This window comes from Streptosporangium album, assembly GCF_014203795.1.
In the GTDB taxonomy this organism is placed as follows: Bacteria; Actinomycetota; Actinomycetes; order Streptosporangiales; family Streptosporangiaceae; genus Streptosporangium; species Streptosporangium album.
The window spans coordinates 1-57,671 of record NZ_JACHJU010000004.1 but is presented as its reverse complement, the minus strand read 5'-3'; the positions used below and the strand labels follow the sequence as shown (position 1 = coordinate 57,671).

Annotated in this window: 7 protein-coding genes (1 of these 7 running past the window's edge); 4 read left to right on the top strand and 3 right to left on the bottom strand. The window is 71.2% G+C overall.

The genetic code is table 11. The features are described 5' to 3' along the window. Positions 1 to 18,110 carry the 3' portion of a type I polyketide synthase gene (locus FHR32_RS45050; RefSeq protein WP_184758695.1) on the top strand. The gene continues 9,694 nt to the left of window position 1, outside the view, so the window shows 18,110 of its 27,804 coding nt (coding positions 9,695–27,804); the start codon falls outside the window, past its left edge; it ends in the stop codon at positions 18,108 to 18,110. 38 nt (positions 18,111 to 18,148) lie between these two features. Next, positions 18,149 to 19,525, top strand: a complete 1,377-nt coding sequence (locus tag FHR32_RS34150; protein WP_184758694.1) for a phenylacetate--CoA ligase family protein — start codon at positions 18,149 to 18,151, stop codon at positions 19,523 to 19,525. 31 nt (positions 19,526 to 19,556) lie between these two features. Here FHR32_RS34150 and FHR32_RS34145 read toward each other — a convergent pair whose 3' ends face one another. Genes FHR32_RS34145 through FHR32_RS34135 form a run of 3 tightly spaced genes read right to left on the bottom strand, consistent with a single transcriptional unit; the run spans position 19,557 to position 22,323 of the window. After that, positions 19,557 to 19,751 carry a ferredoxin gene (locus tag FHR32_RS34145; protein WP_184758693.1) on the bottom strand — a complete coding sequence of 65 codons (195 nt, stop codon included), beginning with the start codon at positions 19,749 to 19,751 and terminating at the stop codon, positions 19,557 to 19,559. 16 nt (positions 19,752 to 19,767) lie between these two features. Next, the gene (locus FHR32_RS34140) at positions 19,768 to 20,961 is read right to left on the bottom strand and encodes a cytochrome P450 (protein ID WP_246468256.1); all 1,194 of its coding nucleotides are present in this window, start codon (positions 20,959 to 20,961) and stop codon (positions 19,768 to 19,770) included. A 6-nt stretch (positions 20,962 to 20,967) separates the two neighbouring features. Then, complete coding sequence (locus FHR32_RS34135) at positions 20,968 to 22,323, bottom strand: glycosyltransferase (protein WP_221466636.1); 1,356 nt, start codon at positions 22,321 to 22,323, stop codon at positions 20,968 to 20,970. Positions 22,324 to 22,507: 184 nt separating this feature from the next. Between FHR32_RS34135 and FHR32_RS34130 the strand changes: the two genes are divergently transcribed. Together FHR32_RS34130 and FHR32_RS45045 are read left to right on the top strand one after the other, a co-directional pair. Then, entirely contained in the window at positions 22,508 to 44,185 is a 21,678-nt protein-coding gene (locus tag FHR32_RS34130) for a type I polyketide synthase (protein WP_184758692.1), read from the top strand. Between the two features lie 39 nt (positions 44,186 to 44,224). Then, a partial coding sequence (locus tag FHR32_RS45045; RefSeq protein ID WP_184758691.1) for a type I polyketide synthase occupies positions 44,225 to 57,671 on the top strand: 13,447 nt, incomplete at its 3' end.

Here is a 57,671-nt window from a genome sequence, read left to right as displayed (position 1 = left end):
TCGGCTCGCCTGAGCATCTGTGGGAACTGGTGACCGACGAGGCCGACGCCATCTCCGGATTCCCTGCCGACCGCGGCTGGGACACGGCAGGGCTCTACGACCCAGACCCCGATCATTCGGGCACGACGTACTCCCTCGACGGAGGCTTCCTCCACGACGCCGGTGACTTCGACCCGGGATTCTTCGGGATCTCGCCGCGCGAGGCACTGACCATGGACCCGCAGCAGCGCCTGCTGCTGGAGACCGCGTGGGAGGCCATCGAACGGGCCGGGATCGAGCCCTCCGAGCTGCGCGGCAGCCCGACGGGCACGTTCATCGGCTCCAGCTACCAGGAGTACGGCTCGAACGCCCCCGACGCCGAAGGGCACCAGGTCACCGGCACCATCCCGAGCGTGCTGTCCGGCCGCGTGTCGTACGTGCTCGGACTGGAAGGACCCGCGGTCACCGTCGACACGGCGTGCTCGTCGTCGCTGGTGGCGATGCACCTGGCCTGCCAGTCGCTGCGCAACGGCGAGAGCTCGCTCGCGCTGGCGGGCGGCGTGACGGTGATGACCACTCCGGTCTCCTTCGTCGCGTTCAGCCGCCAGCGGGCCCTGGCCGCCGACGGCCGGTGCAAGGCGTTCTCCGACGCGGCCGACGGGATGAGCCTGGCGGAAGGCGCGGGACTGCTCGTGCTGGAGCGGCTGTCCGACGCGCGGCGCAACGGGCATCCGATCCTCGCGGTGGTGCGCGGTTCCGCGGTGAACCAGGACGGCGCGTCCAATGGGCTGACCGCGCCCAACGGTCCTTCGCAGCAGCGGGTGATCCGGCAGGCGCTGGCGGGCGCGCGGCTGTCCCCGGCCGAGGTCGACGCGATCGACGCACACGGCACCGGCACGGCCCTGGGCGATCCGATCGAGGTTCAGGCCCTTCTCGCGACGTACGGCCAGGGCCGGGAGAATCCATTCCTGGTCGGGTCCGTGAAGTCGAACATCGGCCACACGCAGTCCGCGGCGGGTGTGGCGAGCGTGATCAAGATGGTCATGGCGATGCGGCACGGGCTGCTGCCGAAGACCCTGCACGTCGGCACGCCGTCGTCGCACGTGGACTGGGCCTCGGGCGCGGTCGAGCCGCTGACCGAGGCCGTGGCGTGGCCGGAGACCGGGCGTCCGCGCCGGGCCGCCGTGTCGTCGTTCGGGATCAGTGGCACGAATGCCCACGCGATCCTCGAACAGGCACCGGCCCCGGAGACTCCAGCCGGGGCCGTCGATGGTGACCACCGTCACGGCCCGGTGCCTTGGGTGGTGTCGGGCAGGACGGCGGAGGCGCTGCGCGCGCAGGCGGGGCGGCTGGCCGCGCACGTGGACGAGCACGATCCGCTCGATGTGGGCTTCTCGCTGGTGACGTCGAGGTCGGCGTTCGAGCACCGCGCTGTCGTGGTGCGCGGCGAGCGCGAGGCTCTCACCGCCGCTGTGCGGGCGGTGGCCGCGGGCGAACCTTCGCCCGGCGTGGTCCAGGGCGTGGCGGACGTCGAGGGCAAGACGGTCTTCGTGTTCCCCGGTCAGGGCGCGCAGTGGGCGGGCATGGGCGCGAGCCTGCTGAAGGAGTCCCCGGTGTTCGCCGAGCGCATCGCCGAGTGCGCCCTGGCCCTGAGCAGGTATGTCGACTGGTCGCTGATCGACGTGCTGCGCCAGGCCGAAGGCGCGCCGTCGCTGGAGCGCGTGGACGTCGTGCAGCCGGTGTCGTTCGCCGTGATGGTCTCGCTCGCGGCGATGTGGCGTGCCCACGGCGTGGAGCCTGACGCGGTGATCGGGCACTCCCAGGGTGAGATCGCCGCCGCCTGCGTGGCGGGCGCGCTGTCGCTGGAGGACGCCGCGCTGGTGGTGGCGGTGCGCAGCCAGGCCATCGCCCGACGGCTGGCCGGCGCCGGAGCGATGATGTCGGTCTCCCTCCCGGAGCGGGACGTCGAGGAGCGGCTGAGCCCCTGGAAGGAACGGATCTCGGTCGCCGCGGTGAACGGGCCGCGCTCCGTCGTGGTGAGCGGCGACCTCGATGCGATCGAAGAGCTGTCGCAGCGGCTGACAGGGGAGGGCGTGCGAGCCCGCCGGGTCGCGGTCGACTACGCCTCGCACTCGGCCCATGTCGAATGGCTCCAGGAGGAGCTCCCGAGGGCACTGGCGGCGATCACGCCTGAGCGGGCCGGGGTGCCGTTCCTGTCCACGGTGACCGGGGAGTGGCTGGACGGCACGGAGCTGGACGCCGGTTACTGGTACCGCAACCTGCGGCAGGCCGTCAGGTTCGAGCTGGCCGTACGCCGGCTGCTGGACGAAGGGCACCGGGCATTCGTCGAGGTCAGTCCGCACCCTGTGCTGACAGGCGCGATCCAGGAGACGACCGAGGGCTCCGCCGAGGGCACGGTCGTCGCTGGGACGCTGCGGCGCGACCAGGGCGGCGCGGAGCGTTTCCTGACCTCCCTGGCCGAGGTGTTCGTGCGCGGTCTGCCCGTCGACTGGCGGGCGGCCTTCGACGGAAGCGGCGCCCGCCGCGTGGAGTTGCCCACCTACGCCTTCCAGCGGGAGCGGTTCTGGATCCAGCGCGCCGAGCCGGGGAAACCCGGCTCGGTGGACGAGCGGTTCTGGACGGCGGTGGAGCAGGAGGACCTCGACTCGCTGGCCTCCGGGCTGGACGTCGGCCAGGAGGCACTGGCCGCGGTCCTGCCCGCGCTGTCGTCGTGGCGTCGCAGGCAGCGGGCCAGGTCCACGCTGGACTCCTGGCGTTACCGCGTCGAGTGGCGTCCGGTGACCGGCCTGGCCTCCGTCTCGCTGGCGGGCACGTGGCTGCTCGTCACGACCGAGGGCGTGGCGGACGAGGACGTGGCCGACGCCCTGACCGCGCATGGGGCCCGGGTCCACAGGATCGTGCTCGACGAGTCGCACCTCGACCGAGAGGTGCTGGCGCGGGCGTTCACCGAGCCTGTCTCCGGCGTGGTATCCCTGCTGGCCCTGGCTGAACAGCCAGCGGAACGCCACCCGGAGCTGACCGCAGGACTGGCGCTGACCGTCGCGCTCGTCCAGGCGCTGGGCGATGCGGACATCGACGCGCCGCTGTGGTGCCTCACCCATGGCGCGGTCTCCACCGGCCGGGCGGATCCGGTCACCAACCCCGTCCAGGCGCAGGTCCAGGGCGTGGGCTGGACAGCCGCGCTGGAGCATCCGCGACGGTGGGGCGGCTTGATCGACCTGCCCGCAGGGACGCTCGACCAGCGCGCGGCGCGGCGCCTGGCGAGCGCCCTCGCGGGCGGTGACGAGGACCAGCTCGCGATCAGACCCTCCGGCCTGTTTACCCGCCGCGTGGTGCCCGCGGCGGACCGGGAGCCCGAGCGCAGATGGACACCGCGCGGGACTACCCTGATAACCGGCGGCACGGGAACGCTCGCCCCGCACGTGGCCCGCTGGGTCGCGGGCAGGGGAGCCGAGCACGTGGTGCTGGTCAGCCGCAGCGGCATGGACGCCCCGGGAGCCCCCGAACTGGTGGCCGAGCTGGGCGCGGCCGTGACGGTGGAGAAGTGCGACGTGTCCGATCGCGACTCCCTCGCCGGCCTGCTGACCAAGCTGCGGGCGGAGGGCCACGTCATCCGTACGGTGGTGCACGCCGCCGCCTCCATCGAGCTGCACTCACTGAACGAGATCACCTTGGAGGCGTTCGCCGAGGTCGTGCGGGCCAAGGTGCTCGGCGCCCGGCACCTGGACGAACTACTGGACACCGACGAGCTCGACGCCTTCGTGCTGTTCTCCTCGATGGCGGGCATGTGGGGCAGCGGCCGGCACGCCGCGTACGTGGCGGGCAACGCCTTCCTCGGCGCGCTGGCGCAGAACCGGCGTTCTCGCGGGCTGCCCGCCACCTCGATCTCCTGGGGCATCTGGTCGGACGACCGGGAGCTGGGCCGGGTCGATCCCGAGCAGATCCTGCGCAGCGGGCTCGTGTTCATGGAGCCCGACCTGGCGCTCGAAGGGCTGGGGCACGCGCTGGCGGGCGAGGAGCCGGTGCTCGCGATCGCCGACATCGACTGGGAGCGTTACTTCCCGGTCTTCACCTCCGTACGGCAGAGCCGCCTGTTCGACGAACTGCCCGCCGTACGGGATCTGGCTGAGAAACCGGCTTCGACCGCAGGGGTGGGGGAGTTCGTCACCCGTTTGCGCGGGCTGCCAGCGGCCGAGCGGGACCGGCTCCTGGCGGAGCTGGTGCGCGCACAGGCGGCGACCGCGCTGGGGCACACCTCCGCCGACGCGGTCGCCGACCGGCGGGCCTTCCGCGACCTGGGCTTCGACTCGGTGACGGCGGTCGACCTGCGCAACCGGCTGGCCGCTGCGACGGGCCTGACGCTGCCCAGTACGGTCGTGTTCGACCATCCGAACCTGGAGTCGCTGGCGGCGTTCCTGCGCGCCGAGATCGCCGGGTCCGTGGCAGGACCGGTGGCCGTGGCGGGCCAGGTGCGGTCCGGTGCGGACGAGCCGATCGCGATCATCGGCATGGCCTGCCGCTATCCGGGCGGAGTCCACTCGCCGGAGCACCTGTGGCAGGTCGTGCTCGACGGTGTCGACGCGATCTCCGGATTCCCCGCCGACCGTGGCTGGGACGCAGAAGGGCTCTACGACCCCGATCCGGGCCGACCGGGCAAGACGTACTCCACGCAGGGCGGTTTCCTCCACGACACGGCGGAGTTCGACGCGGACTTCTTCGGGATCTCGCCCCGCGAGGCGCTGGCGATGGATCCGCAGCACCGGATCGTGCTCGAAACGGCATGGGAGGCCGTCGAGCGGGCCGGGATCGCCCCCACGTCCCTGCGCGGGAGCCTGACCGGCGCCTTCATCGGCGCCAGCTACGCGGACTACGGCACCGCCATGGCCGGCCAGGGCGAGGGCCTGGAAGGTCACCTGGTCACGGGCACCGTGCCGAGCATCCTGTCCGGACGCGTGTCGTACCTGCTGGGCCTGGAGGGTCCGGCCGTCACGCTCGACACGGCCTGCTCGTCGTCGCTGGTGGCGCTGCACATGGCCTGCCAGTCGCTGCGCGACGGCGAGAGCTCGCTGGCCCTGGCCGGTGGCGTGACCGTGATGTCCACTCCCGATGCCTTCATCGGGTTCAGCCGCCAGCGGGCCATGGCCCCCGACGGCCGCTGCAAGGCCTACTCCGACAGCGCCGACGGAATGAGTCTGGCGGAAGGTGTCGGCCTGCTGCTGGTGGAGCGGCTGTCCGACGCCCAGCGCAACGGGCACCCGATCCTCGCGGTGATCCGTGGGTCGGCGATCAACCAGGACGGCGCGTCGAACGGACTGACCGCGCCCAACGGCCTGGCTCAGCAGCGCGTGATCAGGCAGGCCCTGGCCAACGCGGGAGTCTCGCCGGCGGAGGTCGACGCCGTCGAGGGACACGGGACGGGCACCGCGCTAGGCGACCCGATCGAGGCACGGGCCCTGCTCGCGACCTACGGCCAGGACCGGGACGACCCGCTGCTGCTGGGCTCGGTCAAGTCCAACATCGGCCACACCCAGATGGCCTCGGGCGTCGCCGGCGTGATCAAGATGGTCATGGCGATGCGGCACGGCCTGCTCCCCAGGACGCTGCACGTGGACGCGCCGTCGTCGCACGTGGACTGGTCGAGCGGCGCGATCGCGCTGCTCACGGAGCAGAGAGAATGGGTGCGCGCCGGGCGTCCGCGCCGGGCGGCGGTGTCGTCGTTCGGCCTGAGCGGCACCAACGCTCACGCGATCTTGGAGGAGGCGCCTCCGGCGGCTGCCCGGGTACGGCAGACCGAGCCGGTCGTCGTCCCCGTGCTCGTCTCCGGCGTCGACGGCCGGGCACTGCGTCACCAGGCGGGGCGGCTGCTGTCCCTGCTGGAGGAGTCGCCGGAGCTCCACCTCACGGACGTGGCGTTCTCGCTGGCGACCTCGCGCTCTCACCTCGACCACCGAGCGGCGCTGGCCGGGTGGGACCGCGAGGAGCTCGTCGAGGGGCTGCGGTCGTTAGCCGAAGGCCGGCTCACCGGCGTCCCCGTCGTCCGCGGGTCCCTGGCCTTCATGTTCACCGGGCAGGGCGGCCAGCGAGCCGAGATGGGCCGCGAGCTGTATGACCGCTTCCCCGCCTTCGCAGAGGCGCTCGACGAGGTGCTGTCCCACCTGGACGCGCACCTGGACCGCCCGCTGCGGGAGGTGCTGTTCGCCCCAGCCGGTACGGCGGACGCCGTACTGCTGGACGAGACCGGTTACACGCAGCCGGCGCTGTTCGCCTTCCAGGTGGCCGGGTTCCGCCTGCTGGAGTCCTGGGGGGTCAAGCCCGATCACCTCATGGGACATTCGGTCGGGGAGATCGCCGCGGCGCACGTCGCGGGCGTGCTTTCCCTGCCGGACGCGTGCGCCCTGGTGGCCGCCCGTGCCCGCCTGATGCAGGCGCTGCCCGCGGGCGGGGCGATGCTCGCCGTCCAGGCCGGTGAGGAGGAGGTGCTCCCGCTGCTGGCCGGGCGCGAAGAGCGGGTCTCGATCGCGGCGGTCAACAGCCCGGTGTCGCTGGTCGTGTCAGGCGAGGAGGACGACGTCCTGGAGATCGCCGCGCACTTCGCGGCGGAAGGGCGGCTGACCAAGCGGCTCCAGGTCTCCCACGCCTTCCATTCGCCGCGGATGGACGCCATGCTCGACGACTTCCACCGGGTCGCGAGCGGACTGTCGTACGCGCCCCCGCAGATCCCGATCGTGTCGAACCTGACCGGCGAACAGGCGGACGCCGATCTGCTCCGCTCGGCGGAGTACTGGGTGGAGCACATCAGGCGGCCCGTCCGCTTCGGCGACGGCGTGCGCGCCCTGGCCGAGCAGGGCGTCGTCACCTTCCTCGAACTCGGCCCCGACGCCGTGCTCACGGCCGTCGTCACCGAATACCTCGCCGACCGTCCCGAGGTGCGGACGATTCCGCTGGTGCGCCGGGACCGGGCCGAGCGGCGGGCCGTCACGGACGCGGTGGCCCGGCTGCACGTCCGTGGCGTCGCCGTGGACTGGCGGGAGTTCTTCGACGGCACCGGCGCCGAGGCGGTCGACCTGCCGACGTACGCCTTCCAGCGGCGGCGTTTCTGGCCGGACGCCAAGGCTGTGCCCGCCGCCTCCGATGCTGCGGATGCGGGCTTCTGGGACGCCGTTGAGCGCGGCGACGTGACGGCGTTGTCCGCGGACTTGGGGGTCGGTGGCGAGACACTGGAGGCCGTGCTTCCCGCGCTGTCCTCGTGGCGTCGCCGCCGCAAGGAGCGCTCCGCCGTGGACGGCTGGCGGTACCGGTCCGTCTGGAAGCCGCTGCCGCCGTCCTCACCAGGCGCGCGTGGCCGATTGCTTGTGGTGGTGCCAGAGGGCGAGGCGTGGGCGGCGTCGCTGGCGGATGCGCTGGGTGGCGACCGGATCGAGGTCGGCGAACCCGATCGGGCAGTGCTGGCCGCGCGGATCCGGGAGTTGTGCTCCGCCGGACCGCAGCCAGCCGGGATCGTGTCGCTGCTGGCCCTGGACGAGCGGGAGCTGGCCGACCATCCCGGGGTACCCGCCGGATTGGCGGCGACGGTCGTGCTGGCTCAGGTGCTCGGCGACTCCGGGACCCAGGCGCCCCTGTGGTGCGTGACCCGCGGCGCGGTGTCGGTGGGACGCTCCGAGCCGGTCACCAGGCCCGTGCAGGCCGCCGTGTGGGGGCTCGGCCGGTCCATGGCGCTGGAGCAGCCGCACCTGTGGGGCGGGCTCGTCGACCTGCCCGAGAACCTGGACTCGGTCACGACCTCACGTCTGGTCGATGCGCTGACCGGTGGCGAGGATCAGCTTGCCGTACGCTCCTCTGGGGTTTTCGGCCGCCGCCTGGTGCACGCGCCGCTTCGCGCGGACGTTGCGCAGGCCGGGCTGTTCGGTGCCGGCACCGTCCTGATCACGGGCGGCGCCGGTGGCATCGGATCGCAGGTCGCCCGCTGGGCGGCGCGCGGCGGTGCCGCGCACGTGCTGCTGGTCGGCCGCCGTGGACCCGATGCGCCCGGCGCGGCCGAGCTGCGGGACGAGCTCACCGCCCTCGGCGCCCGGGTCAGCGTCGTGGCCTGCGACGTCGCCGACCGCGACGCCCTGACCGCGATGCTCGCCGGGATCCCGCAGGACCTGCCCCTGACCGCGGTCTTCCACACGGCGGGCATGCTCGACGACGGGGTGCTGGACGGCATCACACCCGAGCGGCTCTCCACGGTCCTGCGATCGAAAGCGGTCGGCGCGTTCAACCTGCACGAGCTCACCGAGCACCTGGACCTGTCGGCGTTCGTGCTGTTCTCGTCCACGTCCGCGACCTTCGGCTCGCCCGGCCAGGCCGGCTACGCCGCCGCGAACGCCGTGCTCGACGCGCTGGCGGAGTACCGCCGCGCCCGTGGGCTCACGGCGACGTCGATCGCCTGGGGACCGTGGGCCGGGTCCGGCATGGCCGCGGACGACACCGTGGCGAACCGGCTGCGCCGGGCCGGTCTTGAGCCTCTGCCTCCCGGCCTGGCGGTCGTCGCGCTGAGGCAGGCGATGGAGCACGGCGACACGACGCTGACCGTTGCCGACGTCGACTGGACCCGATTCGCGGGCGTCTTCGGGGCGATCCGGCTGGTCAGTGACCTTCCCGAGCTGGCCAGGGCGGCAGATCAAGCAGGTACGGCAGAGCCCGCGTTCCACCGGCGGCTGGCCGGTCTGTCCCCATCGGAGCGGAGCAGGGCCGTGCTCGACCTGCTGCGCGGCATGGTCGCCGCGGTGCTCGGGCACGACGACGCCGACGGCATCGCACCCGACCGCCCGTTCAAGGATCTGGGCTTCGACTCGCTGACCACCGTCGAGCTGCGCAACGCGCTCGCCGCCGCCACCGGTCTGGCCCTGCCGACGACGCTGCTGTTCGACCAGCCCAACCCGGGCGTGCTGGCGGACTTCCTCCTGGGCGAGCTGTTCGGCGAGCGAGAGACCCTGGTGCCCGCCGTACGGGCTGCCGCCGAGGACGGCGATCCCATCGTGATCGTCGGCATGAGCTGCCGGTTCCCCGGTGGCGTGAGCTCTCCCGAGGAGCTGTGGCGGATGCTGGCCGACGGCGGGGACGGCATCTCCGCCTTCCCCGGCGACCGGGGCTGGGACCTGAAGGCTCTTGCCGCCGGGCTGTCGGCGACCACAGTGGGCGGGTTCCTCAGCGACGCGACCGAGTTCGACGCCGAGTTCTTCGGGATCTCACCGCGCGAGGCGCTGGCCATGGACCCGCAGCAGCGCCTGGTGCTCGAAGTGTCGTGGGAGGCACTGGAGCGGGCCGGCATCGACCCCATGGGCCTGCGGGGCAGCGACGCCGGTGTGTTCGTGGGCACCAACGGACAGGACTACATCGGCCTGCTCAAGTCCTCGGCCGAGGACGTGCGCGGACATGTGGCCACCGGCACCACGGCGAGCGTCATGTCCGGTCGGCTGTCCTACACGCTGGGGCTTGAGGGCCCCGCCGTCACCGTCGACACCGCGTGCTCGTCCTCCCTGGTCGCTCTCCACTGGGCCGCCCGAGCCCTGCGCGGCGGCGAATGCTCGCTGGCGCTCGCGGGCGGCGTGTCGGTGATGTCCAGCCCAGACTCGTTCGTCGAGTTCAGTGTCCAGGGCGGCCTGGCTCCCGACGGGCGGTGCAAGGCGTTCTCCGACGCGGCGGACGGCACGGGCTGGTCGGAAGGCGTCGGCATGCTCGTGCTCGAGCGCCTGTCGGACGCCCGGCGCAACGGCCATCCGGTTCTCGCCATCGTGCGCGGGTCGGCGATCAACCAGGACGGCGCGTCCAACGGACTCACCGCACCGAACGGCCCGTCGCAGCAGCGGGTGATCCGCCGGGCGCTGGCCGCAGCGGGGCTGTCACCGGCCGAGGTCGACGCGGTCGAGGCCCACGGCACCGGCACAGCTCTCGGTGACCCGATCGAGGCCCAGGCCCTGCTCGCGACCTACGGCCAGGACCGGGACCACCCGCTGTGGCTGGGGTCGATCAAGTCCAACCTCGGCCACACGCAGGCGGCGGCGGGCGTCGCCGGTGTGATCAAAATGGTCCTCGCCATGCGGCACGGCCTGCTGCCCAGGACGTTGCACGCCGAGGTGCCGTCGTCGCACGTGGACTGGTCGTCAGGGGCGGTCGAGCCGCTGGCCGAGGCTAGGGATTGGGCGCGGTACGGCAGGCCGCTGCGGGCGGGTGTCTCCGCCTTCGGGATCAGCGGAACCAACGCCCACGTCATCCTCGAAGAGGCGCCCGCAGAAGTGCGGGGCCAGGAGTCGCAGGCCGGGGAGCGCAGGCAGGCGGCCGTCGTGCCGTGGGTGGTCTCCGGACGGACCCCTGAGGCGCTGCGAGCCCAGGTCGAGCGGGTCGTGACCGCCGGTCGTGCCCTCGACCCGCTTGACGTCGGCTACTCGCTGACGAGCAGGTCCATGTTCCGCCACCGCGCGGTGCTGCTGGCCGGTGCCGACGGCGTGACGGAGATCGCGCGGGGTGAGGCCGCGCCGATCGGCGGCCTGTCGGCGATGGTGTTCGCCGGGCAGGGCTCCCAGCGCCCCGGCATGGGCCGGGAGCTGTACGACAGGTTCCCGGTGTTCGCCCGTGCGCTGGACGCGGTGCTCGCCCAGCTCGACGTCGAGCTGGACCGCCCGCTGCGGACGATCCTGTTCGCCGAGACCGGATCGCCCGAGGCGGAGCTGATCGACCAGACGCAGTGGACGCAGCCCGCGCTGTTCGCCGTCGAGGTGGCCCTGTTCCGCCTGGCGGAGTCGTGGGGGCTGCTGCCCGATCTGGTGGCAGGGCACTCGATCGGCGAGATCGCCGCGGCGCACGTCGCCGGGGTGCTGACGCTGGCCGATGCGTGCACGCTGGTCGCCGCCCGCGGTCGCCTGATGCAGGCCCTGCCGGCGGGGGGAGCGATGGTCTCCGTACAGGCCACCGAGGACGAGGTGCTCCGGATGCTCGACGGCCGCGAGCTCTCGATCGCGGCGGTCAACGGGCCTTCTGCGGTGGTGATCGCCGGAGCCGAGGAACCGGTCACCGAGATCGCCGCCCGGTTCGTGACGGAGGGCCGCAAGGCCACCCGGCTGTCCGTCAGCCACGCCTTCCATTCACCCCTGATGGACCCCATGGTGGAGGAGTTCCGCCGGGCCATCCGCGGGCTCAGATTCTCGCCGCCCGCGATCCCGTTCGTATCCAGCCTGACCGGCGAGCTCGCCGTCGCCGAGCGGCTCTGTTCGCCGGACTACTGGGTCGAGCACGCGCGGCAGGCAGTTCGCTTCGCTGACAGCGTCCGCACCCTGCGGGGCTCTGGCGTGAGCACGTTCATCGAACTCGGCCCGGACGGCGTACTGTCCGCGATGACCCAGCACTGCCTGGCGGGCGACGGCACCGAGGCGGGGACGCTGGTCGTGCCGCTGCTGCGCAAGGACCGCGGCGAGGAGTCGTCGGCCGTGGACGCGCTGGTCCGGCTGCAGGTCCACGGGCTCGCGGTCGACTGGCGGCCCCTCTTCGCCGGATGCGGCGCGCGCCGCGTCGACCTGCCCACATACGCCTTCCAGCGTCGGCGGTTCTGGCCGGAAGCCGTGGCCGGCGGCCAGGCGGCGGATCCGGTGGACGCGGAGTTCTGGGCCGCGGTCGAGCGGGCCGACGTGGAGTCGGTGGCGGCCACGCTGGAGGTGGAGGCGGACTCGCTGTCGGCGCTGGTGCCCGCGCTGTCGTCCTGGCGCCGTGCCCGTCGCGAGCACACTCTCGTGGATTCGTGGCGCTATCGGGTGGTGTGGAAGCCCCTGGCCCGCCTGCCGTCCGGCGGTCCGTCCGGGCGATGGCTGGTGGCCGTTCCCGCCGGGCAGGGGGCGGAGGTGCTCGATATCGTGGGCGCCGCACTCGCCGGCTCCGACGCGTTGGTGCGGCTGGACGTCACGCGTGCCGACCGCGCGACGCTGGCCGTACGGCTGGCGGAACTGCGGGCACACGAGGCGTTCGCCGGTGTGATCTCCCTGCTGGCGCTTGCCGGGACGGACGATGCCGGTCTGCCGGGTCGGAATCGGGCGGACGGCGCGGAGTTGGCCGGGGTCGCGTTGACGGCGGCTCTTCTCCAGGCGCTGGGCGACGCGGGTGTCGCCGCGCCTCTGTGGTGTGTCACCCGAGGCGCGGTCTCCGTGGGCCGGTCCGACGTGCCGCCGCATCCGGAGCAGGCCGCCGTCTGGGGCCTTGGCCGGGTCGCCGCGCTGGAGAATCCTGGACGGTGGGGCGGCATGATCGACCTGCCCGGGACACTCGACCGGCGGGTCATCGCCCGGTTCGCCGGTGTGCTTGCCGGAGGCGAGAGCGAGGCCGCCCTGCGCGCCTCCGGTGTGTTCGGCCGGCGGCTCGTACCGGCGGCGGGCGGCGACGGGTCCTGGAGGCCTCGCGGCACAGTCCTGGTCGCCGGGGACACCGGAGCCTCCGGGGAGCGCATCGCCCGATGGGCGGCCGACGCGGGCGCCGAGCGGGTGGTACTGGCCGGGCGGCCCGGTTCAGCCGAGCCCTCCGACCCCCGAGTGACGGTCAGGTACTGCGACCCGGCGGACCGGGAGGCGCTGGCGGCCGTCCTGGCGGAGTTCCCACCGGACGCGGTGATCTACGCCGACGAACCGGCCGCCCCCGCCACTCTGGACGGCACCGAGCCGGCGGACCTGACCGTGGCCGTCACGGACCACGTCGCCGGAGCGGCCAACCTGGATGCCTTGCTGCACGACCGGGAGCTGGATGCGTTCGTCCTGTTCTGCTCGGTGGCCGGGGTGTGGGGTGTCGCCGGACGCGCCGCGTCCGCTGCCGCAGAGGCGGTCAGGGACGCCCTGATCGAAGCACGTCGCTCCAGAGGCCTGACCGGGATCGCCGTGTCGTGGTCGGCATGGGCGGACGGCGGCGTGGCCGGAGGCGATGGCATGGACAGGCACTTGAGACTGAACGGCCTGCCCGCTCTGGCACCCGAGCTCGCACTGGGCGCCCTGGGCCGGGTCGTCGCCGGCGGAGAGAGCGCGATGACGGTCGCCGACGTGGCATGGGAGCTGTTCGCCCCGGCCTTCCTCGCGCTGCGTCCGACGCCGCTGCTGGACGAGATCCCGCAGGCCAAGGTGGCCGACGAGGTTCACGACGGCGAGCCCGCGCTCAGGGAACGCCTGCTGGGGCTGCCCGCGGCCGAGCGGACCCGGCTCGTCCTCGACCTGGTGACGGCCAAGGCCGCCGCCGTACTCGGGCACGCGGACGGAGCCGCCGTCGACGCCGGCCGGGCCTTCCGCGAGTTCGGCTTCGACTCGCTCACCGCGGTCGACCTGCGCAACCAGCTCAAGGCCGCGACCGGGCTCGCCCTGCCCGCCACGCTCGTGTTCGATCACCCGACACCGGAGGACCTTGCCGGGCACCTGGTGGGACAGCTGCTCGGTGAGGTGGAGCCGGGCGAGGACACCGGCACGCGCCCGGCCGTGCCCATCGACGACTCGATCGTCATCGTCGGCATGAGCTGCCGGTTCCCCGGCGGGGTGCGCTCGCCAGAGGACCTGTGGCGGCTGGTCGGGGACGAGGCGGACGCGGTCGGCCCGTTCCCCACGGGCCGGGGCTGGGATCTCGCCGTCCTGGCCCAGGGCGGTCCCGACGGACGTGGCCGCAGCGCGGCCGCCGAGGGCGGCTTCCTCTACGACGTCGCCGACTTCGACCCGGGGTTCTTCGGCATCTCGCCGCGCGAGGCGATGGTGATGGATCCCCAGCAGCGGCTGGTCCTGGAGGCGGTCTGGGAGGCACTGGAACGCGCCGGTGTCGACCCCGCCGGCCTGCGGGGCGACGAGGTCGGCGTCTACGTCGGCGCCACCGGCGGCGACTACCAGCCACCTCGCGATCATCTCGGCCACGCGCAGACGGCCCAGGCGGCCAGCGTGATCTCCGGCCGCGTGTCGTACGCCTTCGGCCTGGTGGGTCCTGCGGTGACTGTGGACACCGCCTGCTCCTCGTCTCTGGTGGCGCTGCATCTGGCGGCCCAGGCGCTGCGCTCGGGCGAGTGCTCGCTGGCCCTGGCGGGTGGCGTGACCGTGATGTCCACCCCGGTGGGCTTCATCGAGTTCGGGGAGCTGGGTGCACTGTCCCCTGACGGCCGGTGCAAGGCGTTCTCCGACGCCGCCGACGGCACCGGCTGGGCGGAGGGTGTCGGCATGCTCGTGGTCGAACGGCTCTCCGACGCCAGGCGCAACGGCCATCGCGTGCTCGCGATCCTGCGCGGTTCCGCCGTCAACCAGGACGGCGCGTCCAACGGATTCACCGCGCCGAGCGGCCCCTCCCAGCGGCGGGTGATCCGCCGGGCACTCGCCGACGCCGGGCTCGCCTCCTCCGACGTGGACGTGGTGGAGGCACACGGCACCGGTACGAAACTGGGCGACCCGATCGAGGCCCAGGCCCTGCTGGAGACGTACGGCAGGCACCGCGAGCGGCCGGTGCTGCTCGGATCGGTCAAGTCCAACATCGGCCACACGCAGGCGGCGGCGGGAGTCGCCGGAGTGATCAAGATGGTCATGGCGATGAGGCACGGCATCGCGCCGAAGACGCTGCACGTGGACGCGCCGTCGGCGCATGTGGACTGGTCGGCGGGTGCGGTGGAGCTGCTGACCGAGGCCAGGCCGTGGCCCGCCGCCGGGCGCCCGCGCCGTGCCGCGATCTCGTCCTTCGGCGCCACCGGGACCAACTCCCATGTGATCATCGAGGAGCCGCCTCCCACCGAGGCGAGCGTCGATCCGGCCGTTGTGCGCCCCGGCCTGCTTCCTGTGCCGCTGTCGGCCAAGACCCCGACGGCGGTGCGGGCGCAGGCGCGGCGCCTGCTGGACCACCTTGCCGACCACTCCGAGATCGGCTTGGCCGAGCTCGCGCTCTCCCTGGCCACGACCCGGTCGAGCTTCCGGCGGCGCCTCGCCGTCCTGGCCGCGAGCCGTGAGGAGCTCCTGGACGGCCTGACTGCGGTCGCGGACGGCAGCCCGGCGCCTCACGTGATCGAGGGCCGGGTGGGACGGGCGGGCAGGACGGCGTTCCTGTTCACCGGCCAGGGCGCCCAGCGGGCGGGGATGGGCCGCGAGCTGTACGAGCGCTTCCCCGTCTTCGCCGACGCGCTCGACGCCGTGCTGGCGCACCTGGACGTCCGGCTGGACCGGCCGCTGCGGGAGATCCTCTTCGCCGCGGCGGACACGCAGGAGGCCGTGCTGCTCGACCAGACGGGATGGACCCAGCCGGCGCTGTTCGCGGTCGAGGTGGCGCTGTTCCGCCTGCTCGAATCGTGGCAGCTCACCCCTGACGTGCTGGCGGGGCACTCGGTCGGCGAGCTGGCCGCGGCGCACGTGGCGGGCGTGCTGTCGCTCGAGGACGCGTGCGCCCTGGTGGCGGCCAGGGCCACGCTCATGCAGCGGCTCCCCGCCGGTGGCGCGATGGTGGCCATCCAGGCCACCGAGGAGGAGGTCCTGCCGCTCCTTGACGGGCACGAGGTCTCCCTCGCCGCGGTCAACGGGCCTGAGGCGGTGGTGATCGCGGGAGCGGAGCGCGCCGTGCTCGACGTGGCGGGCGTGCTGGAGGAGCGCGGGCGCAAGACACGGCGGCTGCGCGTCTCGCACGCGTTCCATTCACCGCTCATGGAGCCGATGCTGGAGGACTTCCGGGCGGTCGCGAAACGGCTGACCTACGCGCCGCCGCGTATCCCCGTGATCTCGAACGTGACCGGCGGACTCGCCACCGACGAGCTGTGCTCGCCGGACTACTGGGTGGAGCACGTGCGCGGGACCGTCCGGTTCGCCGACGGGATCAGGGCGGCGCACGAGGCCGGGGTGACCAGGTACGTGGAGATCGGCCCCGACGGCACGCTGACGGCGATGGCGGGCGACATGCTCCCGCCGGAGGCCGAGGTCGAGCTGGTGCCCCTGCTGCGCAGGGACCGCGATGAGCGCGAGGCCGTCGTCACCGCACTCGCCCGGTTGCACGTGGGTGGATTGAGCCCCGATTGGGCTGCTGTGTTCTCCGGGACCGGGGCCGGGTTCGTGGACCTGCCGACGTACGCCTTTCAGCACGAGCGCTTCTGGCCGGAGCCGGTGCGTACGGCAGGGCGGCAGGATCACGGATCCGCCATCGACGCCTGGCGGTACCGGATCACCTGGCAGCCGCTCATCGGGGAGCCGCCCGGCCGGCGCGCGAGCGGCCCCTGGCTGGTGGTGCTTCCCGCGCGACAGGCGGCAGGCGCCTGGACCGATGCGGTGCCGGACGCGCTCGGGCTCTTAGGAGCCGAGGTCGTGCGCTTGGAGGTGCCTGACCTGACCGCCACACCGGAGGACCGGGTCGCGCTGGCCGAGCGGCTCCGCGCGCATGCCGGGCCGTACGCCGGGGTCGTGTCGTTGTTGTCCCTGCGAACGCCTTCCGAAGCCGCGGACGTTCCCGAGGGGCTGGTGATGACCACGCTGCTCCTCCAGGCCCTAGGCGATGCCGGTGTGGACGCGCCGCTGTGGTGCCTCACCAGCGGTGCGGTCGCGGCCGGTCCAGGCGATGCGGTGCGAAGCCCGGCGCAGGCCGCCGTGTGGGGGCTCGGTCTGGTCGCCGCGCTGGAGCAGCCGCAGCGGTGGGGCGGCCTGATCGACCTGCCCGACAGCGTCGACCGGGCAGCGGTACGACGGCTGGCGAGCCTGCTGTCAGGCGCGGCAGGCGAGGACCAGGCCGCCGTCAGGGTCACGGGCACGTACGTCAGGCGGCTGGTGCGGGCCCACGCCGGACCGTCGGGCGACTGGAAGCCGTACGGAACCGTGCTGATCACCGGTGGCACGGGCGCGCTCGGCGGGCACGTGGCCCGGTGGCTGGCCGGGACCGGCGTCGAGCACCTGCTGCTGGTCAGCAGGCGTGGCCCGGACGCCCCGGGCGCCGCCGAGCTGCGCCACGAGCTGGAGGGACTGGGCACCCGGGTGACCGTGGCCGCATGCGATACGGCCGACCGGGACGCGCTGGCCGCCCTGCTGGGCGGCATCCCGGCGGAGCACCCGCTCACCGCGGTGGTGCACGCCGCGGGCGTGGTCGACGACGGCGTGGTGGACGGGCTGACTCAGGACAGGTTGGAGACCGTGTTCCGCGCCAAGGTGACCTCGGCGTTCCTGCTGGACGAGCTGACCCGGGATCTGGACCTGCCGGCGTTCGTGCTGTTCTCGTCCGCCACGGGCACGCTCGGCAGCCTCGGCCAGGGCAACTACGCCGCGGCCAACGCGGTGCTCGACGCGCTGGCCGGCTGGCGCCGCGATCGCGGGCTCGCGGCCACCTCGGTGGCCTGGGGGCCCTGGGCGGGCAGCGGCATGGCGGACGCGGCCGCGGCGCAGGAGGCGTCCCGCCGCATGGGCGTGCGCCCGATGGACCCCGGGCTCGCCGTCGCCGCGCTGGGCGGTCTCGTCGCGGGAGGCGAACCTGCCAGTGTGGTCGCCGACATCGACCACGAGCGGTTCGTCCGCTCGTATACCGTCGGCCGTCCCAGCCCGCTGCTGCGCGAGCTGCCCCGCTACCGGGAACTGACCGAGCGGTACGGGACGGCGGCGGACGACACGCAGCCGGTGTCCGCGCTGCGGAACAGGCTGGCCGCCCTCCCCGGCGCGGAACGGCGGGGCGTGGTGATCGACCTGCTGCTCGGCCAGATCGCGATGGTACTCGGGCACGCAGGCCGCGAGACGATCGACGCCGACCAGCCGTTCCGCGACCTCGGATTCGACTCCCTCGGGGCGATCGAGCTGCGCAACCGGCTCACGGCGGCGACGGGGCTGAAGCTGCCGTCCACGCTCATCTTCGACTACCCGACCCCTGAGGCCCTCGCCGCTCACGTGATCGCGCGACTCCTGCCGGACACGGAGGGGGCCGCGATCGTCGACGAGGAGGAGGCCCGGGTACGGGCGCTGTTCGCGTCGCTGTCCATGGCCAGGCTCAGGGAGATCGGCGTGCTCGACGCGCTGCTGCACCTGTCCGGCGGCGACCAGGCAGCCCCCGCCGGGGACGACGCCGATGACGCGATCGACTCGATGGGGCTCGACGAGCTCGTGCGGGCGGCCCTCGACGGCGGAGCTTCATGACATGCACCCCCGCTCATCAGAGACAGGACCAGACGATCATGGGCGAAGACATCCGTCAGCTCAGGCGCGACTCCAGACGCGCCCACGAACTCGGCCCAGCGGCCATCCAGGAACGGCAGCGCGCCAATCTGGCTGAGATGGTGACCTTCGCGCGCGCCGCCTCGCCGTACTTCCGCGAGCTCTACCGGGATCTGCCGGACAGGGTCGACGATCCGGCGATGCTGCCGATCACCACCAAACAGGCGCTGATGGACCGCTTCGACGACTGGGTCACCGATCGCGAGGTGACGTTCGAGCAGGTCCAGACGTTCGTGGACGACCCGGGGCTCGTGGGCGAGCGGTTCCTCGGCAAGTACATGGTCGCCCACACCTCCGGCACCACGGGCGTGCTCGGGTACTTCCTGCTGGACGACCGCAACATGGCGGTGAACGTCGCCCTCGGCTCGCTCACCAGTTCAGGGATGAACCTCGGCGTCCTCATGCGGATCCTGGCCCGGCGCGGGCGGATGGCGATGATCTGCGCGCCCAACGGCCACGGGCTCAGCCTGGCCCTGGCGCTCCGGTTCCAGAAACGGAAGCTGACCGGCCGGTTGCTGCGGATCATCTCGATCTACCGGCCGCTGCCCGAACTGGTTGCCGAGCTCAACGCGTACAGCCCGGCGATGATCATGAGCTCGCCGAGCGTGCTCTCGCTGCTCGCCGGCCAGCAGGAGAAGGGCCGCCTGCGGATCAGGCCTGCGGTGGTCTTCGCCGCGGGCGAGACCGTGACGACAGAGGACGTCAGCCGGTTCGGCGACGCCTTCGACGCCGGGATCGCCGTAACGTACTCCACGACGGAGTGCGGCTTCCTCTCGTACGGCTGCGGCCACGGCTGGTACCACGTCAACAGCGACTGGGCAGTGCTGGAGCCCGTCGACGCCGATTACCGGCCCACCCCGCCGGGCGAGCCGTCGCACACCGTGCTGCTGAGCAACCTCGCCAACCGGGTCCAGCCGATACTCCGCTACGACCTGGGCGACAGCGTCGTGGTCCGCCCCGACCCCTGTCCGTGCGGGGACCCGCGGCCTGCGGTCAGGGTGCAGGGCCGTACCGCCGACGTGCTCACCTTCCCCGGCGGCCGGGGCGAGCCGGTCAGCATCGCGCCGATGGCCATCGGCGCGCTGGTGGACCACGTTCCCGGTGGCGGGATCGAGCAGTTCCAGATCGTCCAGACCACGCCCACGAACCTGCGGGTGCGCCTGACGGCGGCGGCCGACGCCGATGCCGACCACGTGTGGAAGGCGGTGCGGGCCGAGCTCACCCAGTTGCTCACAGAGCACGAGGCCGGCGACATCACGCTCGAACGGGCGGACGAACCGCCTCAGTTGTCCGCCAGCGGCAAGTTCCGTGAGGTCATCCCGCTGTCACAACCCTGACCGGGCCGGATGCGCTCGCTCGCCGCGGCACTCAGCCGTCGGCGAGCGAGATGGATCTGGACGGGCACGAACGGACGGCCTGCCACACGACGGCCCGGGCCGAGTCGCCTGGGGTCTCGGCCAGAACCGTGACCGTGCCCTTGTCGCTCTGGTCGAAGACCTCGGGCGCGATGAGCACGCACTGGCCGGCGCCGATGCAGCGCTCGGCGTTCACATTCACCCGCATGACACCCCTCACAACGTCACCAACGGACCGGCAGCGCGTGCAGCCCGAACAGCACGCCGTCGTACTTGAACGGCAGGTCCTCCACCGCCTGGTCGAGTTCGAGGCCAGGAATCCGCCGGAACAGGGACTCGAAGACGGTCTCCATCTCGATCCTGACGAGGTTCTGCCCGAGGCACTGGTGCACGCCGTACCCGAACGCGACATGATGGCGGGCGGAACGGGTCGGATCGAACTCGTCCGCGCGCTCGAACGTGGCCTGGTCGTGGTTGGCCGAGGCACCGAGCGGGACGATTCCCTCCCCGGCCCTGATGAGCTGCCCGCCGATCTCGACATCCTCCACGGCCACCCGCAGCGCCACCCGGTCGGCCACGGACAGGTAGCGCAGCACCTCCTCGACCACGCCCGGCGTGTGGATCCACTGCGGGTTCAGCAGCAGCATGAGGACGCCGAGCGCGATGTTGTTCGCCGTCGTCTCGTGCCCGGCGATCAGCAGCAGCATCGTGACGCCCGAGATCTCCTTGGGGGTCAGCGTCCCGGCCGACAGCAGCCGGCTGAGCAGGTCCCTGCCGGGGAAACGCTGCTTCATCGCGATCAGTTTGGCGATGTAGAGCAGCAGGTCCTGGGTGGCGGCGTCGCGCTCGTCCTCGGTCGAGGTGAGCGTCACCAGGACGCGCGTCCTCGACTCGAACAGCTCGCGGTCGGAACGCGGCACGCCGAGCAGCTCGCAGATGACCAGCGACGGCACCGGCAGCGCGTACGCGGACACCAGGTCGGCCGCGGTGCCTCCGGCGAGCATGGCGTCGATGCAGGAGTCGACGATCCGCTGGACGGTCGGGCGCAGCTCGCTGACCCGCCGTACGGTGAACTCGGGGATCAGCGCCTTGCGGAACCTGGTGTGCTCGGGTGGGTCGTAGGCGACGAACCACCCGGGGATCTGGTCGGGCGGCGGCACGGTCCCGTTGCGCCCGATCGTCGGGAACCCCGGATGCAGCGGACTGGCACTGATCCGGGGGTCGGTCAGTACGGCCCGCACGTCCTCGTGGCGCGCGACCAGCCATACGGTGCTGCCACCCGGCAGCGCCGATCTGACCAGGCCCGGCTGAGCCCGGAGCACGGCGTACTCGTCAGGGGGCGACAGTTGCCCGTGCCGCCGCGTGGGGAACTCGATGCTGGACATCTCGGTGCTGGACATGCGGTGCCCTTCGGTCATGAGCGGTCATTTCAGCGCCGGGTGGCCCAAGACCAGATTGGCGGCCGTTCTGACGCCGCCCGCCTCCCGCAGCTCGCGGGAGAAATACTCGGCGCGTTCACGGAAGGAAGGGGCGCCGAGCACGCGGGTGATCTTGCCGAACACGTCCTCGACGTCGACGGTCTGCGGATCGTCCACCGTGAGGCTGACCCCGCTGTCCACGCCGCGGATCGCCTGGTCGTAGCAGTCGACCCAGAGTGGCCTGATGACCTGCGGCTTGCCGAAGTACAGACCCTCGTGGAAGGCGTTGCCGCCGCCGTGGTTGAAGAAGAGCCTCACACTCGGATGGGCCAGCACGTCCAGCTGCGAGGGCAGCCAGCTCTCGATCCTGAGGTTCGCCGGCAGCTCGTCCCTGGGAGGCAGGTGGCGCTGCTGCTCGTCCGGCAGCTTCCAGAGGACCGCGTGCTCGCCGTCCAGCCTCCGCGCGACCTCCACCATCGCGTGCACCTCGTCGCGGGTCAGCCGGGTGATGGTGCCGAGCCCGACGTAGACCACGGAGGGGTTGGCATCGAGCCAGCGCGACAGGTCGCCGTCGTCCGGTGCCTCTGGCAACGGCGGGATCATGGCACCGACCAGGTGGAACTTCTCCGGAACCGGCAGGGGATACTCCAGCCCGAAGACCGTGTAACACAGGACGAGATCCGCATGGTCGACCTTCGCCCGCAGGCTGAGCGCCTCCCGCGGGAGCAGGCCCTTCCGCACCCGTGAGACGGTGTCGAGAACGTGCTTCAGCATCGACGGGTGCAGGAGCATCAGCCCGGCCCTGAGCCTGAACACCCGGTTGCGGACCTTCTGCGTGAACGACATGCGCAACGGCAGACCCGTGTGCAGCATGGGGAACCCGCGCGGCATGAGCAGGTTGCTCGGCATGAAAGGCGAGCTGAGGACGGACGGGATCTTCCTCTTGAGCGCCGCCACGAGCGCGGGCAGGTTCACGCTGTCGAAGATCATGAGAGCTGGTTCGAGCTCGTCGACCACGGCCTCGATCGCCTGGGACTTCTCTCGCGTCCCCGGCGCGCCGAACCCGCGCCGCACCACCGCGCGGTGCGCCTTCCACCGGGAGCGCTGGGTGATCTGCCGGTAAGTCTCGTCGTCCCAGTCGACGGGGGAGTAGTGGGGGTTGATCGCGCCCAGCGAGGCGAAACGGACGCCGCTTCCCTCGTCGATCTTCTCGACGTCGGCCCTGCGGGGCTCGTCGGACGCGAACCACAGGTTCTCCGTACCACGCCTGGCCAGCTCGGCGGCCAGGACGCGCAGAGGATTGAAGACGCCGACGCCCGCATTGCTCACGATCAGCAGTGGCTTGCGACCTTCGTCCACCATGCGTACCTCCAACGCGGGAGCCGGACTACCGCTCCGCACGGTACGGCGGACGCACTTAGGGGGATCACTAGTCTTTCCGGTCTTCCCGCCGCCGAGTTGTCCGAAGACTAGGCGTTTGCCGAGTCGCCACCGACCTACCTTCACCGGAGGATTGCATGCTCTTCGCCCATGCACGGAGGCTTGGATGGATACGCCCAGCGAGCAGGTCGTACAGGCGCTGCGGACTTCCATGAAGGAGGCCGAACGGCTACGGCGCCAGTACCAGAAGCTGGTCGCGGTCACCACCGAGCCGATCGCCATCGTGGCGATGAGCTGCCGGTTCCCCGGCGGGGTGTCCTCCCCTGAGGATCTGTGGCGGCTGGTCGCGGAAGGCCGCGACGCCACCTCGGGTTTCCCGTCCGACCGCGACTGGGATCTGAGCCTGCTGCAGGATCAGGGCGCCAGGAGCGACACCGACAAGGGCGCCTTCATCCGTGGCGCCGCGGACTTCGACCCGGGCTTCTTCGGGATCTCGCCGCGTGAGGCGCTGGCGATGGATCCGCAGCAGCGGCTGCTGCTGGAAGTCGCGTGGGAGGCCGTCGAGCGGGCCGGGATCGACGCCGGACGGTTGCGCGGCAGCCGTACCGGAGTCTTCGTCGGGCTTAGCGGCCAGGACTACTCCTACCTGCTGGTCAACTCGCTGGCCGACCTCCAGGGCAGCATCGGCACCGGCGTCGGTGCGGGCGCGGCCTCCGGCCGGCTCTCCTACACCCTGGGCCTGGAGGGCCCGGCGGTGACGGTCGACACGGCCTGCTCGTCGTCGCTGGTCGCGTTGCACCTGGCGGCGCAGGCGCTGCGCGGGGGCGAGTGCTCGCTGGCGCTGGCCGGCGGCGTGACGGTGATGGCCACCCCCGGGGCTTTCGTGGAGTTCTCCCGCCAGGGTGGGCTGGCCGCCGACGGGCGGTGCAAGGCGTTCGCCGACGGCGCCGACGGCACGGGCTGGTCCGAGGGTGTGGGCATGCTGGTGCTGGAGCGGCTGTCGGACGCCCAGCGCAACGGTCACCGGGTCCTCGCGGTGGTGCGCGGGTCGGCGGTGAACCAGGACGGCGCGTCCAACGGCTTCACCGCGCCGAACGGTCCGTCGCAGCAGCGGGTGATCCGGCAGGCGCTGGGCAGTGCGGGGCTTACCCCGGCTGACGTGGATGTGGTGGAGGGGCACGGGACCGGGACGACGCTGGGTGACCCGATCGAGGCGCAGGCGCTGCTGGCGACCTATGGTCAGGATCGGTTGCGGCCCTTGTTGCTGGGGTCGGTCAAGTCGAACATCGGTCACACGCAGGCCGCGGCCGGTGTGGCCGGTGTGATCAAGATGGTCATGGCCATGTGGCACGGTGTGCTGCCCAGGACGTTGCACGTGGATGCGCCGTCGTCGCATGTGGACTGGTCAGAGGGGGCGATCGAGCTGCTCACCGAGGCCAGGCCCTGGCCCCGGGGCGACCGGCCGTGGCGGGCGGGTGTGTCGTCGTTCGGGCTCACCGGCACGAACGCGCACGTGATCATCGAACAGGGCCCGGTCGAGCCTCCGGCGGCTGCGGTGGGTGGCGGGGGGCCAGCTTCCGTGCTGCTCTCCGGTCGTACAGCAGAGGCGTTGCGTGCGCAGGCCGAGCGGCTGGCGTCCCACGTCGAGAGTGAGCCCGGACTGGAACTGGGTGACCTGGCCTCCTCCCTCGTCATGACCAGGGCGACCTTCGAGCATCGGGCGGCCGTGCTTGGCACTGATCGTGATGAGGTCCTGTCCGGGCTGCGGGCTCTGGCCGAGGGGCGGCTGGGCGCGGGCGTCATGGTGGGGCGGAGCGGGCAGCGGGGCAAGGTCGCGTTCCTGTTCACGGGGCAGGGGAGTCAGCGCCCGGGGATGGGTCGGGGGCTGTATGCGCGGTTCCCGGTGTTCGCGCGGGCGTTTGATGAGGTGGTTGCCGAGTTCGATCCGTCGGTGTTCGCCCGGGAGGAGTTGCTGGATCAGACGGGGTGGGCGCAGCCGGCGTTGTTCGCTCTGGAGACGGCGCTGTTCCGGCTGGTGGAGTCGTGGGGCGTGCGGCCGGATGTGCTGGCGGGGCATTCGATCGGTGAGCTTGCCGCGGCGCACGTGGCTGGGGTGTTGTCGTTGGCCGATGCGTGCGCGTTGGTGGGTGCTCGGGCTCGGTTGATGCAGGCTCTTCCCGCTGGTGGGGCGATGGTGGCGGTGCGGGCGTCCGAGGAGGAGGTCGCTGGGCTGCCCTCCGGGGTATCGGTTGCCGCGGTGAACGGCCCGTCGTCCCTGGTGATCGCGGGTGTCGAGCAGGCGGTGCTGGAGGCGGCTGCTGTTTTGGAGGGGCGGGGTTTCCGGACGAAGCGGTTGCGGGTGTCGCATGCCTTTCACTCGGCGTTGATGGACCCGATGTTGGACGACTTCCGGGCCGTGGCCGAGACGCTTACCTATCACCCGCCGAGGATCCCGATCGTGTCCACGCTGGCCGAGAACCTGAGTTCGCCGGATTACTGGGTGGATCAGGTTCGTGGGACGGTGCGGTTCGCCGATGCCGTCGGCGTTCTGCGTGATCAGGGTGTCCGGGCGTATCTGGAGCTTGGCCCGGATGGTGTGCTGACCGCGATGGCCGCCGAGACTCTCGGCTCGGATGCGGTGCTGGTGCCTGTGCTGCGCAAGGACCGCGACGAGGAGTTCGCGGTCATGTCGGCGCTGGGTGAGTTGCATGTCCATGGTGTGGAGGTGGACTGGCCGACCGTGATCCCCGGTGGGCGCCAGGTCGACCTGCCGACGTACGCCTTCCAGCGACAGCGGTACTGGCCCGATGGCGCGGGCTCGCGGGTGGGGAATGTGACGGCGGCGGGCTTGACCGCGGCCGGGCACCCGCTGCTCGGTGCGGCGGTCGGCCTGGCCGGTTCCGACGGGGTGCTGCTGACCGGGCGGTTGTCGCTGCGGTCGCACCCGTGGCTGGCCGACCACGCGGTGATGGGTTCTGCCGTGGTGCCTGGCGCGGCGCTGGTCGAACTGGCCGTTCGGGCGGCCGACCAGGTTGGGTTCGACGTGGTCGAGGAGTTGACGCTGGTTGCGCCGCTGGTGCTGCGCGAGGATGACGCGGTCGCGGTGCAGGTGTGGGTCGGCGCGGCGGGGGAGTCCGGCCGTCGGGATGTGAGGATCTTCGCCCGGCCGGCCGAGGCGGACGACGAGGAACCGTGGGTCGAGCACGCCACCGGTGTGCTGACCGCTGGTGGCCCGCCTGTTGTGCCGTTCGAGGCCTCGGTGTGGCCGCCTCGGGGCGCGTCCGCGATACCGCTCGACGGGCTGTATGAGCGGCTCGCCGTGAGTGGGCTCAGTCATGGTCCGGCGTTCCAGGGGTTGAGGACCGCCTGGCGCGGTGCTGACGGCGAGGTGTTCGCCGAGGTCGCCCTGTCCGAGGAACTGGAGTCGAGCGCGGGTTCCTTCGGGATGCATCCGGTGCTGCTGGACGCGGCCCTGCATGCGCTGCACGGTTCCGAGGAAGTGCGGGTGCCGTACTCGTGGAGGGGGGTGCGCCTGCACGCGAGTGGCGCGTCGATGGTGCGGGTGCGGCTGGACAAGACGGGCGACGATGCGTTTGCCGTGAGCGCGGTGGACGCCGCGGGCGAGCTGGTGTTGTCGGCGCGGTCGGTCGTGCTGCGGCCGGTGTCGGCCGGCCAGCCTGGTGCCCGACCTCGGGACGCGCTCTTCGGGGTGGAGTGGGTCACGTTCGCCGACGTTCCCGTGGCGCCTGCGGGGGAGCCGGCCTGGGTGCACCGGAGTCTGTCGGAGCTGGCTGGGGCGGTTCCGGGTGTGGTGCTGGTCGAGGCGGTCTCGGATCCGGCGGATGGTGTGGTGGAGTCGGCGCACGAGCTGACCGCCCGGGTGCTGGGACTTCTCCAGGAATGGCTGACCGACGAACGGTTCGCCGAGTCACGCCTGGTGGTGGTCACACGGGGTGCCACTGATCTTCCGGCGGCGGCGGTGCGGGGCCTGGTGCGCAGCGCCCAGTCGGAGAACCCCGGCCGGTTCGTCCTGGTCGACGCGGATGAGATCTCCATATCGGCGCTGCTCGGAGTGGTCGAATCCGGCGAGCCGCAGGTGGCGATCCGTGACGGTGAGGTGCGGGTGCCGAGGCTGGCGCGGGTGGTCGGCTCTGTGGGTGAGCGTCGGTGGGATCCGGATGGGACGGTGCTGATCACCGGTGGTACGGGTGGTCTGGGTGCGGAGGTGGCTCGGCATGTGGTTGCCGAGTACGGGGTGCGGCGGCTGCTGCTGGTGAGCCGTCGGGGGCTGGATGCTCCGGGTGCGGTGGAGTTGCAGGTGGAGCTGGTCGCGCATGGTGTTGAGGTCTCGATCGCCGCGTGTGATGTGGCGGATCGGGTTCAGGTGGCGGCCTTGCTGGCTGCTGAGCGTTCGTTGACGGCGGTGATTCACACCGCCGGTGTGCTGGATGACGGGACGATCGCCTCGTTGACGCCGGAAGCGCTGGAGACCGTGCTGAGGCCGAAGGTGGATGCGGCCTGGCATCTGCATGAGCTCACGCGTGACCTGGATCTGGCTGCGTTCGTGCTGTTCTCGTCGGTGGCGGGGACGTTCGGCGGGGCGGGGCAGGGCAACTACGCGGCGGCGAACGCGTTTCTGGATGCGCTGGCTGAGCACAGGCGCGGGCTTGGCCTGGCCGGGGTGTCGGTGGCGTGGGGACCGTGGGTGCAGGACGCCGGGATGACGGGCACGCTGGGCCAGGCGGATGTGCGAAGAATGGCGCGAGCGGGGATGCTGCCGCTGACGGTCGAGCAGGGGCTGGCGTTGTTCGACGCGGCTGCTGCGGCGGACCGCGCGTTCGTGGTGGCGGCGCGGTTCGATGTGGCGGCGGTGCGGGCGCAGGGCTGGGTTCCGCATCTGCTGCGCGGGTTGGTGCGGGGTGTTCGCCGGTCGGCTGCTTCGGTGAGCGGGGATTCCGAGCTGGTGCGCCGGTTGGCCGGGCTGGGACACGCTGACCAGGTTCGGTTCGTGGTCGACCTGGTGCGTGCGCAGGCCGCGGTGGTGCTGGGGCACGGGTCGGCGGATGAGATCCAGGTACGGCGGGAGTTCCGCGAGCTGGGCTTCGACTCGCTCACCGCGGTGGAGCTGCGCAACCGGCTGAGCACGGCGACGGGGCTGCGGTTGCCGGCGACGCTGGTGTTCGACTATCCGACCCCGGTCGTGCTGGCGGAGTTCCTCCTGGCCGAACTGCTCGGCAAGCACACCGACGTGATCAACCCGACGGCTCTCGTGCCGGTCGCGGATGACCCGATCGCCATCGTGTCGATGGCGTGCCGCTATCCGGGCGGGATCCGGTCTGCTGATGATCTGTGGCGGCTGGTGGTCGCGGGCGGGGATGGGATCGGAGAGTTCCCGACGAATCGCGGGTGGGATCTCGGGGCCTTGTTCAACCCGGATCGGGAGAACCGGGGGACCTCGTATGTGCGGGAGGGCGGGTTCCTGCACGAGGCCGCTGAGTTCGATCCGGGCTTCTTCGGGATTTCACCGCGTGAGGCGCTGGCGATGGATCCGCAGCAGCGGCTTCTCCTGGAGGTGTCGTGGGAGGCGATCGAGCGGGCCGGGATCGACCCGGTCTCGCTGCGCGGGAGCCGTACCGGCGTGTTCGCCGGCGTCACGTATCACGACTACGCCTCCAGCGTGGAGTTCCCGCCGGACGTGATGAGCTTCTTCGGGACCGGCAACGCGGGCAGCGTGCTCTCGGGCAGGGTGTCGTACGCGCTGAGCCTGGAGGGTCCGGCGATGACGGTGGACACCGCGTGTTCGTCGTCTTTGGTGACGATGCATCTGGCGGCACAGGCGCTGCGGTCGGGTGAGTGCTCGCTGGCGCTGGCCGGTGGCGTGACGGTGATGGCGTCGCCGGGCGTGTTCATCGACTTCAGCGCTCAGGGGGGGTTGGCCCCCGACGGGCGGTGCAAGGCGTTCGCCGATGCGGCGGACGGCACGAGCTGGGCTGAGGGCCTCGGGGTGGTGGTGCTTGAGCGGTTGTCGGACGCGCGCCGCAACGGTCACCAGGTGCTCGCGATCGTGCGTGGCTCTGCGGTCAACCAGGACGGCGCGTCCAACGGGTTGACCGCGCCGAACGGTCCGTCGCAGCAGCGGGTGATCCGCCAGGCCCTCGCGGCCTCCGGCTTGTCGCCTGCCGATGTGGATGCCGTCGAGGCGCACGGCACCGGGACGACGCTGGGTGACCCGATCGAGGCGCAGGCGCTGCTTGCTACCTATGGCCAGGATCGGGAGCGGCCGCTGTTACTGGGGTCGGTCAAGTCGAACATCGGGCATACCCAGGCCGCGGCCGGTGTGGCGGGTGTGATCAAGATGGTCATGGCCATGCGGCACGGCCTTCTGCCGAAGACCATGCACGTTGACGCTCCGTCCTCGCACGTCGACTGGGAATCGGGCGCGGTGGAGCTGCTCACTGAGGCCAGGTCCTGGCCTCAGGTGGAGCGGCCGTGGCGGGCCGGGGTGTCGTCGTTCGGGATCAGCGGCACCAACGCGCACGTGATCATCGAGCAGGTGGCGGAAACCGGCGCTCCTCAGGCACCGGCTGCGGGTGTGGGACCGGTTCTGGTGTCGGGCCGTACGGCCGGCGCGTTGTGTGCTCAGGCTGGGCGGCTGGCGTCGTTCCTGGACGAATCGCCTGGTGTGGGGCTGGCTGACGTGGCGTTCTCGCTGGCTACGACGCGGTCTGCCTTCGAGCATCGGGCGGTGGTGGTCGCGGGGGATCGCGAGGGTGTGCTGGCCGGGCTGGGGGCGCTCGCCGAGGGTCGCTCCGGCGCCGGGGTGGTTCGTGGGGCGGCGGGGACTGAGCCGAAGCTGGCGGTGCTGTTCACGGGTCAGGGGAGTCAGCGCCCGGGGATGGGTCGGGGGCTGTATGCGCGGTTCCCGGTGTTCGCGCGGGCGTTTGATGAGGTGGTTGCCGAGTTCGATCCGTCGGTGTTCGCCCGGGAGGAGTTGCTGGATCAGACGGGGTGGGCGCAGCCGGCGTTGTTCGCGCTGGAGACGGCGCTGTTCCGGCTGGTCGGATCCTGGGGCGTGCGGCCGGAGGTGCTGGCGGGGCATTCGATCGGTGAGCTCACCGCGGCGCATGTGGCCGGGGTGTTGTCCCTTGCCGACGCGTGCACGATGGTGGGGGCTCGGGCGCGGTTGATGCAGGCGCTTCCTGCTGGTGGGGCGATGGTGGCGGTGCAGGCCGGCGAGGAGGAGGTCGCGGGGCTGCTGTCCGGGGTGTCGATCGCGGCGGTGAACGGCCCGGCCTCGACGGTGATCTCCGGTGGTGAGCAGGCGGTGCTGGAGGCGGCTGCTGTTTTGGAGGGGCGGGGTTTCCGGACGAAGCGGTTGCGGGTGTCGCATGCTTTCCATTCGTCGTTGATGGACCCCATGCTGGAGGACTTCCGAGCGGTCGCTAGCACGCTCACCTACCACCCGCCACGCATCCCGATCGTGTCCACGCTGACAGGGGAACTGGCTGAGGGATTGGGCTCGCCGGATTACTGGGTGGATCAGGTTCGTGGCACGGTTCGGTTCGCCGACGCCGTCGGCGTTCTGCGTGATGAGGGTGTCCGGGCGTATCTGGAGCTCGGCCCGGATGGTGTGCTGACCGCCATGGCCGCCGACACGCTCGGCTCGGATGCGGTGCTGGTGCCGGTGTTGCGCAAGGATCGTGGCGAGGAGCAGGCGATCATGACCGCGCTGGCCGAGTTGCACGTGCACGGGGTGCCGATCGACTGGCAGGCGGTGTTCCCCGGTGCGCACAGGGTGGAGCTGCCGACCTATGCCTTCCAGCGTGAGCTGTACTGGCCGACCGGAAGACGAGGCGGGGACGCGCGGGCTCTAGGCCTGGCCACGGCGAAGCATCCGCTGCTGAGCGCTGCCATCGACTTCGCGGACTCGGACGGTGCGCTGCTGACGGGCGTGTTGTCCGTACGGTCACATCCGTGGCTGGCCGATCACGTCGTCGGCGGGATGGTGCTGTTCCCCGGTACCGGTTTCCTTGAACTGGCGATTCGGGCCGGTGACCAGGTCGGCTGCGATCTGGTCGAGGAGCTGACGCTGGCCGCGCCGCTGGTCCTCGGCGAGGACGACGCAGTCGTCGTGCAGGTGTCGGTGGGCGCCCGAGGCGAATCGGGCAGGCGCGTGCTCGGCATCTACGCCCGCCCGGCCGAGGCCGCGGACGGCACGCCGTGGACCAGGCACGCGACCGGCACGCTGGCAACCGGCACGGCCGACGTGCCGTTCGACGCGGTTGAGGTGCCGTTCGACACGGCGGTGTGGCCGCCGCAGGGCGCGACCGCGATCGACCTGGACGGGCTGTACGGCAGGCTCGCCGCGAGCGGGCTCGGCTACGGCCCGGTGTTCCAGGGGCTGAAGGCGGCGTGGAAGGGCGAGGGCGGCGAGGTGTTCGCCGAGGTCGCCATGCCGGATCAGGTGGCCGATGCCGGGCTGTTCACCATGCATCCGGCTTTGCTCGACTCCGCTCTGCACTCGCTGCCGTTCGTCGGCCTGGAGTCGGGTGGCGGCAGGTTGCCGTTCTCCTGGAGCGCGGTGCGCCTCCGGGCCGGAGGCGCCTCCGCGTTGCGGGTGCGGCTGGCCACGGCTGGTGCCGATGCCGTGTCGATGACCGCGGTGGATCCCGCCGGGACGCCGGTGCTGTCGGTGCGTTCGCTGGAGCTGCGCGCCGTGTCGGCCGACCAGCTCGCCGCGGCTTCCTCCGACCGCGGGGACTCGCTGTTCCAGCTCGACTGGATCACCGTGCCGATGACGGTCTCCCCGGTGGATGCCGTGATGGGGCTGGAGGTGGCCGAGCTCAGAGGCGACCTCGATGCGCTGGAACTGCCGTCGGGCAGGGCGCCTCAACTGGTGACCGTCGAGATCGACGTGGCCGAGTCCGCGGATGCGGTCGAGTCGGCGCACGAGGTGACCACCCGTGTCCTGGGCCTGCTGCAGCAGTGGCTGGCCGATGAGCGGTTCGCCGACTCGCGCCTGGTGTTCGTCACGCGGGGCGCGATAGCGACCGGTGCCGGCGAGGCCGTGACGAACCCGGCGGCGGCCACCGTCTGGGGACTGGTCCGCAGCGCCGAGGCGGAGAACCCCGGCCGTTTCCTGCTGGCCGATGTGGAGGAGCGGGAGACCGCCCTGTCCGCGCTGCCCGTCGTCCTGGCGTGCGGCGAGCAGCAGGTGGCGGTGCGTGACTACGAGGCGCGGGTACCCCGGCTCGCCCGCCGGCCACTGGGCGAGCACGAAGCCAGGCCATGGGATCCAGACGGCACCGTGTTGATCACCGGTGGCACGGGTGGCCTGGGGGCGCTGTTCGCGCGGCATGTGGTGGCCGGGCGCGGGGTCCGGCGGTTGCTGCTGGTCAGTCGCCGGGGGCTGGAGGCTCCGGGCGCGGTGGAGTTGCGTGACTCGTTGGTCGCGGAGGGTGTGGAGGTCAGGGTCGTCTCCTGCGACGTGGCGGATCGGGAACAGGTGGCCGCGCTGCTGGCCGCCGAACGCTCGCTGACCGCGGTGATCCACACCGCGGGCGTGCTGGACGACGGGACCATCCCTTCGCTGACCCCCGAGCGGCTCGACACGGTCTTGCGTCCCAAGGTCGATGCCGCCTGGCACCTGCACGAGCTCACCGCGGATATGGATCTGGCGGAGTTCGTGCTGTTCTCGTCCGTGGCCGGCACCTTCGGAGGCGCCGGGCAGGGTAACTACGCGGCGGCCAACGCCTTCCTGGACGCCCTGGCCCAGCAACGCCGGTCCGCCGGGCGGCCGGGGGTATCGCTGGTCTGGGGTCCGTGGTCGCAGGACGCCGGCATGACGAGCGGGCTGTCGCAGACGGACGTCCAGCGGTTGCATGCGAGCGGGCTGCTGCCGATCACTCCGGCGCAAGGCGTGGTCATGTTCGACGCCGCCCTCGCGAGTGGCGCCTCGGCGGTGTCGCCTGTCCGGTTGAACATGCCGGCGCTGCGGGCGCACGAGGAGCTGCCGCCCGTCTTCTCCGGGCTGCTGCCTGCCGTACGACGCTCGACGGCCGGGCGGGCGGTCGGCGAGCTGGCACGACGACTGGCTACACTCGGTACGGCAGAGCGTCTTGGCGCCGTGGTGGAGGTCGTCCGGACGGAGGTGGCGCTGGTCCTCGGGCATGCCACGCCGGACACGGTGGAGTTGCGGCGCGGCTTCCGCGACCTCGGCTTCGACAGCCTCACCGCGGTCGAGCTGCGTAACCGGCTCAACACGGCGACCGGTCTCCGGCTGCCCGCCACGCTGGTGTTCGACTACCCGACGCCGACCGTGCTGGCGGAGTTTCTGCTGGCCGAACTGCTGGGGACGCGGGAGGAGCTTGCTGTTCCGGAGATCCTGCCGCTGACGGCCGACGACCCGATCGTGATCGTGGGCATGGCGTGCCGGTATCCGGGTGGGGTCAGGTCCGCTGACGACCTGTGGCGGCTGGTGATCGACGAGACCGACGCGATCACCGGCTTCCCGACCAACCGGGGCTGGGACCTCGGGGCCGTGTACAACCCGGATCGGGAGAGCCGGGGGACGTCATATGTCCGGGAGGGCGGGTTCCTGCACCGGGCGGCGGAGTTCGACGCCGGGTTCTTCGGGATCTCGCCGCGTGAGGCTTTGGCGATGGATCCGCAGCAGCGGCTGCTGCTGGAGGTCACCTGGGAGGCGATCGAGCGGACCGGGATCGACCCGCTCTCCCTGCGCGGGAGCCGTACCGGAGTCTTCGCCGGGCTGATGACCCACGACTATCGGCCGGGGCGGCTGGAGTTCCCGCCCGACGTACTGAGCTTCATCGGGTCGGGCACCGCGGGAAGCGTGCTGTCGGGGCGGGTCTCCTACACCTTCGGGCTGGAAGGCCCGGCGGTGACGGTGGACACCGCCTGCTCGTCGTCCCTGGTGGCGATCCATCTCGCCGCGCAGGCGCTGCGCGTCGGCGAGTGCTCGCTGGCGGTGGCGGGCGGCGTGACGGTGATGGCGACGCCCGGGTCCTTCATCGACTTCAGCGGCCAGGGCGGCCTGGCCGCCGACGGGCGCTCCAAGTCGTACTCGGACGCGGCAGACGGGGTGGGGTGGTCCGAGGGCGTCGGCGTGGTGGTGCTGGAGCGGCTGTCGGAGGCCCGGCGCAACGGGCATGAGGTCCTGGCGGTCGTGCGCGGCTCTGCCGTCAACCAGGACGGGGCGTCCAACGGGCTGACCGCGCCCAATGGTCCGTCGCAGCAGCGGATGATACGGCAGGCGCTGGCGAGCGCTGGACTCACGGCTGCCGAGGTGGACGTGGTGGAGGGGCACGGGACCGGAACCACGTTGGGTGATCCGATCGAGGCGCAGGCGTTGCTTGCCACCTACGGTCAGGATCGGGAACGGCCGCTGCTGCTGGGGTCGATCAAGTCGAACATCGGGCACACGCAGGCCGCCGCCGGTGTGGCGGGTGTGATCAAGATGGTCATGGCGATGCGACACGAGGTGCTGCCCAGGTCGTTGCATGTTGACGCGCCGTCGTCGCATGTCGACTGGTCAGCCGGTGCGCTCGAGTTGCTGACCGAGGCCAGGGCATGGCCTGCGGTGGAGCGGCCGTGGCGGGCTGGTGTGTCGTCGTTCGGGATCAGCGGCACCAACGCGCACGTGATCATCGAGCAGAGCCCGGTGGAGAGTCCGACGCCCGTGGGGGACAGCGGGGCGCCGGTGCCGGTGCTGGTCTCTGGCCGCACCGAGCAGGCGTTGTGCGCTCAGGCTGGGCAGTTGGCGTCGTTCTTGGACGCATCGCCTGACGTGGGGTTGGGTGATCTGGCGTTCTCGCTGGCTACCACGCGCTCTGGCTTCGAGCATCGGGCGGTGGTGGTTGCCGGGGATCGCGAGAGTGCGCTGGCCGGGCTGAGCGCGTTGGCTGAGGACCTGCCGGGTGCGGTCCGGGGAGTGGCCGGCTCGGAGCCTCGGCTTGCGGTGCTGTTCACCGGTCAGGGGAGTCAACGGGCGGGGATGGGGCGGGGGTTGTATGGGCGGTTCCCGGTGTTCGCGCGGGCGTTTGACGAGGTGGTCGCGGAGTTCGATCCGTCGGTGTTCGCTGAGCCGGAGCTTCTGGATCGGACAGGGTGGGCGCAGCCTGCGCTCTTCGCCCTGGAGACGGCGTTGTTCCGGCTGGTGGAGTCCTGGGGTGTCAAGCCGGATGTGCTGGTGGGGCATTCGATCGGGGAGGTCGCGGCGGCGCATGTGGCCGGGGTGTTGTCGCTTGAGGATGCGTGCACGTTGGTGGGGGCGCGGGCGCGGTTGATGCAGGCGCTTCCCGCTGGTGGGGCGATGGTGGCGGTGCAGGCTGGTGAGGCGGAAATATCCGGCTTTACCGGGGTATCGGTTGCCGCGGTGAACGGCCCGTCGTCCACGGTGATCTCGGGTGCCGAGCAGGCGGTGCTGGAAGCGGCCGCGGCTCTGGAGGCTCGGGGATTCCGGGCCAAGCGGTTGCGGGTATCGCACGCTTTCCACTCGTCGCTGATGGATCCGATGCTGGAGGACTTCCGCGCGGTCGCTGAGACGCTCACCTACAGGTCGCCGCAGATCCCGATCGTGTCCACCTCGACCGGGGATGTGCGTTCGCCGGGCTATTGGGTGGATCAGGTGCGGGGCACGGTCCGGTTCGCCGATGCCATCAGGGCTTTGGATGCGCAGGCGTATCTGGAGATTGGCCCGGATGGTGTGCTGACCGCGATGGCCGCCGAGACTCTCGACTCCGACGCGGTGCTGGTGCCTGTGCTGCGCAAGGATCGCGATGAGCCGAGCACCGCCATCGAGGCGCTTGCCCGGCTGCATGTGAACGGCGTGCCGATCGACTGGCAGGCGGTGTTCCCCGGTGCGCGCCGGGTGGGCCTGCCGACCTACGCCTTCCAGCACCAGTGGTACTGGCCCGGCCGGGCGGGTTCGCAGGTGGGAAATGTAGCGGCGGCGGGGCTGGCGGCGGCCGGGCATCCGCTGCTCGGGGCGGCGGTCGGCCTGGCCGATTCCGATGGGGTGCTGCTGACCGGACGGTTGTCGCTGGAGACGCACCCGTGGCTGGCCGACCATGCTGTCGGCGGCACGGTCGTCTTCCCCGGCACCGGGTTCCTCGAACTGGCGATCCGAGCTGGTGACCAGGTCGGCTGCGATCGGGTCGAGGAGCTGACGCTGACCGCGCCGCTGGTCCTCGGCGAGGACGACGCGGTGGCGGTGCAGGCGTGGGTGGGCGCCACACAGGAGACGGGTCACCGCAGCCTGAACGTTTACGCCCGATCTGCGGAGGCCGCCGACGACGTGCCGTGGGTACGGCATGCCACCGGCACCCTGGCTACCGGCACGTCCGCTGCCGTGCCGTTCGCCGCCTCGGTGTGGCCGCCGCAGGACGCGACCGCGATCGAGCTGGACGGGCTGTATGAACAGCTTGCGTTGGACGGGCTGGAGTACGGTCCCCTGTTCCAGGGGCTGCGTGCCGCCTGGCGTGGTGTTGAGGGTGAGGTGTTCGCCGAGGTCGCGCTGCCTGAGCAGGCCGGTGACGCCGCTTCGTTCGGCGTGCATCCGGCCCTGCTGGACGCGGCGTTGCATGCCGTGACCCTTGTCGGGCTGGAGGAAACCGAGGGCGGGCGGTTGCCGTTCTCGTGGGGCGACGTGTGCCTGCACGCGGGCGGGGCCTCGGTGTTGCGCGTCCGGCTGGTTCGGGCCGCTGCCGACTCGGTCATGCTGGCGGCGGTGGACGCTGCGGGAGATCCGGTGTTCTCGGCGGGGTCGCTGGTGTTGCGTCCGGCTTCGCCGGTCGCCCGTGGCCAGGCGACCGAGCGCGATGGGCTGTTCCGGTTGGAGTGGACTCCGCTGGCGGCGCACCCCGAGGCCGATCCGGTGCCGTCGGTCTGCTTGGTGGGGAATCCTGCGGCCGGGTGGGGGCCGGTTGAGGTCCACCGGGATCTGTCGGCGCTGGCCGCGGCGGGTCCGGTTCCGGATGTGGTGCTGGCCGAGGCTGTGGCCGGACCGGGGCTGGACGTGGTGGCGGGTGTGCATGAGGTCACCGCCTCGACGCTTGAGCTGCTCCAGGAGTGGTTGGCCGATGGGCGGTTCGCCGAGTCGCGCCTGGTGGTGGTCACGCGGGGTGCTGGGGATCTTCCGGCGGCGGCGGTGTGGGGTCTGGTGCGCAGTGCGCAGTCGGAGCATCCTGGCCGGTTCGTTCTGGTGGATGTGGATGAGGTTCCCGTTTCGGCGTTGCTTGGCGTGGTCGGGTCTGGTGAGCCGCAGGCGGTGATCCGTGACGGTGAGGTGTGGGTGCCGAGGCTGGCGCGGGTGGCCGGTTCTGCGGGTGGGCGCCGGTGGGATCCGGACGGGACGGTCCTGGTCACGGGTGGTACGGGTGGTCTGGGTGCGGAGGTCGCCCGGCACGTGGTGGCCGAGCACGGGGTGCGTCATCTGCTGTTGACCAGTCGGCGAGGGCTCGAAGCGCCGGGCGCGGCGGAGTTGCAGGCCGAGCTGATCGCGCACGGCGTCGACGTCGAGATCGCCGCCTGTGACATGGCGGACAGGGACCAGGTGGCGGCGCTGTTGTCCGGGCGTGCGCTGACCGCGGTGGTTCATGCGGCGGGTGTGCTGGATGACGGGACGATCGCCTCGCTGACGCCCGAAGCGCTGGAGACCGTGTTGCGGCCGAAGGTGGACGCGGCCTGGTATCTGCATGAGCTTACGTGTGACCTGGATCTGGCCGCGTTCGTGTTGTTCTCGTCGGTGGCCGGGACGTTCGGTGGTGCGGGGCAGGGCAACTACGCGGCGGCGAACGCCTTCCTGGATGCCCTGGCCGAGCACCGGCGAGAGCTTGGCCTGGCCGGCGTGTCGATCGCGTGGGGACCGTGGGCCCAGGACACCGGGATGACGGGAGCGCTGGGTCAGGCGGACATGCGGAGAATGGCCCGAGCGGGGATGCTGCCGCTGACGGTAGAGCAGGGGGTGACCCTGTTCGACGCGGCTGCCGCGGCGGAACAGGCGCTGGTGGTGGCAGCGCGGTTCGACGTGGCGGCGGTGCGCAAGCACGGCAGGGTGCCGCATCTGCTGCGCGGACTCGTGCGAGGTGTTCGCCGGTCTGCGGCTTCGGTGAGCGGGGATTCCGAGCTGGTGCGCCGGCTGGCCCGGCAGGGACAGGCTGACCAGGTCCAGACCATGCTGGAGCTGGTGCGTACACACGCTGCTGTGGTGCTGGGACATGGTTCGGCGGAGGAGATCCAGGTACGGCGCGAGTTCCGCGAGCTGGGCTTCGACTCCCTCACCGCTGTCGAGTTCCGTAACCGGCTGAACAGCGCGACCGGGCTGCGTCTCCCCGCCACCCTGGTGTTCGACTACCCGACTCCAGCGGTGCTGGCCGAGTTCCTGCTGGCCGAACTGCTCGGCGAGCACGCTGACGTGATCAGCCAGGCCGGCCTCACGCCGGTCGCGGACGATCCGATCGCCATCGTGTCCATGGCGTGCCGCTACCCGGGTGGCGTGCGTTCGGCCGATGACCTGTGGCGGCTGGTCACTGAGGGCGGCGACGGGATCGGCGAGTTTCCGACGAACCGGGGCTGGGACCTAGGCGCGTTGTTCAACCCGGATCGGGAGAACCGCGGGACCTCCTACGTGCGGGAGGGCGGGTTCCTGCACGAGGCCGCCGAGTTCGATCCGGGCTTCTTCGGGATCTCGCCGCGTGAGGCGCTGGCGATGGATCCGCAGCAGCGGCTGCTCCTCGAGGTGACCTGGGAGGCGATCGAACGGGCCGGGATCGACCCCGTCTCGCTGCGCGGGAGCCGTACCGGAGTCTTCGCCGGGGTGATGAGCCACGACTATCGGCCGGGGCGCTTCGAGTTCCCGCCGGAGGTCATGAGCTTCATGGGGACCGGCACCGCTGGAAGCGTGTTGTCCGGGCGGATCTCGTACTCGCTGGGTTTCGAGGGTCCGGCGGTCACCGTGGACACCGCGTGCTCGTCTTCCCTGGTGGCGATCCACCTGGCGACCCAATCGCTGCGCGGCGGTGACTGCTCGCTGGCTGTGGTGGGTGGCGTGACCGTGATGGCCACGCCCGGTGCGTTCATCGACTTCAGCGCGCAGGGTGGGCTGGCCGGAGATGGGCGGTGTAAGTCGTTCTCGGAGGCGGCGGACGGGGTGAGCTGGTCCGAGGGTGTCGGGGTGGTGGTGCTGGAGCGGTTGTCCGACGCTCAGCGTCACGGGCATCAGGTGCTCGCCGTGGTTCGCGGGTCTGCGGTCAATCAGGATGGCGCGTCCAACGGGTTGACCGCGCCCAATGGTCCTTCTCAGCAGCGATTGATCCGCCAGGCGCTGGCGAGCGCCGGGTTGACGCCGTCTGAGGTGGATGCGGTGGAGGGGCACGGGACGGGTACCGTCCTGGGGGACCCGATCGAGGCGCAGGCGCTGCTGGCGACCTACGGGCAGGATCGGGAGCGGCCGCTCCTGCTGGGGTCGATCAAGTCGAACATCGGTCACTCGCAGGCCGCCGCCGGTGTCGCCGGTGTGATCAAGATGGTCATGGCCATGCGGCACGGCCTGCTGCCGAAGACCATGCACGTCGACGCTCCTTCCTCGCACGTCGACTGGGAATCGGGCGCGGTGGAGCTGCTCACTGAGGCCAGGCCCTGGCCTCAGGTGGAGCGGCCGTGGCGGGCCGGGGTGTCGTCGTTCGGGATCAGCGGCACCAACGCGCACGTGATCCTGGAGCAGGGGCCGCAGGTCGAGGAGCCTGTTGGTACGGCAGGCGGTGCTGTGCCTGATGACGTGGTGCCGTGGGTGGTGTCGGCGAAGTCGGAGGAGGCGTTGCGGGCGCAGGCGGGTCGGCTGCTTGCGCATGTGGGTGGGCTGCGGCCGGTGGACGTGGGGTATTCGCTGGTGTCGTCGCGGTCGGTGTTCGAGCACCGTGCGGTGGTGGTTGGCGGGGATCTGCCGGCGGGGATGGGTTCGGTCGCCGCTGGTGAACCTGCGGCTGGTGCGGTGCAGGGAGTCGCCGACATTTCCGGTAAGTCGGTGTGGGTGTTCCCAGGTCAGGGGGCTCAGTGGGTGGGGATGGGCCGTCGGCTTCTGGAGGAGTCGCCGGTGTTCGCCGGTCGGATGGCGGAGTGTGCGGCGGCTCTTGACCCGTTTGTGGGCTGGTCGTTGCTGGAGGCTCTTCGTGAGGGTGATCTGGATCGCGTTGATGTGGTCCAGCCGGTCTCGTGGGCGGTGATGGTGTCGCTCGCGGCGGTCTGGGAGTCGCTGGGTCTGCGCCCCGATGCGGTGGTCGGGCACTCGCAGGGTGAGATCGCCGCAGCGGTCGTGGCGGGTGGTCTGTCGCTGGTCGATGGCGCGCGGGTGGTGGCCCTGCGCAGCCGTCTGATCGCCGAGAAACTCGCCGGCCTGGGGGGGATGGCGTCGGTGGCGCTGCCGGTCGAGCAGGTGCGCGACCTTATTGGGGACGGCCGGGTGTCGGTCGCGGCGGTCAACGGCCCTGCCTCTGTGGTGGTGTCGGGTGATGTGGAGGCGGTCGAGGAGTTGCTCGGGCGGGTCGATCGGGCGCGGCGGATCGCGGTGGACTACGCCTCGCATTCGGCGCAGGTCGATCTGATCCGCGAGGAGCTGGCCCAAGTCTTGGCGGGGGTGGCTCCGCAGCCGGTGCGGGTGCCGATGCTCTCGACGGTGACCGGCGAGTGGCTGGACGGCCCTGAGCTTGATGCCGGGTATTGGTGTGAGAACCTGCGCCGCACGGTCGGCTTCGCCCCAGCGGTGGGGCGGTTGCTGGAGCAGCGGCATCGGGTGTTCGTGGAGGTGAGCCCGCATCCGGTGCTGGCCATCGGCGTGCAGGAATGCGCGGACGAGGCCGGCGTGGAGGCCGTGATCGCCGGCACGCTGCGCCGTGACAACGGTGGCCTGGACCGGGTGCTGATGTCGGCGGCTGAGCTGTTCGTGCGCGGCGTGGAGGTGGATTGGCTGGGCGTGCTGCCGGGCGGCCGGAAGGTGGACCTGCCGACCTACGCCTTCCAGCACCGGCGCTACTGGCCTGACCGCGTGGGCTCGCACGTGGGAGACGTGACGGCTGCGGGGTTGGCGACGGCCGGGCATCCGCTCCTGGGGGCCGCTGTTGGGCTGGCCGGGTTGGACGGGGTGGTGCTGACCGGCCGGATCTCGCTCTCGTCGCATCCGTGGCTGGCCGATCACGCGGTGGCGGGGACGGTGATCTTCCCGGGTACCGGGTTTCTGGAGTTGGCGATCCGGGCCGGTGATCAGGTCGGCTGTGACGTTGTCGAGGAGTTGACCTTGACGGCTCCGCTGGTGCTGGGTGAGCGGGATGCGGTGGCCGTGCAGGTGTGGGTGGCGGCGCCGGATGAGTCGGGCCGTCGCGATCTGGGCGTCTACGCCAGACCAGCGGATGCCGGCGATGAGGCGCCCTGGGTGCAGCATGCCAGCGGCTCCCTCGCCACCGGCATGCCGACGGCCGCGCCGTTCGACTCGGCGCAGTGGCCCCCGCAAGGGGCGACGGCGATCGAACTGGATGGGCTGTACGAGGATCTGGCCGCCGGCGGGTTCGAGTACGGGCCGATGTTCCAGGGGCTTCGGTCGGTATGGCAGGGCCGGGATGGGGAGGTGTTCGTCGAGGTTGAGCTGGCTGCGTCGGGCGCGGGGCTGTTCGGGATGCATCCGGCTTTGCTGGACGCGGTGCTGCATGCGATTCCGTTCGCCGGGTTGGAGCCGGTGGAGGGCGGGCGGCTGCCCTTCTCATGGGGTGGGGTGTGCCTGCACGCGGGTGGGGCGTCGGTGCTGCGAGTACGGCTGGCCAGAACGGGTGATGAGTCGGTGTCGCTGGCGGCGGTGGACGCTGCCGGTGAGTCGGTGTTGTCGGTGGGGTCGCTGGTGTTGCGTCCGTTCTCGCCGGACCAGCTCGCCGCTGCGGGTGGTCGGGTGTCGGAGCGGGATGGGCTGTTCCGGCTGGAGTGGAGCACGCTCGCCGACCTGCCTGCGGCGGATGTGACGGTGGCCGGTCTGGAGGGGCTGGGGCCGGATCTTGTGGAGGCATGGCCGGTCGAGGTTCATCCGGATCTGTCGGCGCTGGCCTCGGCCGGGCCGGTTCCCGGTGCTGTGCTGGCCGGGGTGGCCGGGCAGGGGATGGATGCGGTGGCAGGTGCGCACGAGGTGGCCGCTTCGGCGCTCGGTCTGTTGCAGGAGTGGCTGGCCGATGAGCGGTTTGCGGCTTCGCGGCTGGTGTTCGTGACGCGCGGTGCGGTGGCGGCGGGCGAGGGTGAGGCGGTGGCGGATCTGGCCGCTGCGGCGGTGTGGGGGCTGGTGCGGTCGGCGCAGTCGGAGAATCCGGGCCGGTTCGTGCTTCTGGATGTGGGTTCGGGCGCGGGGCCGGCTGTGCTGGATGGGGGCGCGGGTCTGGGGCTGGAGACGCTGGCTGGGGTTCTGGCTTCGGGTGAGCCGCAGGTGGCGGTGCGGGCTGGGCAGGTTCGGGTGTTGCGGTTGGCGGTGCTGGGGTCGGGGGCGGGGTTGTTGCCGCCGTCGGGTGGGGTGGCGTGGCGGTTGGGCAGTCGGGCTAAGGGGAGTCTGGATGCGCTGGAGCTGCTGGAGTTCCCGCAGGCTGCGGCGCCGTTGGCGGCTGGGCAGGTGCGGATTGAGGTCCATGCCGCGGGGGTGAACTTCCGGGATCTGCTGGATGGGCTGAATGCGCTGGGCTGGTTCCAGGACAAGGTCGGCTTGATGGGTGGTGAGGCGGCCGGGGTGGTCCTGGAGGTGGGTCCCGGAGTTGCCGGCCTGCAGCCCGGGGACCGTGTCGTGGGTCTGGTCGAGGGCGGTTTCGGCCCGGTTGTGGTGGCCGGTGATCAGCTACTGGTGAAGATTCCGGATGGGATGTCGTTTGAGGAGGCGGCGACGATCCCGGTGGTGTTCCTGACGGTCTTCTACGGGTTGATGGATCTGGCCGGGTTGCGGGCTGGTGAGTCGTTGCTGGTGCATGCCGGCACGGGCGGTGCGGGGATGGCGGCGATCCAACTGGCGCAGCGGCTGGGTGTGGAGGTGTTCGCCACGGCGAGTCCGGCCAAGTGGGATGTGCTGCGGTCGCTGGGTATCCCGGACGATCACATCGCCTCCTCGCGGGATCTGGACTTCGAGGAGAAGTTCCGCCGGGAGCGGGGGATCGACGTGGTCCTCAATTCGTTGACCGGGGATTTCGTCGATGCCTCGGCGCGGTTGTTGCGTCCGGGGGGCCGGTTCGTCGAGATGGGCAAGCTCGATATCCGTGACGCGGACCGGTTCCCGGGGTTGGTTTATCGCTGGTTCGATGTGCTGGATGCGGGCACCGATCGGCTGCGCGAGATCCTGATCGAGCTGATGGGGTTGTTCGCGGCTGGTGAGTTGCGGCCGTTGCCGGTGACGGCGTGGGACGTGCGACGCGGCCGGGAGGCGTTCCGGTTCATGAGTCAGGCCAGGCATACGGGCAAGATCGTGTTGACGATGCCGCGCCGGTGGGATCCGGATGGGACGGTGCTGATCACCGGCGGCACGGGTGGTCTGGGTGCTGAGGTGGCTCGGCACGTGGTGGCCGAGCACGGGGTGCGGCATCTGCTGCTGACCAGCCGGCGGGGACTCGACGCTCCTGGAGCGGCGGAGCTGCAGGCCGAGCTGATCGCTCACGGCGCAGAGGTGACGATCGCCGCGTGTGATGTCGCGGAACGGAAGCAGGCGGCGGCGTTGCTGGCACAGGTCCCGGTAAAGCACCCCCTGACCGTGGTGATTCACGCGGCGGGTGTGCTGGACGATGGGACCATCGCCTCACTGACATCTGAGCGGCTGGATGCCGTACTACGGCCGAAGGTGGACGCGGCCTGGCACCTGCACGAGCTCACGGCAGATCATGACCTGGCCGCGTTCGTGGTGTTCTCCTCCCTGGCCGGGGTGATGGGCGGTGCCGGGCAGGGCAACTACGCGGCGGCGAATGCGTGGCTGGATGCGTTGATGGCTAGGCGTCGGGCGCATGGGTTGCCGGGTTTGTCGCTGGCTTGGGGGCTGTGGGAGCAGGCGACCGGGATGACCGGCGGCATGTCCCAGGCTGATGTGCTGCGGATGACGGCTGCCGGGATGCCGCCGATCACCACCGAGCAGGGGCTGGCCTTGTTCGATGCGGCGATCGGTTCGGATCTGCCGTTGGTGGTGCCGGTGCGGTTGAACCCGCCGTCCCTGTCGCAGGAGCGGATCCCGCCGCTGCTGCGCGGCCTGGTGCGCGGCGCCCGCCGTACGGCTTCCGCTGCGGGCAGCGTTGGCGCGACAGAGGCGCTCTCCCGGCGGCTGGCCGGGCTCACCGGGCCCAAGCGGGTCCGCCTGCTGGTCGACCTGGTCCGGGCTCAGGCCGCCGCCGTGCTCGGCTACCCCGACCCCGCGGCGGTGGAAGCCCGGCGCGAGTTCCGCGAGCTGGGCTTCGACTCCCTCACCGCGATCGAACTGCGCAACCGGCTCAACACCGCCACCGGGCTGCGCCTCCCGTCCACGGCCATCTTCGACTACCCCACTCCCACGGTCCTCGCGGAACATCTTCTCGAAGAGGTCGCTCCCGAGGAGACCAAGGAGACGCGGCCGTCGTTGCTGGCCGACCTCGACCGGTTCGAGACCGCGCTTGCCGGTGACTCGATCGACGAGATCACCCGGAACGGCATCGCCACCAGGCTCCGCCAGTTGCTGGCCAAGGTGAGCGGCACCGGCTCGGAAACTAGTGAATTCGCGGTCGACGACATGCTCGAATCGGCAAGTGCCGAGGACATTCTCGGCATCATCGAAAGCGAGCTGGGTCACCTCAGAGATCTGTGATACCCGGTTCGTATCGGAGCACTTCGGAGGTACGCCCCGATGTCGGAAGACCGGAAACTCGTCGATTCCCTCAAGTCGGTCGTCGCCGATCTGCGCGAGACCCGTCGGCGGCTCCAGGAAGTCGAGTCGGGCAAGCACGATCCGGTCGTGATCGTCTCGATGGCGTGTCGCTTCCCGGGCGGGGTCGGCTCTCCCGAAGACCTGTGGCGTCTGGTGGCCGAGGGCGGGGACGCGATCGGGGAGTTCCCGACGACGCGCGGCTGGGACCCGGCAGCCGTCTACAACCCGGATCGGGAGAGTCGGGGGACGTCGTATGTGCGGGAGGGCGGGTTCCTGCACAAGGCGGGGGAGTTCGATCCGGGGTTCTTCGGGATCTCGCCGCGTGAGGCGTTGGCGATGGATCCGCAGCAGCGGCTGCTCCTGGAGGTGTCGTGGGAGGCGTTGGAGCGGGCCGGGATCGACCCGGTCTCGCTGCGCGGGAGCCGTACCGGCGTGTTCGCGGGGGTGATTTATCACGATTATGGGCCGAGTGTGGAGTTTCCGTTGGATGTGCGGGCGTTCGCGACCACCGGCACGGCGGGAAGCGTGGCGACGGGGCGGGTCGCGTACGCGCTCGGGCTGGAGGGGCCGGCGGTAACCGTCGACACCGCCTGTTCGTCGTCGTTGGTGGCGTTGCATCTGGCAGTGCAGGCACTTCGGGGTGGGGAGTGCTCGCTGGCGCTGGCCGGTGGCGTGACGGTGATGGCGACTCCCGGGATGTTCATCGATTTCAGTGCTCAGGGTGGGTTGGCGGGTGATGGGCGGTGTAAGGCGTTCGCGGAGGGGGCGGATGGGACGAGCTGGTCGGAGGGGATCGGCCTGTTGGTGCTGGAGCGGTTGTCGGACGCTCGCCGCAACGGGCACCAGGTGCTGGCGTTGGTGCGCGGCTCGGCGGTCAATCAGGACGGGGCGTCGAACGGGTTGACGGCGCCGAATGGTCCGTCGCAGCAGCGGGTGATCCGGCAGGCGCTGGCGGGTGCGGGGCTGACCGGTGCTGGGGTGGATGCGGTGGAGGCGCACGGGACCGGGACGACGCTGGGTGATCCGATCGAGGCGCAGGCGTTGCTGGCGACCTATGGGCAGGGTCGGGAGCGGCCGGTGCTGCTGGGGTCGGTGAAGTCGAACATCGGGCACACGCAGGCCGCAGCCGGGGTGGCTGGTGTGATCAAGATGGTCATGGCGATGCGGCACGGCCTGCTGCCGAAGACGCTTCATGTGGACGCGCCGTCCTCGCATGTCGACTGGGAGTCGGGCGCGGTGGAGTTGCTGACCGAGGCCAGGCCGTGGCCGCAAGTTGATCGGCCGTGGCGGGCGGGCGTGTCGTCGTTCGGATTCAGCGGCACCAACGCGCACATGATCATCGAACAGGCCCCGGCCATCTCTGACGCCGAAGAGCGGACGCCTCCAGCCGAGGGGATGTTGCCGGTGCTGCTCTCCGGCCGGACCGACCAGGCGTTGCGCGCGCAGGTCGGGCAACTGGCCGCCCTCCTGGACGGCGAGCCCGGTCTTGACCTGGCCGGCACCGCGTTCTCGCTGGCGACGACCAGATCGGCCTTCGAGTACCGGGCGGTGGTGCTGGCCGAGGACCGTGAGGATCTGCTGATCGGGCTGGGTGCTCTGGCCGACGACGTGCCTGCTGTGGGCGTGGCCCGCGGGGTGGCCATGGCGGAGCCGCAACTTGCCGTGCTGTTCACGGGTCAGGGCAGTCAGCGGGCGGGGATGGGACGGGAACTGTACGAGCGGTTCCCCGTGTTCGCGCGGGCTCTGGATGCGGTGGTCGCGGAGTTCGACCGGCATCTGGACGGCTCGGTGCGCGAGGTGATGTTCGCCGAGCCGGGTGGTGACGCCGCCGATCTGCTCGACCAGACGGGGTGGGCGCAGCCAGCGCTGTTCGCCTTGGAAACGGCGCTGTTCCGGCTGATGGAGTCGTGGGGCGTCAAGCCGGATGTGCTGGTGGGGCATTCGATCGGGGAACTCACGGCGGCTCATGTGGCCGGGGTGCTGACTCTGAAGGACGCGTGCACGCTGGTGGCGGCGCGGGCGCGGTTGATGCAGGCGCTTCCTGCCGGTGGGGCGATGGTGGCGGTGCAGGCTTCTGAGGCGGAGGTCTCGGGGCTGGCCGGGGTGTCGATCGCCGCGGTGAACGGCCCGTCGTCCACCGTGATCGCGGGTGCTGAGCAGGCGGTGCTGGAGGCGGCTGCCGCACTGCAAGAGCGAGGGTTCAGGACCAAGCGGCTGCGGGTGTCGCACGCCTTCCACTCACCGCTGATGGATCCGATGCTGGAGGAGTTCCGCGCGGTCGTCGAGACGCTCACCTACCACCCGCCGCAGATCCCGATCGTCTCCACCTCGACCGGGGATGTGTGCTTGCCCGGCTACTGGGTGGACCAGGTCCGCAACACCGTACGATTCGCCGACGCGGTCCGCACACTGGACAGCCAGGGCGTACGCGCCTATCTGGAGCTCGGCCCCGACGGCGTGCTGACCGCCATGGCCGCCGACGTCCTCGTGGACCTGGGCGTCGACGTGCACGGATCGCAGGCCGTACTGGTGCCCGCGGTGCGCAGGGACCGCGGTGAGCAGACAGCGGCGATGACGGCGCTGGCCGAGCTGCACGTGCGCGGGGTGCCGGTCGGCTGGCGGGCGGTACTCCCGTCCGCACGGCGTGTTGAGCTGCCGACCTATCCGTTCCAGCGCGACTGGTACTGGCCGCGCCCGCGCATGGGCGACGTGCGATACCTGGGACAGGCCGCTGCCGGGCATCCGCTGCTGGGCGCCGCGGTGGCGCTGGCCGCTTCGGACGGCGCTCTGCTGACCGGACATCTGTCGCTGCGGTCACAGGCCTGGCTGGCCGATCACGTCGTGGGCGGGAGGGTCCTGTTCCCCGGCACCGCCTTCCTCGAGCTGGCCGTACGGGCCGGTGACCAGGTCGGCTGCGACCTCGTCGAGGAACTCACCCTAGCGGCGCCGCTCGTGCTCACGGAGACCGACGCCGTCGCGGTGCAGGTGTGGGTGGGCGCGGAGGAGGCCGGCAGGCGCGACCTGAGCATCTACACCCGGCCTGCGCAGGCCGCCGACGACGAGCCCTGGGTACGGCACGCGGTCGGTGTCCTCGCCGTCGGTGGTCAGACCGTCGAGCGATTCGACACCTCTGTCTGGCCGCCGCAGGGTGCGACCTCGATCGAGCTGGAGGGGCTGTACGAGCAGCTCGCCGAGGGCGGGCTGAGTTACGGACCGCTGTTCCAGGGCCTGCGGGCAGCCTGGCGGCGAGATGACGAGATCTTCGCCGAGGTGAGCCTGCCGAGGCGGCTCGAATCGGACGCCAATGCGTTCGGCATGCATCCGGCCCTGCTGGACGCGGCGCTGCACACAGTGGCGTTCGCGGGGCTCGACGATTCCGAGGGCGGCCGGTTGCCGTTCTCGTGGGGTGAGGTGTGCCTGCACGCCGGTGGCGCGTCGGTCCTGCGTGTACGGCTGGCCAGGATCGAGGGTGACGCCGTCTCCCTGGCAGTGGCTGACGAGGCGGGCGAACCGGTGCTGACGGCGCGGTCGCTCATCCTGCGGCCGCTCGCGGCGGAAACCGGCGAAGGCGGTCGGAGGAGCGAGCGGGACTCCCTGTTCAAGGTGGAGTGGACTCCCATGCCGCCGGTGCCGGTGACCGACCCCGCGCCGCAGGCAGTGGTGGTCGGCCTCCACACCTTCGACCTTGCGGATCAGGCGCAGGACGCCGTGGTGACCGAGCTGGTCTCCGACCCATCCGCCGCGGTGGTGGACGCGACGCACGAGCTGAACGCCCGCGTGCTGGCCGTACTGCAGCAGTGGCTGGTCGACGACCGGTGCCGCGGTTCACGGCTGGTGTTCGTGACGCGGGGCGCGGTCGTGGCCGGGGACGATGACGTCATATCGGATCTGCCAGCCGCTGCCGCATGCGGCTTGGTTCGTAGTGCCCAGTCGGAGAATCCGGGCCGGTTCGTGCTCGTCGACGTGGAGGAGAACCAGGAGTCGGCCCTGCCGGACATGCTGCCCGTGGTGCTGGCTTCCGGCGAGCCGCACGTGGCGCTGCGCGAGGGCCAAGTGTGGGTTCCACGGCTGGTGCCCGCTGCTGGTGGAGTGTCGCGGCCGTGGGATCCGGACGGGACGGTGCTGATCACGGGTGGCACCGGTGGGCTGGGGGCGTTGTTCGCGCGGCATGTGGTGGCCGGGCGTGGGGTACGGCGGCTGCTGCTGGTCAGTCGTAGAGGTTTGGATGCTCCGGGTGCGGTGGAGCTGCGGGACGAACTGGTCGCGCGGGGTGTGGAGGTCAGGGTCGTCGCCTGCGATGTGGCGGACCGGGATCAGATGGCCGCGCTGCTGGCTGCCGAGCGTTCGTTGACTGCGGTGATCCACACGGCGGGAGTACTGGCCGATGGGACGATCGCGTCTCTGACGCCGGAGCGGCTGGACACCGTGCTGAAGCCGAAGGCCGATGCCGCCTGGCATTTGCACGAGCTCACCGCGGATCTGGATCTGGCCGAGTTCATCGTGTTCTCGTCCGTGGCCGGCACCGTCGGCGCCGCCGGTCAGGGCAACTACGCGGCGGCGAACTCGTTCCTCGACGCGCTCGCTCAGCGGCGCCGTACCGATGGATTGCCCGCATTGTCGCTCGCCTGGGGTGCGTGGGCGCAGGACAGCGGGATGACCGCCACCCTGAGCACCGGCGACGTGGAGCGGCTGGCCCGCGCCGGCACGCCTCCACTCGCGCCGGAACGGGGCGTCGCCCTGTTCGAGGCGGCAATTCGTACTGGTGAAGCCGTCGTGGCCCCGGTCCGCCTGGACCTGCCGGCGCTTCGCGCCCAGGGCGATGTCCCGCCGCTTCTGCGCAGGCTCGTGCGGGGAAGGCGTCGGATCGCGGCCGGAAGGTCGGCGGCGGCCGGCACGCTGTTGCAGCGGTTGGTTCCGCTCACTGGGAGCGAGCGGACCGAAGCTCTCATGGACCTGGTGCGCACCGAGGTGGCCATGGTGCTGGGGCATCTCTCGCCGGAGACGGTTGAGGTGCGGCGGGAGTTTCGCGAGCTGGGCTTCGACTCGCTCACCGCGGTCGAGCTGCGCAACCGGCTCAGCGGTGCGACGGGGCTGCGGTTGTCCGCCACGCTGGTGTTCGACTACCCGACTCCGGTGGTGCTGGCGGAGTTCCTGCTGGCCGAGCTACTCGGTGAGCAGGCCGATGTGGTGATTCCCGCCGGGATCCAGCCGGTGGCGGATGACCCGATCGTGATCGTGGGCATGGCGTGCCGCTATCCGGGCGGGGTCAGCTCTCCGGAGGACCTGTGGCGGCTCGTCACCGAGGGCGTGGACGGGATCTCGCCGTTCCCGACCACACGCGGCTGGGACCTGGGAGCCGTCTACAACCCGGATCGCGAGAGCAGAGGCACCTCCTACGTGCGGGAGGGCGGGTTCCTGCACGAGGCCGGGGAGTTCGACCCTGGTTTCTTCGGGATCTCGCCGCGTGAGGCGCTGGCGATGGACCCGCAGCAGCGGTTGCTGCTGGAGGTGTCGTGGGAGGCGATGGAGCGGTCCGGGATCGATCCGGTGTCGCTGCGCGGGAGCCGTACTGGCGTGTTCGCGGGGGTGATGTATCACGACTACGCGAGCAGTGTGCCGTTCCCGCCCGAGGTGATGGGGTTCGTCGGGACCGGTACGGCGGGCAGCGTCGCAAGCGGTCGCCTCTCCTACACGTTCGGGCTGGAGGGCCCGGCGGTGACGGTCGACACTGCCTGTTCGTCGTCGCTGGTGGCGATGCACCTGGCTGTGCAGGCGTTGCGTGGGGGTGACTGCTCGCTGGCGCTGGCCGGGGGCGTGACCGTCATGGCCAACCCCGGGCCGTTCATCGACTTCAGTGCGCAGGGTGGGCTTGCCGGTGACGGGCGGTGCAAGTCGTATTCGGAGGCGGCCGATGGGGTGAGCTGGTCCGAGGGTGTCGGGGTGGTGGTGCTTGAGCGGTTGTCCGATGCTCAACGTAACGGGCATCGGGTGCTCGCCGTTGTCCGTGGGTCTGCGGTCAATCAGGACGGTGCGTCCAACGGCCTGACGGCGCCGAACGGGCCTTCCCAGCGGCGGTTGATCCGTCAGGCGCTGGCTGGTGCGGGGCTTACCTCGGCTGATGTGGATGCGGTGGAGGGGCATGGGACCGGGACCACGTTGGGTGACCCGATCGAGGCGCAGGCGCTGCTTGCGACCTATGGGCAGGATCGGGAGCGGCCGCTGTTGCTGGGGTCGATCAAGTCGAACATCGGTCACACGCAGGCAGCTGCCGGTGTCGCGGGTGTGATCAAGATGGTCATGGCGCTCCGGCATGGGGTGCTGCCCAGGACGCTTCATGTCGACGAGCCGTCCTCGCATGTGGACTGGTCGGCTGGTGCCGTCGAGCTGCTGACCGAGCAGGCGGAGTGGCCGGAGACCGGTCGTCCGCGCCGGGCTGGTGTGTCGTCGTTCGGGATCAGTGGCACCAACGCGCACGTGATCCTGGAGCAGGGTCCGCAGGTTGTGGAGCCTGTTGGTATAGCCGGCGGTGTGGTGCCTGCTGGTACGGCCGGCGGTGTGGTGCCGTGGGTGGTGTCGGCGAAGTCCGAAGAGGCACTGCGGGCACAGGCGGGTCGTCTGGTGGCGCATGTGCGTGGCGGTCTGCATCCGGTGGATGTGGGGTATGCGCTGGTGTCGTCGCGGTCGGTGTTCGAGCACCGTGCGGTGGTGATTGGCGGGGAGCTGCTGGCCGGTCTGGGTGCGGTCGCGGCCGGTGAGCCCAGGGCCGGGGTCGTGCGGGGTGTGGCCGACGTCGATGGGAAGTCGGTGTGGGTGTTCCCTGGTCAAGGGGCGCAGTGGGTGGGGATGGGTCGGCGGCTGCTGGAGGAGTCGCCGGTGTTCGCGGGGCGGATGGCGGAGTGTGCGGCGGCTCTTGAGCCGTTCGTGAACTGGTCGTTGCTGGAAGTGATCCGCGGGGGCGACTTGGACAGGGTGGATGTGGTCCAGCCGGTGTCGTGGGCGGTGATGGTGTCGCTGGCGGCGGTGTGGGAATCGCTCGGCCTGCACCCCGATGCGGTGGTTGGGCATTCGCAGGGTGAGATCGCCGCAGCCGTGGTGGCGGGCGGTCTGTCGCTGTCCGATGGGGCTCGGGTGGTGGCCTTGCGGAGCCGTCTGATCGGGGAGCGGCTGGCCGGGCTGGGGGCGATGGCGTCGGTGGCGCTGCCGGTGGAGCAGGTGGAGGAGCGGCTCGCGGCCTGGGGTGGCCGGGTGTCGGTCGCGGCGGTCAACGGCCCCACATCTGTGGTCGTGGCGGGTGAGGTTGGGGCCGTTGAGGAGTTGCTCGGGCAGCTCGATGGGGTGCGGGTGCGGCGGATCGCGGTGGATTACGCCTCGCATTCGGCGCAGGTGGACCAGATTCGGGAAGAGCTGGCTCAGGTGCTGGCGGAGGTGTCGCCGCGGCGGGTGCGGGTGCCGATGCTCTCGACGGTGACCGGCGGGTGGCTGGAAGGCCCGGAGCTTGATGCCGCCTATTGGTGTGAGAACCTGCGCCGCACGGTGGGTTTTGCTCCGGCGGTGGGGCAGTTGCTGCAGCAGCGGCATCGGGTGTTCGTCGAGGTGAGTCCGCATCCGGTGCTGACGGTCGGCATCGGGGAGTGCGTGGACGAGGCCGGTGTGGAGGCTGTGATCGCGGGCACGCTGCGCCGCGACGACGGCGGCCTGGACCGGATGCTGACCTCGGCGGCCGAACTGTCCGTCCGCGGAGCCGAGGTGAACTGGCAGAGTGTGCTGGCCGGTGGGCGCCGGGTGGATCTGCCCACCTACGCCTTCCAGCACCAGCGCTACTGGCCTGACGGCACGGGCCCGCGAGTTGGAGACGTGACGGCGGCGGGGTTGGCGACTGCCGGGCATCCCCTGCTGGCCGCGGCTGTCGGCCTGGCGGACTCGGACGGCGTGCTGCTGACCGGTCGGATCTCGCTGGGGTCGCATCCGTGGCTGGCTGATCATGCGGTGGCGGGGACGGTGATCTTCCCGGGGACTGGGTTCCTGGAGTTGGCGATCCGGGCCGGGGATCGGGTCGGGTGCGAGGTGGTCGAGGAGTTGACCTTGACGGCTCCGCTGGTGCTGGGTGAGCGGGATGCGGTCGCGGTGCAGGTGTGGGTAGGCGCCGCGCAGGACAACGGCCACCGGAGCCTGAGCATTTACGCCCGAGCGGCCGAGGCCGGGGATGACGCGCCGTGGGTGCGTCACGCGGTCGGCGTGCTGGCGGCAGGGGGTTCGGCAGGGGAGCGGTTCGATGTCGGGGAATGGCCGCCGCGGGGTGTGTCCGTGATCGACGTGGACGGGGTCTATGGGGACCTGGCGGCTGGTGGGTTCGAGTACGGGCCGGTGTTCCAGGGGCTTCGGGCGGCTTGGCAAGGCCGGGATGGTGAGGTGTTTGTCGAGGTTGTTCTTCCTGAGCAGGCTTCGTCGAGCGCGGGGTTGTTCGGGGTGCATCCGGCTTTGCTGGATGCGGTGCTGCATGCGGTTCCGTTCGTGGGGCTGGAGCCGGTGGAGGGTGGCCGGTTGCCGTTCTCGTGGGGTGGAGTCTGCCTGCACGCGAGCGGGGCGTCCGTATTGCGGGTGCGGCTGGCCGGGACGGGTGTCGATTCGGTCGCGTTGACGGCGGTGGATGCCGCTGGTGAGCCGGTGTTGTCGGTGGGGTCGTTGGTGTTGCGTCCGTTCTCGCCGGACCAGCTCGCCGCTGCGGGTGGTCGGGTGTCGGAGCGGGATGGGCTGTTCCGGCTGGAGTGGGCCACGCTCGCCGACCTGCCTGTGGCCGATGTGACGGTGGCCGGTCTTGAGGGGTTGGGGCCGGATCTTGTGGAGGCGTGGCCGGTCGAGGTTCATCGGGATCTGTCGGCGCTGGCCTCGGCCGGGCCGGTTCCCGGTGTTGTGCTGGCTGGGGTGGCCGGGCTGGGCGTGGATGTGGTGGCCGGTGCGCATGAGGTGGCCGCTTCGGTGCTCAGACTCCTGCAGGAGTGGCTGGCCGATGAGCGGCTGGAAGGTTCGCGGCTGGTGTTCGTGACTAGGGGCGCTGTCTCGGCGAGCGACGGTGAGCCCGTGGAGGATCTGGCCGCTGCGGCGGTGTGGGGGTTGGTGCGGTCGGCGCAGTCGGAGGATCCGGGTCGTTTCGTCCTGCTGGATGTGGGCGCAGATCTAGAGCCGGAGACGCTGGCTGGGGTTCTGGCTTCGGGTGAGCCGCAGGTGGCGGTGCGGGCTGGGCAGGTTCGGGTGCTGCGGTTGGCGGTGCTGGGGTCGGGGGCGGGGTTGTTGCCGCCGTCGGGTGGGGTGGCGTGGCGGTTGGGGAGCCGGGCTAAGGGGAGTCTGGATGCGCTGGAGCTGCTGGAGTTCCCGCAGGCCGCTGCTCCGCTGACTGCTGGGCAGGTGCGGATTGAGGTCCATGCCGCGGGGGTGAACTTCCGGGATCTGCTGGATGGGCTGAATGCGCTGGGCTGGTTCCAGGACAAGGTCGGCTTGATGGGCGGCGAGGCGGCCGGGGTGGTCCTGGAGGTGGGTCCCGGAGTTGCCGGCCTGCAGCCCGGGGACCGTGTCGTGGGTCTGGTCGAGGGCGGTTTCGGCCCGGTTGTGGTGGCCGGTGATCAGCTACTGGTGAAGATTCCGGATGGGATGTCGTTTGAGGAGGCGGCGACGATCCCGGTGGTGTTCCTGACGGTCTTCTACGGGTTGATGGATCTGGCCGGGTTGCGGGCTGGTGAGTCGTTGCTGGTGCATGCCGGCACGGGCGGTGCGGGGATGGCGGCGATCCAACTGGCGCAGCGGCTGGGTGTGGAGGTGTTCGCCACGGCGAGTCCGGCCAAGTGGGATGTGCTGCGGTCGCTGGGTATCCCGGACGATCACATCGCCTCCTCGCGGGATCTGGACTTCGAGGAGAAGTTCCGCCGGGAGCGGGGGATCGACGTGGTCCTCAATTCGTTGACCGGGGATTTCGTCGATGCCTCGGCGCGGTTGTTGCGTCCGGGGGGCCGGTTCGTCGAGATGGGCAAGCTCGATATCCGTGACGCGGACCGGTTCCCGGGGTTGGTTTATCGCTGGTTCGATGTGCTGGATGCGGGCACCGATCGGCTGCGCGAGATCCTGATCGAGCTGATGGGGTTGTTCGCGGCTGGTGAGTTGCGGCCGTTGCCGGTGACGGCGTGGGACGTGCGACGCGGCCGGGAGGCGTTCCGGTTCATGAGTCAGGCCAGGCATACGGGCAAGATCGTGTTGACGATGCCGCGCCGGTGGGATCCGGATGGGACGGTGCTGATCACCGGCGGCACGGGTGGTCTGGGTGCTGAGGTGGCTCGGCACGTGGTGGCCGAGCACGGGGTGCGGCATCTGCTGCTGACCAGCCGGCGGGGACTCGACGCTCCTGGAGCGGCGGAGCTGCAGGCCGAGCTGATCGCTCACGGCGCAGACGTCGAGATCGCCGCCTGCGACATGGCCGACCGAGACCAGGTGGCGGCGCTGCTGTCCGGGCGTGCGCTGACCGTGGTGATTCACGCGGCGGGTGTGCTGGATGACGGCACGATCGCCTCACTGACACCGGAACGGCTGGACACCGTCCTGAGGCCGAAGGTCGATGCCGTCTGGCACCTGCACGAACTCACCCAGGACCCGGATCTCGCCGCGTTTGTGGTGTTCTCCTCCTTTGCTGGGGTGATGGGGAGCGCCGGGCAAGGCAATTACGCGGCTGCGAATGCGTGGCTGGATGCGTTGATGGCCCAGCGCCGGGCGCACGGGTTGCCGGGCTTGTCGCTGGCATGGGGGCTGTGGGAGCGGGCCACCGGGATGACCGGCGGCATGTCCCGGGCCGATGTGCAGCGGATGACCGCTGCCGGGATGCCGCCGATCACCACCGAGCAGGGGCTGGCCTTGTTCGATGCCGCGATCGGCTCGGATCTGCCGCTGGTGGTGCCGGTGCGGTTGAACCCGCCGTCCCTGCCGCAGGAACAGATCCCGCCGCTGCTGCGCGGCCTCGTGCGCGGCGCCCGCCGTACGGCATCGTCGGCGCCCGCCGGTGACGGGGTGCTGTTGCGGCAGGTGGCCGGTCTGACGCAGGCTGACCGCGTCCGGTTCGTCGTCGACCTGGTCCGGGCTCAGGCCGCCGCCGTCCTCGGGCATCCTTCGCTGGACGCCGTGGAGGCGCGCCGCGAGTTCCGCGAGCTGGGCTTCGACTCCCTCACCGCGATCGAGCTGCGCAACCGGCTCAACACCGCCACCGGGCTGCGCCTGCCGTCCACGGCCATCTTCGACTACCCAACCCCGATCGTTCTGGCCGAGCACCTGTTGAGCGAGGTGCTGGGCACGCACGGTGACGTCATGGTGCCCGTGGCCGCTGCCCCGATGACGGATGACCCGATCGTGATCGTCTCGATGGCGTGCCGCTTCCCCGGCGGGGTGAGCTCTCCGGAGGATCTGTGGCGGCTGGTCATCGAGGAACAGGACGCCATCACCCCGCTTCCGAGCGACCGTGGCTGGCAGAGCTACGGTGACTTCGGGCTGAAGGGCGGGTTCATCTTCGACGCGCCCGAGTTCGACGCGGAGTTCTTCAGGATCTCGCCGCGTGAGGCGCTGGCGATGGATCCGCAGCAGCGGCTGCTGCTGGAGGTCGCCTGGGAGGCATTCGAGCGCGCCGGCATCGCGGCGGACGCGTTGCGCGGCAGCGCCACCGGTGTGTACATCGGCTCCGTGGGGACGGACTACGTTCCCGGGGAAGAGTCGCGCGGTCACATCATGACCGGCCATCTGGCGAGTGTGGCGTCCGGGCGGATCTCCTACACCTTCGGGCTGGAGGGCCCGGCGGTCACGGTGGACACCGCGTGCTCGTCGTCGTTGGTCACCATCCACATGGCGGCACAGGCGCTGCGCAACGGCGAGTGCTCGCTGGCCCTCGCCGGTGGCGCGACGGTGATGGCGACATTGGGGGCGTTCGCCGAGTTCAACGAGCAGGGTGGGCTGGCGCCTGACGCCCGGTGCAAGGCCTTCGCCGACTCGGCGGACGGTATCGGCTGGTCCGAGGGTGTCGGTCTGGTGATGCTGGAGCGGCTGTCGGACGCTCAGCATAACGGGCACCAGGTGCTGGCGATCGTGCGTGGGTCCGCGATCAACCAGGACGGCGCGTCCAACGGCCTGACGGCGCCGAACGGGCCGTCGCAGCGTCGGGTGATCCGTCAGACGCTGGCCAATGCCGGGCTCGCTCCCGCTGACGTGGACGCGGTCGAGGCGCACGGGACGGGTACCGTCCTGGGTGACCCGATCGAGGCTCAGGCGCTGCTTGCCACCTACGGTCAGGGTCGGGAGCGGCCGCTGCTGCTCGGCTCCGTGAAGTCGAACATCGGGCACTCGCAGGCGGCGGCCGGCGTCGCTGGTGTGATCAAGATGGTGATGGCGCTCTGGCACGGGGTGCTGCCCAGGACGTTGCACGTGGATGCGCCGTCCTCGCATGTGGACTGGACTACGGGCGCGGTGGAGGTGCTGGCCGAGGCCACCGAGTGGCCGGAGACCGGTCGTCCGCGCCGGGCTGGTGTGTCGTCGTTCGGGATCAGCGGCACCAACGCGCACATGATCCTCGAGCAAGGGCCGGAAGTCGTAACGGAGGATCGCGAGCCTGCGGCGGGCGTGGTGCCGTGGGTGGTGTCGGGCAGGACTGCCGGGGCGTTGCGGGCACAGGCGGATCGTCTGATGGCGCATGTGCGTGGCGGTCTGCATCCGGTGGATGTGGGGTATGCGCTGGTGTCGTCGCGGTCGGTGTTCGAGCACCGTGCGGTGGTGGTCGGCGGGGAGCTGCTGGCCGGTCTGGGTGCGGTGGCGGCGGGTGAGGCTGCCGCCGGCGTCGTGCGCGGTGTGGCCGACGTCGATGGGAAGTCGGTGTGGGTGTTCCCTGGTCAAGGGGCGCAGTGGGTGGGGATGGGTCGGCGGCTGCTGGAGGAGTCGCCGGTGTTCGCGGGGCGGATGGCGGAGTGTGCGGCGGCTCTTGAGCCGTTCGTGAACTGGTCGTTGCTGGAAGTGATCCGCGGGGGCGACTTGGACAGGGTGGATGTGGTCCAGCCGGTGTCGTGGGCGGTGATGGTGTCGCTGGCGGCGGTGTGGGAATCGCTCGGCCTGCACCCCGATGCGGTGGTTGGGCATTCGCAGGGTGAGATCGCCGCAGCCGTGGTGGCGGGCGGTCTGTCGCTGTCCGATGGGGCTCGGGTGGTGGCCTTGCGGAGCCGTCTGATCGGGGAGCGGCTGGCCGGGCTGGGGGCGATGGCGTCGGTGGCGCTGCCGGTGGAGCAGGTGGAGGAGCGGCTCGCGGCCTGGGGTGGCCGGGTGTCGGTCGCGGCGGTCAACGGCCCCACATCTGTGGTCGTGGCGGGTGAGGTTGGGGCCGTTGAGGAGTTGCTCGGGCAGCTCGATGGGGTGCGGG

Coding starts and splice junctions, on each gene's coding strand:
- FHR32_RS34150 (WP_184758694.1), top strand. CDS start 18,149: ATGGGCGAAGACATCCGTCAGCTCAGGCGCGACTCCAGACGCGCCCAC.
- FHR32_RS34140 (WP_246468256.1), bottom strand. CDS start 20,961: ATGACCGAAGGGCACCGCATGTCCAGCACCGAGATGTCCAGCATCGAG.
- FHR32_RS34135 (WP_221466636.1), bottom strand. CDS start 22,323: ATGGTGGACGAAGGTCGCAAGCCACTGCTGATCGTGAGCAATGCGGGC.
- FHR32_RS34145 (WP_184758693.1), bottom strand. CDS start 19,751: ATGCGGGTGAATGTGAACGCCGAGCGCTGCATCGGCGCCGGCCAGTGC.
- FHR32_RS34130 (WP_184758692.1), top strand. CDS start 22,508: ATGGATACGCCCAGCGAGCAGGTCGTACAGGCGCTGCGGACTTCCATG.